The 57,671-nt window shown below is 59.5% G+C and carries 47 protein-coding genes and 1 pseudogene (1 of these 48 running past the window's edge); 25 read left to right on the forward strand and 23 right to left on the reverse strand.

All coding sequences use genetic code 11. The features are described 5' to 3' along the window. From J7E41_RS22865 to J7E41_RS22885, 5 genes are all read left to right on the forward strand, one after another. A partial coding sequence (locus J7E41_RS22865; protein WP_251029637.1) for a BapA/Bap/LapF family large adhesin occupies window positions 1-2,076 on the forward strand: 2,076 nt, incomplete at its 5' end. 131 nt (window positions 2,077-2,207) lie between these two features. Next, the gene (locus J7E41_RS22870; protein WP_214996471.1) at window positions 2,208-3,659 is read left to right on the forward strand and encodes a TolC family outer membrane protein; all 1,452 of its coding nucleotides are present in this window, start codon (window positions 2,208-2,210) and stop codon (window positions 3,657-3,659) included. Beyond that, window positions 3,656-5,839: a type I secretion system permease/ATPase gene (locus J7E41_RS22875; protein ID WP_214996473.1), complete on the forward strand. Its 2,184-nt coding sequence runs from the start codon at window positions 3,656-3,658 to the stop codon at window positions 5,837-5,839. Before J7E41_RS22870 ends, J7E41_RS22875 begins: the two co-directional genes overlap by 4 nt. Window positions 5,840-5,874: 35 nt before the next feature. Beyond that, window positions 5,875-7,056 (forward strand): HlyD family efflux transporter periplasmic adaptor subunit, encoded by a 1,182-nt coding sequence (locus J7E41_RS22880; RefSeq protein WP_353049423.1) that lies wholly within the window; start codon window positions 5,875-5,877, stop codon window positions 7,054-7,056. A gap of 14 nt (window positions 7,057-7,070) precedes the next feature. Further along, the gene (locus J7E41_RS22885) at window positions 7,071-7,964 is read left to right on the forward strand and encodes an alpha/beta hydrolase family protein (RefSeq protein ID WP_214996478.1); all 894 of its coding nucleotides are present in this window, start codon (window positions 7,071-7,073) and stop codon (window positions 7,962-7,964) included. A 17-nt stretch (window positions 7,965-7,981) separates the two neighbouring features. Here J7E41_RS22885 and J7E41_RS22890 read toward each other — a convergent pair whose 3' ends face one another. The 3 genes from J7E41_RS22890 to J7E41_RS22895 all read right to left on the reverse strand — a co-directional run bounded on the left by J7E41_RS22890 (window position 7,982) and on the right by J7E41_RS22895 (window position 12,292). Next, window positions 7,982-10,852, reverse strand: coding sequence for a UDP-N-acetylmuramoyl-tripeptide--D-alanyl-D-alanine ligase (locus J7E41_RS22890; protein WP_251029639.1), 2,871 nt, complete (start codon window positions 10,850-10,852; stop codon window positions 7,982-7,984). Window positions 10,853-11,263: 411 nt separating this feature from the next. Beyond that, the gene (locus tag J7E41_RS28175; RefSeq protein ID WP_435304136.1) at window positions 11,264-11,518 is read right to left on the reverse strand and encodes a hypothetical protein; all 255 of its coding nucleotides are present in this window, start codon (window positions 11,516-11,518) and stop codon (window positions 11,264-11,266) included. A gap of 429 nt (window positions 11,519-11,947) precedes the next feature. After that, window positions 11,948-12,292 (reverse strand): cupin domain-containing protein, encoded by a 345-nt coding sequence (locus J7E41_RS22895; RefSeq protein WP_214996481.1) that lies wholly within the window; start codon window positions 12,290-12,292, stop codon window positions 11,948-11,950. A gap of 251 nt (window positions 12,293-12,543) precedes the next feature. Here J7E41_RS22895 and kynB point away from each other — a divergent pair, with 251 nt between their 5' ends. Together kynB and kynA are read left to right on the forward strand one after the other, a co-directional pair. Continuing rightward, window positions 12,544-13,194, forward strand: coding sequence for an arylformamidase (kynB, locus tag J7E41_RS22900; RefSeq protein ID WP_214996483.1), 651 nt, complete (start codon window positions 12,544-12,546; stop codon window positions 13,192-13,194). Next, on the forward strand, window positions 13,191-14,048 hold the full coding sequence (gene kynA, locus J7E41_RS22905; protein WP_214996485.1) for a tryptophan 2,3-dioxygenase: 858 nt from the start codon (window positions 13,191-13,193) through the stop codon (window positions 14,046-14,048). The genes kynB and kynA overlap by 4 nt, the downstream gene beginning before the upstream one ends. 76 nt (window positions 14,049-14,124) lie before the next feature. On the opposite strand, the gene J7E41_RS22910 is transcribed toward kynA, so the two are convergent. The 4 genes from J7E41_RS22910 to antA all read right to left on the reverse strand — a co-directional run bounded on the left by J7E41_RS22910 (window position 14,125) and on the right by antA (window position 18,747). Beyond that, window positions 14,125-15,528, reverse strand: a complete 1,404-nt coding sequence (locus J7E41_RS22910) for an amino acid permease (RefSeq protein ID WP_214996487.1) — start codon at window positions 15,526-15,528, stop codon at window positions 14,125-14,127. Between the two features lie 68 nt (window positions 15,529-15,596). Further along, window positions 15,597-16,604, reverse strand: coding sequence for an anthranilate 1,2-dioxygenase electron transfer component AntC (gene antC / locus J7E41_RS22915; protein WP_214996489.1), 1,008 nt, complete (start codon window positions 16,602-16,604; stop codon window positions 15,597-15,599). A 260-nt stretch (window positions 16,605-16,864) separates the two neighbouring features. After that, complete coding sequence (gene antB / locus J7E41_RS22920) at window positions 16,865-17,356, reverse strand: anthranilate 1,2-dioxygenase small subunit (RefSeq protein WP_169352826.1); 492 nt, start codon at window positions 17,354-17,356, stop codon at window positions 16,865-16,867. A gap of 2 nt (window positions 17,357-17,358) precedes the next feature. Beyond that, the gene (gene antA, locus J7E41_RS22925; RefSeq protein WP_214996490.1) at window positions 17,359-18,747 is read right to left on the reverse strand and encodes an anthranilate 1,2-dioxygenase large subunit; all 1,389 of its coding nucleotides are present in this window, start codon (window positions 18,745-18,747) and stop codon (window positions 17,359-17,361) included. Between the two features lie 327 nt (window positions 18,748-19,074). On the opposite strand from antA, the gene J7E41_RS22930 reads away from it, so the two are divergent. After that, the gene (locus J7E41_RS22930) at window positions 19,075-20,076 is read left to right on the forward strand and encodes an AraC family transcriptional regulator (RefSeq protein WP_169352828.1); all 1,002 of its coding nucleotides are present in this window, start codon (window positions 19,075-19,077) and stop codon (window positions 20,074-20,076) included. A 102-nt stretch (window positions 20,077-20,178) separates the two neighbouring features. Here the strand turns inward: J7E41_RS22930 and J7E41_RS22935 are convergent, their stop codons facing one another. Further along, window positions 20,179-21,054: a LysR family transcriptional regulator gene (locus tag J7E41_RS22935; RefSeq protein WP_214996492.1), complete on the reverse strand. Its 876-nt coding sequence runs from the start codon at window positions 21,052-21,054 to the stop codon at window positions 20,179-20,181. 114 nt (window positions 21,055-21,168) lie between these two features. Here J7E41_RS22935 and J7E41_RS22940 point away from each other — a divergent pair, with 114 nt between their 5' ends. The 3 genes from J7E41_RS22940 to catA are packed head-to-tail and all read left to right on the forward strand — an operon-like array spanning window position 21,169 to window position 23,573. After that, window positions 21,169-22,293: a muconate cycloisomerase family protein gene (locus tag J7E41_RS22940; protein ID WP_214996494.1), complete on the forward strand. Its 1,125-nt coding sequence runs from the start codon at window positions 21,169-21,171 to the stop codon at window positions 22,291-22,293. Window positions 22,294-22,310: 17 nt separating this feature from the next. Continuing rightward, the gene (gene catC / locus J7E41_RS22945) at window positions 22,311-22,601 is read left to right on the forward strand and encodes a muconolactone Delta-isomerase (RefSeq protein ID WP_214996496.1); all 291 of its coding nucleotides are present in this window, start codon (window positions 22,311-22,313) and stop codon (window positions 22,599-22,601) included. A 42-nt stretch (window positions 22,602-22,643) separates the two neighbouring features. Continuing rightward, complete coding sequence (gene catA / locus J7E41_RS22950; protein WP_214996498.1) at window positions 22,644-23,573, forward strand: catechol 1,2-dioxygenase; 930 nt, start codon at window positions 22,644-22,646, stop codon at window positions 23,571-23,573. A 149-nt stretch (window positions 23,574-23,722) separates the two neighbouring features. Here catA and J7E41_RS22955 read toward each other — a convergent pair whose 3' ends face one another. Then, window positions 23,723-24,196: an Lrp/AsnC family transcriptional regulator gene (locus J7E41_RS22955; protein WP_003212305.1), complete on the reverse strand. Its 474-nt coding sequence runs from the start codon at window positions 24,194-24,196 to the stop codon at window positions 23,723-23,725. 155 nt (window positions 24,197-24,351) lie between these two features. Here J7E41_RS22955 and kynU point away from each other — a divergent pair, with 155 nt between their 5' ends. Then, window positions 24,352-25,602 carry a kynureninase gene (kynU, locus tag J7E41_RS22960; protein ID WP_214996500.1) on the forward strand — a complete coding sequence of 417 codons (1,251 nt, stop codon included), beginning with the start codon at window positions 24,352-24,354 and terminating at the stop codon, window positions 25,600-25,602. Between the two features lie 174 nt (window positions 25,603-25,776). Then, on the forward strand, window positions 25,777-27,207 hold the full coding sequence (locus tag J7E41_RS22965; RefSeq protein ID WP_214996502.1) for an amino acid permease: 1,431 nt from the start codon (window positions 25,777-25,779) through the stop codon (window positions 27,205-27,207). Here J7E41_RS22965 and J7E41_RS22970 read toward each other — a convergent pair. Beyond that, entirely contained in the window at window positions 27,204-28,139 is a 936-nt protein-coding gene (locus tag J7E41_RS22970) for a LysR substrate-binding domain-containing protein (RefSeq protein ID WP_214996504.1), read from the reverse strand. The two genes, J7E41_RS22965 and J7E41_RS22970, sit on opposite strands and share 4 nt — an antisense overlap. A gap of 147 nt (window positions 28,140-28,286) precedes the next feature. Between J7E41_RS22970 and J7E41_RS22975 the strand changes: the two genes are divergently transcribed. Further along, complete coding sequence (locus tag J7E41_RS22975; RefSeq protein ID WP_214996506.1) at window positions 28,287-29,051, forward strand: sulfite exporter TauE/SafE family protein; 765 nt, start codon at window positions 28,287-28,289, stop codon at window positions 29,049-29,051. On the opposite strand, the gene J7E41_RS22980 is transcribed toward J7E41_RS22975, so the two are convergent. After that, window positions 29,041-29,355, reverse strand: coding sequence for a putative quinol monooxygenase (locus J7E41_RS22980; protein ID WP_214996508.1), 315 nt, complete (start codon window positions 29,353-29,355; stop codon window positions 29,041-29,043). The genes J7E41_RS22975 and J7E41_RS22980 overlap by 11 nt on opposite strands. A 158-nt stretch (window positions 29,356-29,513) precedes the next feature. Between J7E41_RS22980 and J7E41_RS22985 the strand changes: the two genes are divergently transcribed. The 4 genes from J7E41_RS22985 (at window position 29,514) to J7E41_RS23000 (ending at window position 33,788) form a co-directional block, all read left to right on the forward strand. Next, window positions 29,514-30,104, forward strand: coding sequence for an NAD(P)H-dependent oxidoreductase (locus J7E41_RS22985; RefSeq protein ID WP_214996509.1), 591 nt, complete (start codon window positions 29,514-29,516; stop codon window positions 30,102-30,104). 135 nt (window positions 30,105-30,239) lie between these two features. Further along, entirely contained in the window at window positions 30,240-31,136 is an 897-nt protein-coding gene (locus J7E41_RS22990; RefSeq protein ID WP_214996511.1) for a LysR family transcriptional regulator, read from the forward strand. A 103-nt stretch (window positions 31,137-31,239) separates the two neighbouring features. After that, on the forward strand, window positions 31,240-32,133 hold the full coding sequence (locus tag J7E41_RS22995) for an NAD-dependent epimerase/dehydratase family protein (RefSeq protein WP_214996512.1): 894 nt from the start codon (window positions 31,240-31,242) through the stop codon (window positions 32,131-32,133). Between the two features lie 209 nt (window positions 32,134-32,342). Beyond that, window positions 32,343-33,788 carry a SulP family inorganic anion transporter gene (locus J7E41_RS23000; protein ID WP_214996513.1) on the forward strand — a complete coding sequence of 482 codons (1,446 nt, stop codon included), beginning with the start codon at window positions 32,343-32,345 and terminating at the stop codon, window positions 33,786-33,788. Between the two features lie 191 nt (window positions 33,789-33,979). Here the strand turns inward: J7E41_RS23000 and J7E41_RS23005 are convergent, their stop codons facing one another. Further along, window positions 33,980-34,372 (reverse strand): lysozyme inhibitor LprI family protein, encoded by a 393-nt coding sequence (locus tag J7E41_RS23005; protein WP_214996514.1) that lies wholly within the window; start codon window positions 34,370-34,372, stop codon window positions 33,980-33,982. Between the two features lie 248 nt (window positions 34,373-34,620). On the opposite strand from J7E41_RS23005, the gene J7E41_RS23010 reads away from it, so the two are divergent. From J7E41_RS23010 to J7E41_RS23020, 3 genes are read left to right on the forward strand one after another with little or no spacing between them, the layout of a single operon-like run. After that, the gene (locus J7E41_RS23010; protein ID WP_214996515.1) at window positions 34,621-35,970 is read left to right on the forward strand and encodes a gluconate:H+ symporter; all 1,350 of its coding nucleotides are present in this window, start codon (window positions 34,621-34,623) and stop codon (window positions 35,968-35,970) included. A gap of 15 nt (window positions 35,971-35,985) precedes the next feature. Further along, window positions 35,986-36,846, forward strand: a complete 861-nt coding sequence (locus J7E41_RS23015; protein WP_214996516.1) for a MurR/RpiR family transcriptional regulator — start codon at window positions 35,986-35,988, stop codon at window positions 36,844-36,846. A gap of 1 nt (window position 36,847) precedes the next feature. Further along, the gene (locus tag J7E41_RS23020; RefSeq protein WP_214996517.1) at window positions 36,848-38,311 is read left to right on the forward strand and encodes an N-acyl-D-amino-acid deacylase family protein; all 1,464 of its coding nucleotides are present in this window, start codon (window positions 36,848-36,850) and stop codon (window positions 38,309-38,311) included. A gap of 220 nt (window positions 38,312-38,531) precedes the next feature. Here the strand turns inward: J7E41_RS23020 and J7E41_RS28580 are convergent, their stop codons facing one another. From J7E41_RS28580 to J7E41_RS23040, 5 genes are all read right to left on the reverse strand, one after another. Further along, a complete protein-coding gene (locus J7E41_RS28580) occupies window positions 38,532-39,140 on the reverse strand; it encodes a methyl-accepting chemotaxis protein (RefSeq protein ID WP_435304137.1) in 609 nt (202 codons plus the stop codon). After that, on the reverse strand, window positions 39,035-40,429 hold the full coding sequence (locus tag J7E41_RS23025; RefSeq protein WP_435304138.1) for a methyl-accepting chemotaxis protein: 1,395 nt from the start codon (window positions 40,427-40,429) through the stop codon (window positions 39,035-39,037). The genes J7E41_RS28580 and J7E41_RS23025 overlap by 106 nt, the downstream gene beginning before the upstream one ends. Window positions 40,430-40,605: 176 nt before the next feature. Continuing rightward, window positions 40,606-42,441, reverse strand: a complete 1,836-nt coding sequence (locus J7E41_RS23030; RefSeq protein WP_214996519.1) for a CocE/NonD family hydrolase — start codon at window positions 42,439-42,441, stop codon at window positions 40,606-40,608. A gap of 34 nt (window positions 42,442-42,475) precedes the next feature. Beyond that, window positions 42,476-43,915 (reverse strand): YfcC family protein, encoded by a 1,440-nt coding sequence (locus tag J7E41_RS23035; protein WP_214996520.1) that lies wholly within the window; start codon window positions 43,913-43,915, stop codon window positions 42,476-42,478. Between the two features lie 112 nt (window positions 43,916-44,027). Next, on the reverse strand, window positions 44,028-44,945 hold the full coding sequence (locus tag J7E41_RS23040) for a LysR family transcriptional regulator (RefSeq protein WP_214996522.1): 918 nt from the start codon (window positions 44,943-44,945) through the stop codon (window positions 44,028-44,030). 209 nt (window positions 44,946-45,154) lie between these two features. On the opposite strand from J7E41_RS23040, the gene J7E41_RS23045 reads away from it, so the two are divergent. Further along, entirely contained in the window at window positions 45,155-46,351 is a 1,197-nt protein-coding gene (locus tag J7E41_RS23045; RefSeq protein ID WP_214996664.1) for an OprD family porin, read from the forward strand. Window positions 46,352-46,437: 86 nt separating this feature from the next. Continuing rightward, complete coding sequence (locus J7E41_RS23050; RefSeq protein ID WP_214996525.1) at window positions 46,438-46,773, forward strand: hypothetical protein; 336 nt, start codon at window positions 46,438-46,440, stop codon at window positions 46,771-46,773. A gap of 38 nt (window positions 46,774-46,811) precedes the next feature. Here J7E41_RS23050 and J7E41_RS23055 read toward each other — a convergent pair whose 3' ends face one another. The 3 genes from J7E41_RS23055 to J7E41_RS23065 all read right to left on the reverse strand — a co-directional run bounded on the left by J7E41_RS23055 (window position 46,812) and on the right by J7E41_RS23065 (window position 51,448). Next, window positions 46,812-48,269, reverse strand: coding sequence for an ArnT family glycosyltransferase (locus J7E41_RS23055; RefSeq protein WP_214996527.1), 1,458 nt, complete (start codon window positions 48,267-48,269; stop codon window positions 46,812-46,814). 260 nt (window positions 48,270-48,529) lie between these two features. After that, the gene (locus J7E41_RS23060; protein ID WP_214996529.1) at window positions 48,530-49,552 is read right to left on the reverse strand and encodes a hypothetical protein; all 1,023 of its coding nucleotides are present in this window, start codon (window positions 49,550-49,552) and stop codon (window positions 48,530-48,532) included. 138 nt (window positions 49,553-49,690) lie between these two features. Further along, on the reverse strand, window positions 49,691-51,448 hold the full coding sequence (locus J7E41_RS23065) for a M24 family metallopeptidase (RefSeq protein WP_214996666.1): 1,758 nt from the start codon (window positions 51,446-51,448) through the stop codon (window positions 49,691-49,693). Between J7E41_RS23065 and J7E41_RS23070 the strand changes: the two are divergent. Together J7E41_RS23070 and J7E41_RS23075 are read left to right on the forward strand one after the other, a co-directional pair. Next, window positions 51,449-52,926, forward strand: a pseudogene (locus J7E41_RS23070) (PLP-dependent aminotransferase family protein). A gap of 116 nt (window positions 52,927-53,042) precedes the next feature. Further along, window positions 53,043-53,984, forward strand: coding sequence for a cupin (locus tag J7E41_RS23075; RefSeq protein ID WP_214996531.1), 942 nt, complete (start codon window positions 53,043-53,045; stop codon window positions 53,982-53,984). A 23-nt stretch (window positions 53,985-54,007) separates the two neighbouring features. Here J7E41_RS23075 and J7E41_RS23080 read toward each other — a convergent pair whose 3' ends face one another. The 3 genes from J7E41_RS23080 to J7E41_RS23090 form a co-directional block, all read right to left on the reverse strand. After that, window positions 54,008-54,916: a LysR family transcriptional regulator gene (locus J7E41_RS23080; protein ID WP_214996533.1), complete on the reverse strand. Its 909-nt coding sequence runs from the start codon at window positions 54,914-54,916 to the stop codon at window positions 54,008-54,010. Between the two features lie 297 nt (window positions 54,917-55,213). Then, window positions 55,214-57,580: a restriction endonuclease subunit S gene (locus J7E41_RS23085; protein ID WP_214996535.1), complete on the reverse strand. Its 2,367-nt coding sequence runs from the start codon at window positions 57,578-57,580 to the stop codon at window positions 55,214-55,216. Continuing rightward, window positions 57,577-57,671: the end of a type I restriction-modification system subunit M gene (locus J7E41_RS23090; protein ID WP_214996537.1), read on the reverse strand. It continues 1,375 nt past the right edge of the window; only the last 95 of its 1,470 coding nucleotides appear in the window; its start codon lies off the right edge, out of view — the gene reads right to left on this strand; its stop codon occupies window positions 57,577-57,579. The genes J7E41_RS23085 and J7E41_RS23090 overlap by 4 nt, the downstream gene beginning before the upstream one ends.

Consider the following 57,671-nt stretch of genomic DNA (forward strand, 5'->3'; position numbering starts at 1 on the left):
GACGCTGACGCCGACGCTGACGCCGACCTCGACGCCTTCGATGACCTCGCCACCGGCGAAGTAACCATCAAACCCGTAACGTCCAACACTGGCTTGGCTGATATGCGTGTCTTCACCCTGCTGGGTGTCGGCGGCATCATCCTGGGCGATCACACCAAGACCCAGGAATTCTCGGTCTCCGAGGGGTCTTCAGGCACCTTGAACCTGGAGTTCGCTCAGGCGGATCTGGTCTCGCTGCTGGGAGGTGGTTTCACCGCGATTCTTGAGGTGAGCGATGGCGCGGGTGGCTGGTTGCCGGTTCAGGAAGGCAGCAACGGTTCGGGCCTGCTCGATCTGCTGGGCCTGTTCGGACAAAGCTCCACTGCTCAAATTGAAGGGCTGGAGGCCGGGCAATATCGCTTCACCCTCAAACTCGATCCGAACCTGGTCAGTATCGGTGCCGGGGCCACGGCCAAGTTGAGCATCACCAACGAAAGCCTGACCGATTTCACCGGTGAAGCGGGTCCGGATGTCACCGGCAACGTCATCACCGATCCGGGCTTTGAAGGCCAGCCGGATGTTCCGGGTACCGGACCTGTGAAAATTCAGGTCGAGGTAGGCGGTGAGTTTGTCGATGCCGATGCCACCATCGGGACCGTGCTGCAGGGTCAATATGGTCAACTGACCATCTTTGCCAACGGCGACTACAAGTACACACCGAATGGCGATGTTGCCAGCATCGGCAAAGTGGACGCCTTCGAGTATCACCTGGTCAATGACGCAGGTGGCTCGGCAGCGGCAACCTTGTATGTGCGGATCGACAGTTCGAATGTCGACGTGACCTGGAGCACCACCGATCCATCGGCACCTGGGGTGATCACTACGGTCGCCACGGATGACCTGGGATCGGCGCAGATTGAGATCGTCAATCTGGTGACCGAGGCCGACTTGGCAGGCCTGACTTACAACCTGCCACTGATCGGTACAGGCACCGGGACCGGGGCAACGATTGTGATCGCGGCGGATTCCACCGGGGCACTGGAGGTCGATGTCAGCGCCACCGGTTTGTCGGTACTGCCAGATACCACGGTGAACCTGCAGAAGCTGATCAATGGGGTATGGACCACGCAGCAGACCACGACTGACGCATCGCATACGTTTACCGGGCTGGATGCCGGTTCGTATCGAGTCACGGGGTCTACCGGTTCGGTACTGTCGTTGAGCGCGATCACCATCGCCCAGAAGCTGACCACCACCTTCCTGACGCAGTTTGTGGCAGGCGAGATGACCAATGCGACGGGGGATGTGTTGGCTGACAGCCTCTCCGGACCGGATGTCCTCGGTTCGCCGCTGGCGGTGATCAGTGTGCTGGTCAACGGGGTCTACGTGATTCCTGGGCAGACGGGAGCGACGGTCGACGGTGAGCATGGGTCATTGACTGTGTTTGCCGACGGCAAATACGTCTACACCCCGCATGCCGGGCTGACGCTGGATGAGATTGGCCAGGTGGATAAATTCACCTACAAGCTCACCACGCCGACCGGTCAGGAAGACACGGCCGATCTGTACATCCGTATCGACTCGCCAGACCGCGACCTCGTCTGGGACGACGCGAATCCGGGCTCACCTGCCACTGAGGGCGCTGGTTTCACCGCCGCTGCAGTGGGTCAGGATGCGCCCGGGGATGACGGTGCCGGTGCCAGCGATAGTGTTGACGGTGACAACAGCCACCCAGTGGCGGTTGACGATACCGACTTCACCCATGTCGCCGGTGCGGACGGGTTGCTGTGGGAGGGTGGTGATGCAGCCATCAACCTGACGGACCTGATCGGCAAAGTCAGCGGTGTGCAGAGCATCGACCTGAACGACGTCAGTGCGGTTGACCTGACCTTGAGCCTGGAAGACCTGGTGTCCATCACTGGGCCTGAATCGGATCGCTTGATGATCCAGGGCGATGATCAGGACAGCGTTCATCTGACAGGCGACTGGTCTGCGGGTGTGACCCAGGTAGAGAACGGTCTGGAGTACGTGATCTACACCAGCCAGGAAGATGAGACCCATCAGCTCTGGGTACAAAACGGCATCAGCGTGGTTTAACCACGCACCCGACGGCCGGGCCGCAAGGCCCGGTTTTCCTCACCAACGGTATTGCAGCGATGGACCGTGACTGATGTCAGTCACGGTCCATGGTTGTACCCAACAGGTTGATAACAAGCAGGGGACGTGAAGTGAGGTACAAGAGTCTGGTCAAACGGCTGTCTGCGGCTTTCCTGGTAGCGGCAATCACCGCACCGGCGCATGAGCAGGTCATGGCCAAGTCGTTTAGCGACGACGAAGAAAGCTTCAATATCATCAGCCCCAGTGACTTGGGCACGAATTTACCGGGTGGTTCCATGGGCGTCAGTTCGCCGGTGGCACCGCAACGCGTCATACCGAAAAACATCGACCTGACACGGGCTATTCAATTAGCCGTGGAATGGCACCCGGCCATTGCCGAGGCGATCGGTCAGCTCTACCAGCAAAACGAGAACGTGACCATTGCCCGTTCCGGTTACTACCCGCAAGTGAGCGGCGGTTTCAATTCCGGCTACGACAGCGGCCTGAGTGGCAACGGCCAAAGCCAGACCTTTTCCGTGTCGGCATCGCAGATGCTTTACGACTTCGGCAAGGTGTCCAGTTCCGTGGACAGTGCTCTGGCCCGGGTCAGTGGCAGCCAGGCGGCGGTCTTGCTGTCGATTGACCAAGTGACCCGTGATACCTCGTACGCCATGATCGAGTTGCAGCGTTCGCAACTGCTGGTGGCACTGGCGGGTGAACAGATCAAGGGCGTTTCGGCGATTGCGGAACTGGCGAAGCAACGCAGCGATATGGGCGCCAGCACCCGCTCGGATCTGATCCAGGCACGTTCGCGAGTCGAGGCGTCGGAGGCGACACAGTTACAACTCAAAGCGCAATTCAATCGCTGGCGCAGTGCCTTGAGCAGCTTGCTGGGGGCGCAGTCGCCGGTGAGTGTTTCGCAAGATTTCCCGGCGAGCCTGGAGCAATCCTGTCAGGGCCTGGTGCCGGATGAAGCGGTCACCCCGGCGCTGTTGATTGCCCAGGCGCAACGCACCGATGCCTTGGCGCTGATCGCCCAGGCCCGTGCGGAAGCGTTGCCGACGGTGTCGTTGGATCCATCGGTGACTCAATACCTGGACAACAACGACGAAACCGGCATCCCCGGCGGCCGGGACCGGACCCGCTACGGTGTGTTCCTTAACGTGAAGATGCCGTTGTACCAGGGCGGCGCCATTACTGCGCGCAAGTCCGCTGCACAACAAGCCCTGCGTTCTGCCGAAGCGGCCAACGACGCCGCCCGGCTCACTGTACGCCAGGGCCTGCTGGAGGCGCGAGATCAGATTTCGAGCCTGGCCCAGCGGCTGTCCACCCTGGACTTTCGTGAGCGCAGCATTTCCGAGACCCGCGACCTTTACCGTCAGCAGTACCTCGAACTTGGCACCCGGCCGCTGCTGGACTTGCTCAATGCCGAGCAGGAAATCCACCAGGCCCGCATGGACCGGGAAAACACCGCGGCTGACCTGCGGCGCCTGAAAATCGATTGCCTCTACAACACCGGCGGGTTGCGCACGGCGTTCCATCTAGATAACAGCACCTTGCAAGGTGTGGAGATTCGGCCATGAATGATGCCGTGATGCTTGAGGGCGACATGAGCGCAGTGGACGCGGCACCCAATCCGGTGCCGGCGTTCGATTACGAGGTGTGGCTGGAGGCGGTACTCAGCGTCGCCCGGCATTACCGCCTGGAGTGCTCGGCGCAAAGTGTCCGGCTCGCGGCGCAGTGGACCGAAGGCGCCTCGGTGGAAGACGTGGTGCGGCAGATGGCCCGCCAGGCGGGATTGAATTGTGCGATCGCCGACTTCAGTGCCTCGACCATGATGCAACGGCAACTGCCGATGATCTTGCAGTTCAGTGACGGCCAGGTCGGCGTACTGGAAACCCTGGGCGATGGCGAACACGTCGGCATCGCCTACAGCGGCGACGGCGGTCTGCAAAGCCGTCTCAGCTACCAGGAGCTGCTCGACTCGGCGCGCAAGAGCGTGATTTTGCGGCCCATGAGTGCCGTGCGCGATACCCGCGTCGATGACTACATCAAACCCTATGAAAAGGACTGGTTCAAAAGCATTGTGCTGCGGGACATGCGGCCTTATGGCTATGTCATGCTGGCTTCGCTGGTGACCAGCGTACTCGGGTTGGCCGGGGTGCTGTTTTCCATGCAGGTTTACGACCGGGTGATTCCGGCCGAGTCGATGCCCACGCTGTATGTGTTGTTCGGTGGCGTCATGCTGGCGCTGTTGTTCGACTTCATCATGCGCATCACCCGCGTGCGGATCACTGACATGCTTGGCAAGCGGGCAGACATGCGCGTGTCCGACCTGGTATTCGGGCATGCCATTCGCCTGCGCAACAGCGCCCGGCCCAAGTCCACCGGCTCGTTCATTTCCCAAATCAAGGAGCTGGAGCAACTGCGTGAACTGATCACCTCCAGCACGGCAACGGCCCTGGCAGACCTGCCGTTTTTCCTGTTGTTCCTGGTGATTTACTGGATGATCGCCGGGCCTTTGGTAGCGGTGCCGATGGTGGCGGTATTGTTTCTGGTGGTGCCGGGTGTGTTGTCGCAGAAGAAACTCGCAGCGCTGGCCAACCAGTCCATGCGCGAAAGCTCGTTGCGCAGCGCCATGCTGGTGGAGACCATTCAGGGCCTGGACGATATCAAGGCGTTGCAAGCCGAGCAGCGTTTTCAGCATCAATGGAATCACTACAACGCCACTTGTGGCGATGCCAGCCTGCGGCTGCGGATGTTGACCAACAAGCTGGTGGCCTGGACCAACAACGTGCAAGGTTCAGTGTTTGCCGTGGTGGTGGTGTTCGGTGCGCCGATGGTCATGGCCAGTGACATGACCACCGGTAGCCTGGTGGCGGCCTCGATCCTGGCCTCACGCATGATGGCGCCGATGTCGCAGATCACCCAGGTGCTGACCCGCTGGCAGCAGGCCAAGGTGGCCCTGCAAAGCCTGAACCGGATCATGGAATTGCCGGTGGACCATGCCGAAGGCAGCAAGCGCGTGCACTTGCCGGTGGTGCGTGGCCATTACGTCCTCAATCAGGCGGCATTCCAGTATTCCGACGATGCGCCGGTGCCGGCGTTGCTGGTGGCGGACTTGCAGATCCAACCAGGTGAGCGCATCGCCATTCTCGGCCGCAATGGGGCGGGCAAATCCACCTTGCTGCAGGCCTTGGCCGGCATGCTCGATCTGAAGAGCGGCAGCATCAGCCTCGATGGGGTTGCGCTCGGTCATATCGACCCGGCGGACGTGCGCCGGGATGTCGGGCTGATGACGCAAAACTCGCGCCTGTTCCACGGCACTCTGCGGGACAACCTGATCATGGGGGCGCCCCATGCGTCCGATCAGGAGATCCTCCAGGCACTGGCGCTGACGGGCGCAGCGGACTTTATCGGCAAGTTCGCCGACGGCATGGACCACATGATTCTGGAAGGCGGCCTCGGGCTGTCAGGCGGGCAGCGCCAATCGTTGCTGCTGTCGCGCTTGATCATCCGCCAACCGCACATCGTTCTTCTGGACGAACCCACGGCGTCTCTGGATGAAGCGACCGAGCGCCAATTGATCCACAACCTGGACAAATGGGCGGCCCACCGCACGCTGATCATCGCGACCCACCGTATGAGTGTGTTGAGTCTGGTGAACCGGATCATCGTCGTCGACAACGGACAAATCCTCGTCGATGACACCAAGGACAACGCGATTGCCCGGCTTTCCAAACCCAAGGGGAAGAATCAGTGAACACCCATGAGCGCAAAAGAATCCCCCTGCTGGGCATCGAAGACGAGGGCGCCCAACACTACAACGACGGCATTGATGACAACACGGTGGTGCGCTCGACGCGGGTGGTCTTCTGGGTGTTTGTCCTGCTGATTGCATTCGGTGCGTGGGCTTACTTCTTTGAAATCGATGAGGTCTCGACGGGCAGCGGCAAGGTCATCCCCACCTCCCGCGAGCAGATCATTCAATCGCTGGAAGGCGGTATCGTCACCGAGTTGAATGTGACGGAGGGCGATATCGTCAAGAGTGGCCAGACGTTAGCCAAACTCGACCCGACCAAGACCGAATCCAACTTCGATGAAAGTGCTTCCAAGTTCCGGGCATCCCTGGCCAGCGTTGCGCGTTTGCAGGCGGAGGTGAACGGCAAACCGCTGGTATTTCCTGTCGAGCTACAGCGCCACCCCGAGTTGATCCGTGCCGAAACCGATTTGTTCAGTACCCGGCGCAAGGGCCTGGAGGACACCCAGTCGGGGTTGCGTTCATCCCTGGGACTGGTGCGCAGCGAGTTGGAGATTACCGAGAACCTGGCCAAAGTTGGTGCCGCCAGCAGTGTTGAAGTTCTGCGCCTCAAACGCCAGAAGGCAGAGCTGGAGATGAAGCTGACCCAGTCCCGCTCCGATTACATGGTGCGCGCCGGCGAGGACCTGGCCAAGGCCAATGCCGATGTCGAGACGCTGTCATCGATCATGCGCGGGCGTTCGGATTCGGTGACCCGCTTGACCTTGCGCTCTCCGGTACGCGGTATCGTCAAAGACATCGAGGTCACCACGATTGGTGGGATTATCCCGCCCAATGGCCGCTTGATGCAGATCGTTCCCCTGGATGAACAACTGCTGATCGAAGCCCGTATTTCGCCGCGGGACATCGCTTTTATTCATCCCGACCAAGTGGCCAAGGTCAAGATCACCGCCTACGACTACGCGATTTATGGCGGCATGGACGGCAAGGTGGTGACCATCTCGCCCGACACCATCCAGGACGAAGTCAAACCCGAGGTTTTCTACTACCGGGTGTTTATCCGCACCGACGCCGACACCTTGAAGAACAAGGCGGGCAAATCGTTCTCCATCGTGCCGGGGATGATTGCTTCGGTGGACATCAAGACCGGTCAGAAAACCATTCTCGACTACTTGATCAAACCCATGAACCGCGCGCGTGAAGCCTTGCGCGAGCGCTAACGGAGGGTGTGCTGATGGGCAAAATCCTCAGGTTGTTGCTGCTAGGGTTGAGTGTTGTCGGCGCGCCTTGTGCCTTGGCGCTCGACGACAGTTCAGCGCCCTTGCTTTGGAACACGCCTGCCGACAAGGCGACGTGTAGCGATCCGGACTCGGCACTGAGGGTCGAGTTTGCCCAGGGTGAGGAGTGCATCCGCTATTTCGCCGGGGCCATCCTTGATCATGCGCCAGTGGTGATCGTCATGTTCCATGGTGATCGCAATATCGAGATGCATCAGGCGCCCGAGGCCATCCGCGGCAACACCCTGGCCGCCAAGGTACTTGCGGCAAAAACACTGAGCAAAAGGGCCGGAGTTCCACTGGTGATTGTGGCTCGGCCGGGTACCTATGGTTCCAGCGGCAATCATGGGCAGCGGCGCCAGGCCCGGGAATTTGTTGCATTGGATGGCGCGCTGGATGAGCTGCGTGAACGCTACGGTATCGGTCAGTTTGTTTTGCTGGGCCACAGCGGTGGCGCCACAGTGGCGGCTGCGCTGCTGACCCTGGGGCGTGACGATGTGAAGTGCGCGGTGATGACCTCTGGCGCGTTCGCCCTGGTGCAGCGTGCGCAGATGATTCGCCAGAGCAAGGGCCTGCCTTCAAGGCCGGGGCGCGATACCAATGGATTACTCCACCCTTACGACCCCGGCCAGCACATCGACGGCATTGTCGCAGCGCCCAAGCGGCAGTTGTTCGTGATAGGCAACGTCGACGATCAGGTCGCACCGTTCGTGTTGCAGGAGCACTTTTTCCAGGCGCTGATTAAAGCGAAACATCGGGCGCAGTTGATCAAGGCGGATGCTGTGGCACCTGCGTTTCATCAACTGCGCAATGATATCGGTCTCAAGACGGCGGCCAGTTGCGCGAAGTAAGGTCTTCGCTTGGCGGGTTACTCGGCAAGTGCCGTCTGCTCCATCGTCCTTAACCACTCGCATACTTGCGACAATCCCGTCCCGCCCGAGCTTTTCACCAGCACCGAATCCCCCGGGTGAAACCACTGCGCCGCGTTCTGCATCAGGGCCTGGTTCAGTGCCTTGGCATTCTCGAACCACTGGACCGACAGCTCACTGCGCAACTCGAGGTACAGCGCGTGCATCAACGGCCCGCACAGCAGCACATGACGTGGTGCTGCCATGCGCAGCGGTGTGGCCAGCTCCAGGTGATAACGCTGGGTGTCGGGACCGAGTTCCAACATGTCTCCCAACACCAGCACCCGGTGCCGTGAGGTCACGGGGAGGTCCGCCATCGATTGCAGCGCCGCGACCATGGAGCCGGGGTTTGCATTGTAGGCATCGTTGATCAATTGGAAATGACCGCCCGCGCACTGGATCTGCATGACATTGCCACGTCCTTCAACGGGTTCGAACCCGGTCAGGACTTCGAGCGCCTGGCAAGCTTCCAGGCCCGCTGCAAACAACGAAGCCAGCACCGCCAGCGCGTTGAGTACCATGTGCCTGCCGCGGGCTTGCAGGGTGAAGTTGAGTGTTTGTGAGCCTCGTTGCGCCCGGACGTAAACCAGGTCCGATTCGCTGCGCCAATCCAGAAGGCGCAGATCCGCATCGATGTGTTCGCCATAACTGATCACCTGCAGGTGCGCGGTTTCTGCTGCCTGGGCGAACAGCTCGTAATACGGCATGTCCCGGCTGAGTACCGCGTGGCCACCCGGCGCCATCGAGCGGAAGATGGCGCTTTTCTTGCGGGCCAGGTTCTCCAGCGTGCCGTGGTATTCCAGGTGCGCGGGGGCCAGCCCGGTAACGATAGCGATGTGTGGGCGAACCAGTTCCGAGTTGATGGGCATCCGGCCTACGGCCATTTCCAGAACCCAGAACTTAGTCGCAGGGGGCATGCTTGCCAGATTCCAGGCAATACCATGGGGCAGGTTGGCATTGGCTTCGGTTTGCCCGACCTCACCCCAGTGTTTCAACGCATGGGCGAGCATGGCCACCACCGTCGTTTTGCCGAAGCTGCCGGTCACGCCGAACACCTGCCCGCTGAAGTGTTGTCGGGCGTGCCTGCCCAACTGCAACATCGCTTCGCTGGTGTCGGCGACTTGCAGTGCCGGCAAGCCACTGTCCAGATAGGGCGTCGGGTCCACACACAGGAAGGCCGATGGTCGCCGTTCAGGCTTGGCCTGTGCCCAACGCAGGGCCGATTGCACCTCGTTCGGACCGACCTTGGTGGGGTGACGGCTGAGCATGCGCCCTGGCTTGAAGAACTGCATGGAGGGCGACAAACCAGTGGCTCGCCAGTCCGAAGGTGGCTGTCGGGCCCATGTGCCCTGCGTTACACGGGCTATGGTCGCGGCGTCCCAGGTCCCGTCGGATGTGACCTCAGGCAGGCTCACTTGCGGTGCACCGTCCAGCAGATACCGGTGATAGGCAATCAACCCGGAAAGGTAGTGCTCGACGTCGTCGATACGCACCCGGAACGCGTGATGCCGAATGAAGAACGCGCCGGCGATGCGTGCCGGGTTGGCGAAATACATCGCCATCTCCGGCCAGAAATAGCCGTTGAGCAGGTAACGGGCGCGATGATGCAAGGCCCGATAGAACGCGTGCAGATCAATGTCCTGGAGCAGGTGCTGCACCGATGGCTGTTGTGCGATCCGTTCCAGCATTTGCTGCGCGGCCATCATCAGCTCGAGCAGGGTGGGAAAGGTGGTAATGCGTTGCTGGACGAAACCCAGGTAGTCCGCGACGTTGTTCAGGCCGAAGCGGAAGTATTTTTCGTCGGGGCGATAACGCGTCAACTCGTTCACGCAGTAGCTGAGCCAGTGATCATGCTCGCGCCAGTGCTCTTTGCCGATGAAGTAATCGAAGGCCTTTTCCACAACGTTGAGCCAGCGTTCATTACGGGTCAGCCCATAGAGGCGCATCAGCCCGAATGCGGCCTCACCGTCGTAATAGATGATGCGAAACGGTTCTTTGATGCTCAAATCCTGGGCGTGCAATACGTGTACGAAAGCACCGGTGACGGGGTCCTGCATCCAGGCCATACCGTTGGCGAGGGCTTCCAGCAGCGGTAGATACTGGCGGGTTCCGGTTACTTCGCTGTACTTGACCAGTGCCAGCAGGCACACCGCGTTGCCGCCCAGCTTGATCTCGTTGCCGGTGTCCACCAGGAAGGCGGCCACGGTACCGTCGGGCAACAGGCTGGGCCTGATCAGCGTTTGGGTCAGGTAGTCCAGCGATCGTTGAATCGCGGCCTTTAACGTCTCGTCACCGTTCAATGCCCATGCTTCGATCATGGCGTACGTGCTGCTGGCGTGGCGCAGGGTGTTGTAGTTCTTGATCGGCCGGTCGAAACAGGGAAAGTAACCGTAGACGAATTGACCGCTGTCCTGCACTTGTTCCCCCAGATACGTGGCAGCGGTGCAGATGGGTAGCCTGACGTCGTCAGGTTCCAGGGCGGCCAGGGTGCGCCAGCCGACTTCTGCGGCGTTGCTGTTGAGTCTGTAAGCCACGCCATCTTCGGCGCAGAACACGCCCGCCGTATCGAATAGATAAACCGTGGTTTCGGGTTGTAACGTGTCAATCGCGATCCGCGCCGCGGGTCCTGCAAACCGGCGTTTGGCGTAGACGGAAAAATTCCCGACATTGAAGGTTGCATGGGCAATGTTGCTGCCACCGTAGAGGATTGCGTTGGCATTCAGCTCTTGTTCGGTGAGGGCTATTTGCAGAGTGCTGTCGAACGCGATGCCCCGCCTGAAGTAATTACGCTTGTGGCGCTTGAGACGCTCATTGAATTCCTCCCAGCTCATAGGCGTCACGTTAATCGCACATTCGACGCGAATCCACGTACGTTCGGGTTTATTGCCTTGCGAGGTTAACAGCTGGTCATGGATGCGCTGGAGTTCATTCGCCCCGGTTTTCCATGCTTTTTCGAAGTCGTCGGCAGTGACATGAAAAACATGCCCACGCTTCGTGCTATCGCTGATTGAGAGAAATAAAGTGCAGGTTTTTTCCGTATCCGATAAGACAGCCAACTCATCGGTGTATTTACTCAGGAGAGCATAACAAGCGAGCAATTGCTGTTTTACAGGCATAGGAAGTCCGTTAATGAAATTACTTGAGGTCGGGTACGTATTTATAATTGAATGACTCGCCAATAAAAGACAAGGGCGAATTCATGCCTAATGTTAGAATATGAAAATATTAGCGAATGTTATATATCAGGAGCAAGTAGGTGAATCTTCGCGCGACGCCTCTATTGCGACAGGGTTGATTTGCCTCTCGTATTGTTGAAGGTGGTCTCTGATCAGTTTGCGAATAACCTGAGAAATAGTAAGGTCAACTTCCTCCGACAGAGCCTCTAACCTTTGTTTGGTTGGGGAGTCGATGAGTATCGTCAGGCGTGTAGTTTTTTCAGACATTTTCGTGATCCTTTTATAAGGCGCGGTCTCGACTGCCGCGTGCAGCAACTGCATGGTGAAGTGATGAATACGTGACGCAAACCAATGGCATTGTAATCCGGTTTGTTAAAAGTCTAATTCAAACACTTGGTGTTTTTCTACGGATGCGAAGAGAGCATTGTCATACTGTGAAGTTGGCCACCTTTTCTTGGTACTTTATTATCATTCGGTTGTAATCACATGAGACTCATGTATTAACTGGCTTTCAGGAAAATTATACGAAAAGGAAAGTGATGTCAAAAGGCAATACTATCTAGCACTAAAGTAGTGGTAGGTGCCTTATGATTAATTTGTTAAAACGTTATTTTCAGTGATCATAGGATTCTGCACGGACACCAATCATAAAATATCTTGTCACAAAATAAAAGTTGCTTATTTAGGGCGGGTGGTAATTTTTGAGCATGAAAAAGGGGCCTGGCGGCCCCTTGTTATGGAAGATCTGTCTCAGGCAAACACGAAGTACTTGCGCACGGTCTCGACCACCTCCCAAGTGCCTTTCATGCCAGGTTCCACCACAAAAATATCACCGGCCCTCAAGTGAATCGGCTCCATGCCGTCCGGGGTAATTACGCAGTAGCCTTCCTGAAAGTGGCAGTACTCCCACTTCACATATTCCACCCGCCATTTGCCCGGGGTACAGATCCAGGTGCCCATGATCTTGCTGCCGTCTTCGCTGGTGTAGGCGTTGAGGTTGACGGTGTGCGGGTCGCCTTCGAGTTTTTCCCATTTACAGGCATCCAGTACCGGCAGGGGATGGGTGTCGCGCAGAACAGTGATCGGCTTGGACATGATGACTCCGAGGCAAGGAAACAGAAGTCGAACCCTATAGTGCCGGGCTGTTTGCCTGTGGTCTGAACTCGACATCGGGATGCCCAGAAACGCAGGTGTGCAGCGATGCTGGAATATTGATACATCCCGGCGTCAATTGGGCGATTCCTCGCAGTAAGTGCGAAAGATTCAGCCCTTCGCGCTGGAATTCGCAAGAATATTTACAGCTGGCCCTCGTATCATTCTCCTTGGGAACGACCGAGAGCCTTGTGATGAATCCAATAAAAACATGGTGGGACATCAGCCCGCCCTTGAGTGCCGCGACTCCGACCTGGCCCGGTGATACGCCGTTTCAGGAAGAGCGGGTTTGGCAGTTTGGTCCGGAGTGCCCGGTGAATGTCGGGCGTATTACGTTGTCACCCCATACCGGTGCCCATGTCGATGCGCCACTGCACTACAGCGCAGATGGCGCGCCGATTGGTGAGGTTTCACTGGATGTGTACCTCGGCCCGTGCCGGGTGTTGCATTGCTTGGGCAGTGGCGCGTTGGTACAGGCGCAGCAGTTGGAAGGGCGCCTGGAGAATCTGCCGGAGCGCGTCCTGCTGCGGACTTATCAGCAGGTCCCGCTGACCACCTGGGATGAGCATTTCACCGCCGTCGCGAAAGAAACCGTCGAGCTGCTGGCCGGTCTTGGCGTGCGGTTGATCGGTATCGATACGCCGTCCCTGGATCCGCAACAGTCCAAGACCATGGATGCCCACAACGCGGTTGCCCGTCATGGCATGGCGATTCTCGAAGGCATCGTCCTCGACGACGTGCCCGAGGGCGATTACGAGCTGATCGCACTGCCACTGCGTTTTGCCAACCTCGATGCCAGCCCGGTGCGGGCTATTCTGCGTCCGCTCAAGGAGTCCACGCGATGAGCCAATGTCCTTTTTCTCCTGACTATCAACCACCGGAAGAATGGCATAACGCCGAGCTGAATTTTTCCGAGTCCATGAGTTACGGAGACTACCTGGACCTGGGTAAAGTACTCAGCGCCCAGCACCCGTTGTCGCCGGACCACAACGAGATGTTGTTCATCATCCAGCACCAGACGTCGGAGCTGTGGATGAAGCTGATGCTCCACGAACTCAAGGCCGCCCGTGAGCATGTGCGCCAGGGTGAGTTGGCGCCGGCGTTCAAGATGCTGGCGCGGGTGTCGCGGATCTTTGATCAACTGGTGCATGCCTGGGCGGTGCTGGCGACCATGACGCCGTCGGAGTACAAGTCGATCCGCCCGTACCTGGGGCAGTCGTCCGGGTTCCAATCGTTCCAGTACCGTGAAATCGAATTTATCCTCGGCAATAAAAGCCCTGCACTGTTACGGCCCCACGCCCATCGCCCGGAGTTGTTGAAGGAGCTGCAAGTGGCGATTGCCACGCCGTCGCTGTATGACGAAGCGATCAACTTGATGGCCAAGGCGGGCCTGGCTATCGACCCCAAACGTGCCGAGCGCGACCCGACGGCGGCCACGGTTCACGATGATTCCGTGGAGGCGGCGTGGCGCGAGGTGTATCGCGATCCGAGCCGTTACTGGGACCTGTACCAACTGGCCGAGAAGTTTATCGACCTGGAAGATTCCTTCCGTCAATGGCGCTTTCGACATGTGACCACGGTGGAGCGGATCATCGGCTTCCAGCCCGGTACCGGCGGCACCGAAGGCGTGGGTTATCTGCGCAAGATGCTTGATACCGTGTTGTTTCCGGAGCTGTGGCGAGTGCGTTCTTCGTTGTAAAAAAAGCCCCGGAGATCCGGGGCTTTTCATTTGGAATGCAATCAAAATGTGGGAGCGGGCCCAGCTCCCACTAGGTTTATTGCGCGGTAGCTACCGCCTTACCCTTGCTCATCCGAATGCGGTACGCCACATAGATAAGGCCTACCCACACCGGAATCGCATACACCGACGCCCGCACACCTGGAATCGCGAGCATCACGCAGATGATCATCAGCATGAACGCCAGGCACAAGTAATTGCTGAACGGGAACCAGAAGGTCTTGAACGACGGCACCAGCCCTTGCTCGCCCATGGCCTTGCGGAACTTGATGTGGGTCAGGCTGATCAGCGCCCAGTTGATCATCAACGAGGCAACCACCAGCGCGAACAACAGCTCCAGCGCATCGTGCGGCGCGACGTAGTTGATCACCACGCACAGCAGCGTCACCAGTGCCGAAATCCCCAGGGCCCGCAGTGGCACGCCTTGCTTGTTCAGCTTCAGCAGCGCCTTGGGTGCATCACCTTGCTCCGCCAGGCCGAACAGCATGCGGCTGTTGCAGTACACGCCGCTGTTGTACACCGACAGTGCGGCGGTCAGCACCACGAAGTTGAGGATGTGCGCGGCGGTGTCGTTGCCGATCAGCGAGAAGATCTGCACGAACGGGCTGCCGCTGTAGGCATCGCCGGACGCACCGAGGGTTTGCAGCAGTTGGTCCCATGGGTACAACGACAGCAGCACGGTCAGTGCGCCGACGTAGAAAATCAGGATCCGGTACACCACCTGGTTGATCGCCTTGGGGATCACCTTGCGCGGCTCGCTGGCCTCGGCGGCAGTAATACCCACCAGCTCCAGGCCACCGAACGAGAACATGATGAAGGCCATGGACATCAACAGCCCCATGCCGCCATTGGGGAAGAAGCCGCCGTGGTCCCACAGGTTGCTCACCGAGGCTTGCGGGCCGCCGGTGCCGCTGAACAGCAAGTAGCAGCCCAGCAGGATCATGCCGATGATCGCCACCACCTTGATGATCGCGAACCAGAACTCGGTCTCGCCGAAGAACTTCACGTTCAGGGTGTTAATCAGGTTGACCGCAATGAAGAACACCACGGCGCTGACCCAGGTCGGAATCTCCGGCCACCAGAACTGGATGTACTTGCCGACCGCCGTCAGCTCGGCCATGCCCACCAGCACATACAGCACCCAGTAGTTCCAGCCCGCCAGAAAGCCCGCGTAACTGCCCCAGTACTTGTGGGCAAAGTGGCTGAAGGAACCTGCCACTGGCTCTTCAACAATCATCTCGCCGAGTTGGCGCATGATCAGGAAGGCAATGAAACCGGCAATCGCATAGCCCAGGATCATCGAGGGCCCCGCCGACTTGAGCACCCCGGCCGAACCGAGGAACAAGCCCGTACCAATCGCCCCTCCCAGGGCAATCAGTTGAATATGCCGGTTCTTCAGGCCGCGCTTGAGGCCCACCGGGTTAACCATGTCATCCGCCATTCACGTTCCCTTCTACTTGTTTTTTTCAGGGTTGATTGCACGCCGAACCAGCCCCCACTGCTGAGGGGTCAGATATTACTCTCGGTAAACTTTTCGTAATACAGTGAAACGCCATCAAGCCCCTGATCCAGCAGCCAGTTTTTGATGGATTCGACCATCGGCGGCGGACCGCAGACGTACATATCCGCCGAACTGTCCCGCAGTTCGGCCAAATCGAAATGTTCGCTCAGATAGCCGCGCTTGCCACTCCAGTCGGGCAGTGGGTCGCTAAGGACCTCGGTGTAGCGAAACCCCGGAATTTTTTCAGCATAGGCGCCAATGCGCGCGGCTTCACACAAGTCGTCAGCACCGCGTACGCCGTAATACAAGTGCACAGGTTTATCGCAACCGCGTTCCGCCAGGTCATCGAGCATGCTCAGCAGCGCCGACAACCCGGTGCCGCCGGCCACCAATACCAGTGGTTTGGCGACGTGACGCAGGTAGAACGCGCCCAGTGGCGCCTCCAGCAACAACTCATCGCCTACCTGGCAGCGCTCTCGGATGTAGGTGCTCATCACGCCGTCGGGCAGCAGGCGGATCAGGAACTGCAATTGATTGCCCGGGCGATTGGCGAAAGAGTAGGAACGCTGGTTGTCGGTGCCGGGTATCGACAAGCGGGCGTATTGGCCCGGCAGAAAGTCCAGCGACTGGTCCAGTTGCAGATACAGGATCGCGGTGCTGCTCGAGACCTGCTGCACCTGACTGACCGTACTGCGAATCTGCACCGGCCCCGGCGCGTTGCACAAACTCGAATCAAAATCGAAGTAAAACGCCGCGTCGGATCTGACCCGGGTCTGGCAACTGAGCATTTTGCGTTGCTGCAGGTCGAGGTTGGAGAGGGCTTCCTCGTCTACGTAGTCCTGGCTGTAGTCGCCGGATTCGCAACGACCCTGGCAGGTACCGCAGACCCCTTCGCGGCAATCCAGGGGGATCTTGATGCCGTTGCGCAAGGCGGCGTCCAGCAGGATTTCGTGGGGCGCGATGGGGAAAAACAGGGTTTTGCCGTCGGCAAAACTGAAAGCCACTTTGTGATTCATCCGCAGTGCTCCGCGTATATAGGGTTGATGGCTGACGAGTCGCGATGAGCGGGCGCAGGACCTGTGGCGAGCGGGCTTGTTGTGGCGAGCGGGCTTGCCCGCGTTGGGGCGCGAAGCGGCCCTGAAATCTGTCGCTCCGTATCTGCCTGATGCACTGTGATGACTTTATTAGGGCTGCTGCGCAGCCCAGCGCGGGCAAGCCCGCTCGCCACAACAAGCCCCATAGTCACAACAAGCCCCCTCGCCACAAAGCTCGCGCGTCAGAGGTGATAAAAATCCAGCACCGAGTTGATGGTGTCGTTGAGCAACAACGCATGTTTGCGGGTGATCAACCAGCTGTCGCCATCGGGTTTCAAGGTGTAGGTGGCGTTGCCGTAGAACTGCTCCGAGGTGGCCAGGCGATAGAACAGCGTGTGCCAGTTCAGTCGTACTTCCAGCATCCCGTCGGCCTGTTCGGCGATACGCACGTTATTGATCAGGTGCAACGTGCGCGGCATCGGCGTGGCAGAGGCGGCCTTGCCGGTGCGCAGGCGGAATACCCGGTCTTCCAGGCCCGAACGGTTGGCGTAGTAGATCAGCGACATCTCGCGCTTGGGGTCGCGGGTGTAGACGTGTTCCGAGTCCCATTGCGGCAGGTGGAACTCACTTTGCGGGTCAAACAGCTGCACATAGGCGTCCCAGTCCTGGGCATCGCACAGCTCGGATTTGCGGTAGAAAAACTGCTCGATCCGGTATTGCAGTTGCGCATTCATCATCACACCTCACGCAGTTTCAAGGATTGGGCGTCGAGACCGTCCAGCAGGAACTTCTGCCAGTTGCGGTGCTGGTTGACGTACAGCCCTTCGTGGGTGAATTCGGTGCCGGTCATGGCCGGTTGGATGCCGACGGCTTCGCTGTTGCGGGTCGGGCCGGTTTCCCAGCGATGGCTGCCGCGAGAGATATCGCTCCAGCGTTCCAGGCGGCCCTGAAAACCGCGTTGGGCTTCGCGAAACTCCACCAGATCGTCGGGTGTGCCCATGCCGGAAACGTTGAAGAAGTCTTCGAACTGGCGAATACGGTTTTCCCGGTCGGCGTCGGACTCGTTTTTCACCCCCAGGCACTGGCTGATGATCTCGGTCTTGTTCCACGCGATCGGGCGAATGATCCGCAGCTGCGAGCTGATCTGGTCGAGAAAAAACAGGCTCGGGTAGATGTTCAGGTTGCGCAGGCGATGCATCATCCATTCGGCCTTGTCCTGGCCGTGTTCTTCCACCAGTCGCGGCATGATGGTGGCGTAACCGGAGCGCACTGACGGGTTGGGCATATCGCTGAACAGCACGCTATGGCCATTGTTGAAGGCGAACCAACCGTCGTCGGTATTGGCGTCGCCGGCCCCGAGTTTGCTGTAGTCCAGGGTCGTACCGGTGCCTGCGCCGTTCTCGGTGTTGACCTGCTGGCGATGTTGCACCGTGGCCACGTAGTTATAGTGCACGGTGCTGACGTGATAGCCGTCCAGGCCGTTTTCGTTCTGCAGTTTCCAGTTGCCGTCGTAGGTGTAGGCCGACTTGCCAGGCAGCACTTCCAGCTCGCCGGTGGCGGACTGGGCGACCATCATGTCGAAGAACACTTTGGCGTCGCCGAGGAAGTCTTCCAGGCGATTGGTGCCATTGACGTCGAGGCTGATGAATACGAACCCTTTGTAGCTCTCGATCCGTGCTTTTTTCAGGCCGCGAGTAGCCTTGTCGAAACCTTCCGGGTATTCCCCCGGCGCCTTGACCTTCACCAACCGGCCATCGCTTTTGTAGCACCAGGCGTGGAATGGGCAGGTGAAGGTGGATTGGTTGCCTTTGCCGACCCGGGTCAAGGTGGTGCCGCGATGCTGGCAGGCGTTGATCAACGCATTGAGCTGGCCTTCGCCGTCGCGGGTGATGATCATCGGCTGACGCCCGGCGCGCATCGTCACGAAGTCGTGGTTGTTGGCCAGTTCGCTTTCATGACAGGCGTAGATCCAGTTTTTTTCGAAGATCAGCTCCATTTCCAGATCAAACAGTTCCGGCTCAGTGAACATGTCCCGGGCGATGCGGAACACCTGGTCTGCCGGACGAAAATCCAGGCAGCTTTCAATAAAGCTTTTCCACTGTTCGACGCTTCTTGCACCACTCATGGGAGGCACCTTGTTGTGTGGCTAATCGGTGCTCCATTAGAGGCATTGGCGCAGGCGATGGGCTATCCGATTAGTGGGGGAAGGTGGGCCGAATAGTTGGATGCGGTGAGTCACAACTACCCACGGCGGTGCACCGGATCGATGCAATGAGCTACTGTCTTGGGAGGCAACCCGGCGAGGCAGGTCGGAAAAATCTGCGTCCTATCCACATAGTCGACGGTTGCTAGCCGCTGAGTGGAAACGCCACGTGTCTGGCGCAGAACTTGCCTTGATCTCCCGGACGCGCCGTCAGAGCGCGCTGGCCACAACCGCCGTGAGTGCACCGTGATGAGTAGCGATACACGCGATATCCGTATTGATCGTTTCGACCTTGAAGGCGCCCGCAGCTGGATGTCCGGCATTTGCGGGCCGCATCGGCTGGAGACGGCCACGCCTGAGCGTATCCGCTTTCATCACAGCGCCAATGTGTTCAAGTCCCGCGCCACGACGTTGGGAATCATTGAATACGGCACCGACGTGACTATCGATATCGAAGACGCCGAGCATTTCAGCAGCTACAGCCTGAGCCTGCCGCTGGTGGGCGAGCAGGAGCTGAGCAAGAACGGCGAGCGGCTGAGCTCCAACCGCGACCAGGGCGTGATCATCTCGCCTAACGAACATCAGGTGCTGGCGATCTCCGGCGACTGCCGAAAATTACAGGTGGTGATCACCCGCGCGGCCATGAGCGAATCACTGGAAGGCCTACTGCAACGACCGATTGAAGCGCCGCTGCGCTTCGAGTCAGTGATGGATGCAGTGGAGGGGGCTTCGGCGTCGTGGTGGCGCATGGCGCGGTACTTCATCGCTGAGCTTGAGCGCAGCAGCGAGCTGTATGACCAGGCGGCGTTCACCCGTGACCTGGAAAGCTCATTGATCAAGGGCCTGATCCTTGCCCAGCCGAATAACTACTCCGAAGAACTGCGGGACGTCCTCGGAGTGAAACTGCCGCACTATCTGATCCGCGCTCGCCAGTACATTCATGACAACGCCCGCGAGGCGGTACACCTGGAGGACCTTGAAGCGGCAGCCGGCGTGTCGCGGTTCAAGCTGTTCGATGCCTTCAGGAAGTACTTTGCGTTGTCGCCCATGGCCTATCTGAAGAAATATCGGCTGGGGGCCGTGCGCCAGGAAATTCTGGAACACGGCTCGACTCGCACCATCTCCGAGATCGCCCTGGGTTGGGGCTTTACCCACTTGGGACGGTTCTCGGCGGAGTACCGCAAGCTGTTCGATGAATCGCCGAGCATGACCTTGCAGCGCAATGATGCGCGGCGCATGCGTGGTGCCTGAAAACCATGAAGATCAATTGTGGGAGCGGGCTTGTGTGGGAGCGAGCAAGCCCGCTCCCACACAAGCCCGCTCCCACATGGGATTTATGGCGCCTGCAAGCTCTCAGATCAACTCCTCCACCAGTTGCAGGCAATGGCTGAGCCCCGGCGACTGATCATTGATCCGCCGGCTGAGAATAATCGGCGAGGTCGCGGTGGTTTCTACAATCGGCGTATAGCCAATGTCTGCCCGATGCAGCACTTGCACCGAGGCCGGCACCAGCGTCACGCCCATGCCTGCACCCACCAGGCCGATGGCGGTCTGCAATTCATTGGTCCATTGCGCCACCTTGAGGCTCAAGCCGTGGGCGTCAAACAGTGCGATCACATGGTCGGCATAGCTGGGGCGCGGGTTGCCGGGGTAGAGCACGAAAGGCTCCGCGGCCAATTGCGCAAGGGTCGCCGGGGCGGCCAACAGCGGATGCCCGGCAGACAGTACCGCCACCAGGCGATCTTCCACCAACACCCGCTGCACGATCGCCGGATCGTCGATGCGAATCCGCCCGAAGCCCACATCAATCCGCCCCGCCTTGAGCGCTTCGACCTGTTGCAACGTGGTCATCTCCGACAGCCCCAGCTCCAGCTCAAGGCCATCGTGGGTGCGCAGCCGACGTATGAGTTCCGGCAATACGCCGTACAGCGTCGACGGCGCAAAACCGATGCCGAGCCAGGTCTTTTGCCCCAGGCCAATGCGTCGGGTGTTGTCGCAGACCTTGCCCAGTTGCTCCAGCAGCACATTGGCATGCTCATAAAAAAAGCGCCCGGCTTCGGTCAGCCGCAACGGCCGGCCACGCTCCAGCAAAATCACCCCGAGCTCGTCCTCCAATTGCTGGATCTGCCGGCTCAACGGCGGCTGGGCGATGTGCAGGCGCTCGGCGGCACGGGTGAAGTTGAGGGTTTCTCCCAGCACCTGGAAGTAACGCAGGTGGCGCAGTTCCATAACGACTCCTTTCATACCTCAAGGGTATTGTTCGAGACCCATTCTATATTGGAAGCCAGCAAAGATACGGCACAGAATCGAGCAAAATCTATAAAGAACCCAACGGGTATTGCCATGCCGATTTGCGCCATCGAGTCGATCGAGACGATCATCGTCGACCTTCCCACCATTCGCCCGCACAAGCTGGCGATGCACACGATGCAGAACCAGACCCTGGTAATCATCCGCGTGCGTTGCGCCGATGGCATTGAAGGGGTCGGTGAGTCCACCACCATCGGCGGCCTGAGCTACGGCAATGAAAGCCCCGACAGCATCAAGGTCAACATTGACCGGCACTTCGCCCCACTGCTGATCGGCCAGGACGCGAGCAATATCAACGCGGCCATGCTGCGCCTGGAACGCAGCATTCGTGGCAACACCTTTGCCAAGTCCGGCGTCGAAAGTGCCTTGCTCGATGCCCTCGGTAAACGCCTGAACCTGCCGGTCAGCGAACTGCTCGGCGGGCGAGTGCGCGATGCACTGCCGGTGGCCTGGACCCTGGCCAGCGGCAATACCGAAAAGGACATTGCCGAAGCCGAGAAGATGCTCGACCTGCGCCGCCACCGGATCTTCAAATTGAAGATTGGTGCCGGCGAAGTCAGCCACGACCTGGCCCACGTCATCGCCATCAAAAAAGCCCTGGGCGAGCGTGCGAGCGTGCGGGTCGACGTCAATCAGGCCTGGGATGAAGCAGTGGCTTTACGGGCCTGCAAGGTGCTGGGCGACAACGGGATCGATCTGATCGAACAACCGATCTCGCGCAATAACCGTAGTGGCATGACCCGGCTCAACCTGTCGAGCCCGGCGCCGATCATGGCAGACGAATCCATCGAGTGCGTGGAAGACGCCTTCAACCTGGCCCGCGAAGGTGCGGCTTCGGTGTTCGCCCTGAAAATCGCCAAGAACGGCGGGCCCCGTGCGGTGTTACGCACGGCGGCGATTGCCGAAGCGGCTGGTATCGGTCTGTACGGCGGCACCATGCTCGAAGGCGGTATCGGCACGCTGGCCTCGGCCCATGCCTTCCTCACGTTGAACAAGCTGGCGTGGGACACCGAACTGTTCGGGCCGCTGCTGCTCACCGAGGACATCCTCACCGAGCCGCTGGTGTACCGCGATTTCCATCTGCATGTCTCGACCGCCCCCGGTCTGGGCCTGGCCATTGATGAAGAGCGCCTGGCGTTCTTCCGTCGCGATAAATAAATCAGAGGACACCTGCCATGTTGTTCCACGTAAAAATGACCGTGAACCTACCCGTCGACATGAACCCCGAGCGCGCAGCCACGCTCAAGGCTGAAGAAAAGGCCCTGGCGCAGCGTCTGCAACAAGCGGGCAAATGGCGCCACCTGTGGCGCATCGCCGGGCTGTATGCCAATTACAGCGTGTTCGATGTCGACAGCGTGCAAGAGCTGCATGACCTGTTGATGCAACTGCCGCTTTATCCCTACATGGCCATTGAGGTGAATGCCCTGTGCCGGCATCCGTCCTCGATCCATGAGGATGACCGCTGAGCCTGTTTTCCAAACTAATAACGACAAGATGAGGATTGCACCATGTCCATCCGACTTTCCCAGACTGCCCATGCCCAACAGTTTCTCGAAGAAGCCAGCGGCAACCTCAATGACGCCGGCAATCCGCGGGCCAAGGCGCTGATCTACCGGATCCTGCGGGACACGGTGAATATCATCGAAGACCTGGAGGTGACCCCGGAAGAGTTCTGGAAGGCAGTCAATTATCTGAATGAACTGGGCAAGAACCAGGAAGCCGGGCTACTCGCGGCCGGCCTGGGCCTGGAGCATTACCTGGACATGTTGATGGATGCGGCGGACGAGGAAGCCGGCAAGTCCGGCGGTACTCCGCGCACCATCGAAGGCCCGCTGTATGTGGCGGGTGCGCCGCTGTCCAAGTACGAGGCGCGGCTGGATGACGGCCAGGACCCGGGTGTGCCGTTGTTCATGCAAGGGCAGGTGCGCGACACCGACGGCAAGCCGTTGGCGGGGGCGATTGTCGATGTGTGGCAAGCCAATACCGGTGGCACGTATTCGTGGTTTGACGGTACACAGTCGGAGTTCAATCTGCGTCGGCGGATCGAGACCGACGCCCAGGGCAACTACCGTTTTCGCAGCATCGTGCCGTCAGGTTATGGCTGCCCACCGACTGGACCGACCCAGCAGCTGTTGGACCAATTGGGGCGGCATGGGCAGCGGCCGGCGCATATTCACTTCTTTATCTCGGCACCGGGTTATCGGCACCTGACGACCCAGATCAACCTGTCGGATGATCCGTACCTGCATGATGATTTTGCCTATGCGACGCGGGATGAGTTGATTGCCGAGATTCGTTTCAGTGACGACGCCAACCTGGCGCGGGAGTTTGGAGTGGGCGGGCAGTTTGCGCAGATTGATTTTGACTTCGAGTTGCAGCCGGCGGCGGCGCCTGTAGAGCAGAAGCGTATGCAGCGCGTGCGTGCCCTCGAAGACTGACGTCCCCTGTAGCCGCTGCCGAGGCACGAGGCTGCGATGGGTTTGGTGCGGCATTCCGACGCAGCGACCCCTTAGGGCGGTCCTGCGGACACGCATCGCAGCCTCGTGCCTCGGCAGCGGCTACAGTATTGGCGGCTACGAAGGGGTCGTTACTTGCGCACGACCAAGTCCAACAAATCATCCCGATCCTTGATCTTCTGCAGCACAATCTCCGAGCGAATATCCATCACCCCCGCCGTGCGGTTCAGGTGGTTCACAATAAAATCCGAAAAGTGCTTCAGGTTGCGCGCCTGCACCCGCAGCACATAGTTGCTGGCGCCGGTGATCACATAGGCACTGGCCACTTCCGGCCAACCCTGGACTTTCTTGATAAACGTCTCATGCCAGTCCTCAACATCCTGACGCAACGACAGATGGACGATGGCTTCCAGCTCAATCCCCAGTTGCTCGGCATTCAACACCGCACGATAACCACTGATGATTCCCTCACTCTCCAGCAGCCGTAAACGTCGCAGGCAGGCGGAGGGCGACAGCGCTACTTTCTCTGCCAGTTCCTGGTTGCTGATACGGCCATCCTGTTGCAGAAAATGCAGGAGGCGCAGGTCGGTGGCGTCGAGAATCATGGTTAGAATAAATCCGCGTGTTTGGAGGTTTAATTCGAATTTCCTACGTCTTAATTAGCGCGTTACCTACCACTTTGCACGAAAATTCTCTAAAGCTTCGTTCATTATTTGGTCCATCGTTACCCACAGCGACACCCACAAGAACAGGATCGACCATGACTACCCGAAATCATTGCCAGGCCCTCGACGCCCAAGACCCACTGGCGCCCTTGCGCAATCAGTTCGCGCTGCCTGACGGGGTGATCTACCTCGACGGCAACTCCCTCGGCGCCCGCCCGGTGGCCGCCCTGGAACGGGCGCAAGCGGTGATCGCCGAGGAATGGGGCAATGGTTTGATCCGCAGTTGGAACAGCGCCGGCTGGGCCGACCTGTCGCAGCGCCTGGGTAATCGCCTGGCGCCGCTGATCGGTGCTCGTGACGGCGAAGTGGTGATCACTGATACCACCTCCGTCAACTTGTTCAAGGTGCTGAGCGCTGCATTGACCGTGCAGCGTAATCGCGCGCCGAACCGCAAGGTGATCGTCAGCGAAGCCAGCAATTTCCCCACCGATCTGTACATCGCCGAAGGCTTGGCTGAATTGCTGCAACAAGGCTATTCCCTGCGTCTGGTGAACAGCCCTGACGAGCTGCCCCAAGCCATCGATCAAGACGTGGCGGTGGTGATGCTCACCCACGTCAACTACAAGACCGGCTATATGTACGACATGCAGGGCCTGACGTCCCTGGCCCACGAATGCGGCGCCCTGGCGATCTGGGACCTGGCGCATTCGGCGGGCGCGGTGCCGATCGATCTGCATCAGGCTGGCGCGGATTACGCGATTGGCTGCACGTACAAATACCTCAACGGCGGGCCCGGTTCCCAGGCGTTTGTGTGGGTCAATCCGGCGTTGGTGGATGTGGTCAGGCAACCATTGTCGGGCTGGTTCGGGCATACCCGGCAGTTCGCCATGGAGTCGCGTTATACCCCGAGTAACGGCATCGCCCGTTACCTGTGTGGCACTCAGCCGATCACCTCGCTGGCCATGGTCGAATGTGGTCTGGATATTTTCGCCCAGACCGACATGGCCAGCCTGCGCACCAAGTCGCTGGCACTGACTGATCTGTTTATCGCGCTGGTGGAAACACGCTGCGCCGCGCATGAACTGATCCTGATTACGCCGCGTGAGCACGCCAAACGCGGTAGCCACGTCAGCTTCGAACACCCCGAAGGCTATGCCGTTATCCAGGCCTTGATCGCCCGTGGCGTGATTGGTGATTACCGCGAGCCGCGGATCATGCGGTTTGGCTTTACCCCGTTGTACACCCGCTTTACTGAGGTGTGGGATGCCGTGGAAATCCTCGGTGAGATTCTCGACCAGAAGACCTGGGACCAGCCGCAATTCAAGGTGCGCCATAGCGTTACTTAAGCGCTAGCTCTCGATCAACGTAGGAGCTGTCGAGCCCGGGCGAGGCTGCGAAGGGATCACCTCGGTGCAACTGACAGACCGGGGCGCCTGCATCGCAGCCTCGCTAATGCTCGACAGCTGCTACGAAGGGCAAGCAACAAACCGTGCAATCACAATAATAAAGGGGCACGCCACGTGACCACGCCAGACAACGGCTTTGCAGAAATAACCAACCGCGAATTGGGCCTCAGGCGCCAGCTCACCTCCGGCCAGATGAGCATGATCGCCATCGGTGGCGCCATCGGCACCGGGCTGTTCATGGGCAGCGCCTACGCCATCGGGTATGCCGGGCCCAGCGTATTGGTCAGCTACGCCATTGGTGCGTTGATTACATTGCTGTTGATGGGTTGCCTGGCGGAGATGACCGTCGCGCATTCCACTTCGGGCTCCTTCGGCGCCTATGCCGAGTTCTACATCAGCCCTCTGGCCGGGTTCCTGGTGCGTTATGCCTACTGGGCGGCGATTGTGCTGGCGGTGGGGGCCGAGGTCACGGCGGTGGCGATGTACATGAAGTACTGGTTCGCCAACGTGCCCGAATGGGTATGGATCGTCTCGTTTTCCAGTGTGCTGATCGTGCTCAACGCCATCAGCGTCAAGACCTTCGGCAACTTCGAGTATTGGTTTTCCACGATCAAGATCAGCGCCATTGTTGGCTTCATCATCCTCGCGGTGTATGTGGTATTTGGCTCGGGCAACCCGGATTACGGCGTGCAGAACTACACGGCCCACGGCGGATTTTTCCCCCATGGCCTGAGCGGCATGTGGATCGCTGTGATCGTGTCGATCTTCAGCTACCTGAGTGTCGAGATGATCGCCGTGGCTGCCGGTGAAGCGGCAGACCCGGAGCAGGCGGTGAAGAAAGCCTTTCGCGCGACCATCGTGCGGCTGGTGGTGTTCTACCTGCTGACGTTGGCGCTGATGCTGGCCATCGTGCCGTGGAATCAGTCGGGCCATGCCCAAAGCCCGTTCGTTACGGTGATGCAAACCATCGGCATTCCCGGCGCTACGGGGGTGATGAACTTCGTGATCCTGATCGCGGCGCTCTCGGCAATGAACAGCCAGCTCTACATCACTACACGCATGATGTTCAGCCTGTCTCGCGCCGGCTTTGCGCCAAAATCCATGGGCGCCTTGAGCAAGAGTGGGATTCCGCTGAACGCGTTGCTGCTGTCCAGCTCGGGCATCGCCCTGGCGACCTTGTTGAACGTGGTGTACCCGGAAAGCTCGTTCACCTTGATGATGGCGATCTCCATGTTTGGCGCGATCTTCACCTGGTTCATGATCTTCCTCACCCACTTCTTTTTCCGCCGCTACCGCAAGCGTAACGGTGGGGCGAAATTATCCTTCGAGCTACGGCTGTTTCCCTACAGTACGCTGTTGGGGCTGGTGCTGATGGGCGCGGTGATGATCACCACTTACTTCACCGAGGCCTTCAAGATGACGTTGGTGTTCGGGGTACCGTTCCTGCTGATTCTGTCGGCGGTGTATTACGTGTTTTTCCGCAAGGGCGAACAAAAACCTGTAGGAGCGAGCTTGCTCGCGAAAAACCCGAGGGCACCGGGCTAAATCAGGATGCCCGCGTTATCGTTGACGCTCTTCGCGAGCGAGCTCGCTCCTACAGGGGTGAGTGTGTTTAATAGTTCGGTGGCATAAGCGGGCAGTTGTTCAAACGAGCGGGCGCATAACAGCAACGCGCGGCAGGCCCACTCCTCATTCAGGGGCTGGGCCTTGAAGTGGTGTTGCCGGTGACTGCGGTCCAGCGCTGCTTGCGGCACGATCCCCAGCCCCGCACCGCGGGCGACCATGCGAATGACGCCATCAAATCCGTCCGCCCGAATGCGCGTCTGCAAACGGAAGCCTGCGTGCAACGCCTGTTCTTCCAGGTACACCGCCAGGGCACTGTCGGCGGCCAATCCCACGTAGTCGTGCTGCAAACTGTCGATAAAACTGACGTTGATACTCTCGGCCAGTGGATGCCCCAGCGGCATGATCAGCACCAGAGGGTCATCGCGAAAGGGCAGGGTCTGCAGGCCGTGGGTATCCACCGCATCGGAAATAATCCCCAGGTCCGCCGCACCCTGGCGCAAGGCATGGGTGATGCGCAGGCTGGGCAGCTCCTGCAGGTCGATATCCAGGTTGGGATGCGCGCAGAGAAAATCCGCCAGCAGTTCCGGCAGGTATTCGCTGAGGGCCGTGGTGTTACACAGCAAGCGCACTTGGCCTTTGACGCCGATGGCGTATTCCGCGAGGTCCTGCTGCAGGCGTTCGGCCTGTTGCAGCATCAGCCGCGCATGCCGGGCCAAGGCGTTGCCTGCCGCAGTTGGCGTTACGCCCCGACGACCACGTTGGAGAAACTCGGTGCCCAGTGACGCCTCCATCGCACGGATCCGTGCACTGGCCGCCGCCAGGGATAAATGACTGCGACTGGCCCCGGCGGTGATGTTGCCGGTGTCGAGAATGTGCAGGTAGAGGCGCAGATCGATCAGATCAAAGTGCATGGGCTGAGGGTGTCCGCTGAACAAGTGGGTGTTTGTACTGACGCTTTCGCGAGCAAGTCGAAGGCGTCATCAGCCTCACGCAAAACAAGAGGTAGCCTCAGTATATGGCGAATGTTCAACCACGAGCCAACCCCATAAAATCAGCCCATGAATACCCTCCTCGCGTTCTATCAAAACCTAGGCCCGGCGCTGACGCTGCTGGTCATCGGCACCTTCCTGCTGGCCGGCACCGTCAAGGGCGTCATCGGCCTCGGCTTGCCCACGGTGGCCATGGGCATGCTCGGCCTGGCTATGCTTCCGGCGCAGGCTGCGGCCTTGCTGATCATCCCGTCTACCGTCACCAACCTCTGGCAACTGGCGTTCGGCGGGCATTTGCGCGGGCTGCTCAAACGCTTGTGGCCAATGTTGCTGCTGATCTTTCTCGGCACCGGGCTTGGCACACTCTGGTTGGGTATGGACGGTGGGCATTGGGTGGTGCGGGCGTTGGGCGGGGCGTTGCTGGTGTATGCCTTGAGCGGGCTGTTCCTGCCGGCGTTCAAGGTCAGCCCGGTCACCGAGCGTTGGCTGGGACCGGTGTGCGGGCTGGTGACGGGCGTCATCACCTCGGCCACCGGTGTCTTCGTGATTCCGGCCGTGCCGTACCTGCAAGCGCTGGGGTTGAACCGCGATCAGTTGGTGCAGGCGCTGGGCTTGTCGTTCACCGTTTCAACCCTGGCGCTGGCGGCGGGATTGTTCTGGCGCGGCACCCTCGGCGGTGGCGAAATCAACGCTTCGCTGTTGGCCCTGGTGCCAGCGCTATTGGGCATGTGGCTGGGGCAAGTGCTGCGTCAACGGATCAGCGCCGTGCTGTTCAAGCGGGTGTTCTTTGTCGGCATGGCGCTGCTGGGCGGCCACTTGCTGATCAGCGGTTAGCGGAGGAGGTGCTGAGCATGTCGATGGCGCGGATATCAAAATCCTGCTCCAGAAACTCCATGCGCTGGTCATGGAAATGCTTCATGTGCGGCAGGCTGGAATGCACATCCAAAGCGGCCTTGGACGCCCAGATTTCATAGAAGATAAACAGCGTCGGGTCCTGTTGGTCGCGCAGCATGTGGTACTCGATGCATCCCGGTTCCGCGCGGCTGGGTTCGACGTAGGCGCGAAACAGCGCTTCAAAGGCGGCGGCCTTTTCCGGGCGGGTCTTGGCGTGGAGGATAAAGCCTACAGGTTCAGTCATTGGGGTGAATCCTCAAAAAGTGTTTAAAAATTCTAAGGCAACAATCCCCCTTTAATTCGTGCCGATCAGTCAAATGTATTTTGCCCCGCCAGCGCTTATTCCAAAGAACGATTGTCGATACCCTGCCTTCAGACATTTTTAATCTTTAGGCCCTTCCGATGAAAAAAATCCTGTTGCTCAACGGCGGTAAAAAATTCGCCCACTCTGACGGTCGCTACAACAACACTCTGCATGACGCTGCCTTGGCGGTGCTGGACCGTGGCGGTATGGACGTCAAAGTTACCCATATCGACGAAGGCTACGACCTGGCTGAAGAAGTCGCCAAATTCGTATGGGCCGACGTGATCATCTACCAGATGCCGGGCTGGTGGATGGGCGCACCGTGGATCGTCAAGAAGTACATGGACGAAGTCTTCACCGAAGGCCACGGCAGCCTCTACGCCAGTGACGGCCGCACTCGCTCCGATGCCTCGCAGAAATACGGCAGCGGCGGTCTGTTGCAGGGTAAGCAATACATGCTGTCGCTGACCTGGAACGCACCGCAGCAAGCCTTCGATGATCCCACCGACTTCTTTGAAGCCAAGGGCGTGGACGCGGTGTACTTCCCGTTCCACAAGGCCAACCAGTTCCTCGGTATGACCGGCCTGCCGACTTTCCTCTGCGTGGACGTGATGAAACGCCCGGCCATCGAGGCTGATGTGGCGCGTTATGAGCAGCATCTGGCGCAGGTGTTTAACCTTTCGGTGTAACCTGTAGCCGCTGCCGCAGGCTGCGATAAGGGCCGAAGGACCTTCAGCGATTTGAAGAACTTGCGCCGACTTCGTCGGCGATCGCAGCCTGGTGCCTCGGCAGCGGCTACAGTGACCCGATAGAGAGGATTCACGTTGAAAGCCCGATCCGATGAGCTACAGATCTTCGTCTGCGTGATTGAATGCGGGTCGATTTCCGCCGCCGCCGAACAGGTCGGGCAAACGCCATCGGCGGTCAGCCGTACCTTGTCGCGGCTGGAAGCCAAGCTTGAGACCACCTTGATCAACCGCACCACGCGACGCATGGACCTGACCGAAGAGGGCAAGTACTTCTTCGAGCGCGCGAAGGTGATCCTGGAGCAAATGGATGACTTGGAAGAGCGGCTGTCCTCGCGCCAGCAAACCCCGTCCGGACGCTTGCGGATCAACGCGGCGTCGCCGTTCATGCTGCATGCGATCGTGCCGTATGTTGCCGAATTTCGCGGCCTGTACCCGGACATCCAACTGGAACTCAACAGCAACGACCTGATCATCGACTTGCTGGAGCAGAGCACCGACATCGCCATTCGCATCGGTACCCTGGCGGACTCGACATTGCACGCCCGCTCCCTGGGTTGCAGCCCGCTGCATATCCTCGCCAGCCCGGCTTACCTGGAGCAGTACGGCACACCGACGACCGTGGCCGAACTGGCCGAGCACACGCTGCTCGGTTTCACCCAGACCGAAACCCTCAACCATTGGCCGTTGCGCCATGTGCACGGCGACCGCTGGCAGATCCAGCCAGGCATCGCCGCCTCCAGTGGTGAAACCCTGCGTCACCTGGCACTGGAAGGGCAGGGCATCGCATGCCTGTCTAACTTCATGACCATCGACGACATCAATGCCGGGCGCCTGACGCCGATCCTGGCGCAGTTCAACAGCGGTTATCGCCAGCCGATCAACGCGGTGTACTACCGCAACTCGCAGTTGGCCTTGCGCATCCAATGTTTCCTGGACTTTATCCAGGGCAAGTTGGCGAACTACGCCCACTGATTCGTGACGCCTGCGCAAGACTGAATTGGGCAATACGGACTTATTCGGCACGACCAAGTCCGTAATACTTGCTCCATTACTTACTCACGCAGGAGTTTTCTCCATGAACGTATTCGTTACCGGTGCAGCCGGCTTTATCGGTGGTTCCATCGCGACCGGCCTGGTCAAGGCGGGTCACACTGTTGCCGGTCTGGTGCGCAGCGCCGAACAGGCTCAGGAAATGACCGCACTGGGCATCACCCCGGTGATCGGTACCCTGGACGACAGCGCCATGCTGACCGAACAGGCTAAAAAGGCTGATGCCGTGATCAACGCGGCCAGCAGCGACCATCGCGGCGCCGTCGAAACCTTGTTGGCCGCCCTGCGTGGTTCCAACAAACCGTTCCTGCACACCAGCGGTTCGAGCATCGTGGGTGACGCGTCGGGCGGTAAGTCCAGTGATGTCATCTACTTCGAAAACAACCTGCCGGAGCCGACGGTCGACAAGGCCGCTCGCGTGGCCATCGACAACCTGATTCTGGCGGCGGCGAAAGACGGCGTGAACTCGGCAGTGATCTGCAACACCCTGATCTATGGCCACAGCCTGGGGGTCAAGCGTGACAGCGTGCAGTTGCCGCGTTTACTCAAGCAAGCCCGTAAAAGTGGCGTGGTGCACCACGTTGGACCAGGTCAGAACATCTGGTCCAACGTGCATGTCGAAGACGTGGTTGCCCTGTATCTGCTGGCGCTGGAAAAGAACGTCCCCGGTACCTTCTACTTTGTTGAAAGCAGCGAAGCGGCCTTCGTCGACATGACCACCGCCATCGCCGAAGCCCTGAAGCTGGGCAAACCGCAGGATTGGCCACTGGCTGATGCCGAAGCCGAGTGGGGCTATGAAATGGCCAACTATGGTTTGGGTTCCAACAGCCGGGTGCGAGGCAAGCATGCCCGTGAGTTGCTGGGTTGGGTGCCCAAGCGTACGTCGGTTGTGGAGTGGATTCGCAACGAGATGGTTTGATGGTCGCTTGAGGCCGAGGCGTCCCCTTTCGCGAGCAAGCCCGCTCCCACATTTGACCGAGTCCATCCGTTGGAATGCGGTTGAATGAGGGAGCGGGCTTGCTCGCGAAGAACGATAACTCGGTCCACCTGATTCACCCAGCGCTAGCCCCACCTCACTCAATTCCGTACCATCTCCCGCCTTATCCCCCGCAACTCCCCGGTAACCCCATGAACTTCACCCGTCTTCGCGCCGACGCCCTGGCCGGACTCACCACGTCTTTTGCCTTGCTGCCTGAATGCGTCGCCTTTGCCCTGGTGGCTCACCTCAATCCGCTGATGGGCCTTTATGGCGCGTTCATCATCTGTACCCTGACCGCGCTGTTCGGTGGCCGGCCGGGGATGGTGTCCGGTGCGGCGGGGTCGATGGCGGTGGTGATCGTGGCGCTGGTGGTGCAACACGGCGTGCAGTACCTGCTGGCTACGGTGCTGCTGGGCGGGTTGATCATGATTGCCTTCGGCCTGTTGCGCCTGGGCAAGCTGGTGCGCATGGTGCCGCACCCGGTGATGCTCGGCTTCGTCAACGGCCTGGCGATCATCATCGCCTTGGCCCAGCTTGAGCATTTCAAGAGCGGCGAAACCTGGCTCAGCGGCACGTCGTTGTACGTGATGAGCGGGTTGGTAGCTGCGACCATGGCCATCGTCTACCTGCTGCCGCGCCTGACCCGGGCGGTGCCGCCGGCGCTGGTGGCGATTCTCGGTGTGGGCCTGGCTGTGTACCTGCTGGGCCTGCCAACCCGCACCCTGGGCGACATGGCCCACATCGCCGGCGGCCTGCCAGCGTTCGCGTTACCGCAGATTCCCTGGACCCTGGACACGCTGCAGATCATCGCGCCTTACGCGATCCTCATGGCGATGGTCGGCCTGCTGGAAACCCTGCTGACCCTCAACCTCACCGACGAAATCACCGAGACCCGTGGCTACCCGAACCGTGAGAGCGTGGCTCTCGGCGCCGCGAATATGGTCTCTGGTCTGTTCGGTGGCATGGGCGGCTGCGCGATGATCGGACAAACCGTGATCAACCTCAGTTCCGGCGGGCGCGGGCGGTTCTCCGGGGTGTTCGCCGGGGTCATGATTCTGCTGTTTATTCTGTTTCTGTCACCGCTGATCGAGCGGACTCCGCTGGCGGCGCTGGTGGGGGTGATGTTCGTGGTGTCCCAGCAGACCTTCGCCTGGGCGTCGCTGCGGGTGATCAACAAGGTGCCGCTCAATGACGTGCTGGTGATCATGGCGGTGACGGTGATCACGGTGTTCACCGACCTGGCGACGGCGGTGCTGTGCGGCATCGTCATCGCTGCGCTCAACTTCGCCTGGCAGCAAGCTCGCGAGCTGTACGCCGACGAACACCTGGAAGCCGACGGCAGCAAGCTTTACCGCCTGCACGGCACGCTGTTCTTCGCCTCGACCACGCCGTTCCTCAACCAGTTCGACCCGGCCAACGACCCGGCCCAGGTCACGCTGGATTGCCGTCACCTGAGCTTCGTCGACTACTCGGCGATTGCCGCCCTGATGACCTTACGCGAGCGCTATGTCAAAGCCGGCAAGCATTTGCGGGTGCTGCATTTGTCCGAGCGCTGCAAGAAGCTGCTCAAGCGCGCCCGGGTTCATCACGACTGAGCAAGAGAAACCTTCGTAGATACCGTCTTGAACCTCACCCGGCAAGCACCCCGGCGTAGCAGCTGTCGAGCCCTGGCGAGGCTGCGTATACGGTGTGTCTGACACGCTGAGGTCTCAGGTTTTACGACTGCTTCGCAGCCGGACGCGGCCTCGTTCTACTCGACCGCTGCTACGCAACGTTGGCCGGTTGTTTAAGGCCCGACCAGGTTTTCCAGTTCCTGGGCGCGGGTGCGGGTCATGTCCAGTAGGCAACTGGAGCCGTTGACCTGATCAATCGTGCCACCGGTGGCTGAGCCTGCGAAGGCGCAATTGGCATCCCGGTATTTGAGCCACATGCGCTGCACATCCAGCAGTTGTTGCTTGCGCTTGCCTTCCTGGGCCGCCAGGGCGGTTTTGTACGCCTTGTTCAGGCGCTCATCCTGCACCTTGGTTTCGGTGGCGTTGCAGTCGACCATGGCGGTGGTGGTGTTGGCGCCATCCATGCAGGTTTTCAGCGCCGGGCTGTCGGCGGCCGAGGCATTGGCGCACAGGGCCAGAAGCAGGGCGCTGGCGGCGAAGGGAGCAAGCAGTGATCTACGGTTCATTGTTGGTTTTCCTGATCATGAGTTGATGCGCAATCTAAGACTCAACGCGTGCCGTTGAGTTTCCAGTACCCGGCGATCTTCATGTAAGAACGCCCCCCTTATTTTCATTCCCCGTCCCTGGGCATGTCCCAAAGCGACGCCGCTTGTCTGTGGGCGAAAATTACTTTCATAAAAATTGAAAATCCAAATCATTAATGATTTATGAGTTTCACAACTAATTCGACGTGACCCTTTCCGAGGAGTACCGCATGGCCGCATCACCGGGCTTTTGGCTGCTGGCTTACGCCGCTATCGCCATCATTGCATTGATCGTGCTGATCGCACGTTACCGGCTCAACCCCTTTATCGTCATCACCCTGGTGTCCATCGGCCTGGCGCTGCTGGCCGGGATGCCGGCGGATACGATCATGGGCTCCTACGAGGCCGGCGTCGGCAAAACCCTGGGGCATATTGCGCTGGTGGTGGCCCTGGGCACCATGCTCGGCAAGATGATGGCCGAGTCGGGTGGCGCCGAGCAGGTGGCGCGCACGCTGATCGACCGATTCGGCGAGCGTAATGCTCACTGGGCCATGGTGTGCATTGCCTTCCTGGTCGGGCTGCCGCTGTTTTTCGAGGTCGGTTTTGTGTTGCTGGTGCCGATTGCCTTTACCGTGGCGCGGCGTGTCGGGGTGTCGATCCTGATGGTTGGTTTGCCGATGGTGGCGGGCCTGTCGGTGGTGCATGCGCTGGTGCCACCGCACCCGGCGGCGATGATGGCGGTATTGGCCTACAACGCCTCGGTGGGGCAAACCGTGCTTTACGCGATCCTGATCGGTATCCCGACGGCGATCATTGCCGGCCCGGTGTACGCCAAGTTCATCGTGCCGCGCATTCACCTGCCGGCGGAAAACCCGCTGGAACGTCAGTTCATCGACCGCGAACCGCGCACCCGTTTGCCGAGCTTCGCCCTGACCATGGGCACGATTCTGTTGCCGGTGGTGCTGATGATGATTGGCGGTTGGGCCAACCTGATTTCCACGCCGGGCACTGGTTTCAACCAATTCCTGTTGTTTATCGGTAACTCGGTGATCGCCCTGCTGGTGGCGACCCTGGTGAGTTTCTGGACCTTGGGCCTGGCCCAGGGCTTCAACCGCGAGTCGATCCTCAAGTTCACCAACGAATGCCTGGCGCCGACGGCCAGCATCACCTTGCTGGTGGGCGCCGGTGGCGGTCTTAACCGGATCCTGGTGGATGCCGGTGTGACCAACGAAATCCTCGGTCTGGCCCACGCGTTCAATCTGTCGCCGCTGGTGATGGGCTGGTTGTTCGCCGCGCTGATGCGCATCGCCACCGGTTCGGCCACTGTAGCCATGACCACCGCGTCGGGCGTGGTAGCGCCAGTAGCCCTGGGCCTGGGTTATCCCCACCCGGAATTATTGGTATTGGCCACCGGCGCCGGCTCGGTAATCTTTTCCCACGTGAATGACGGCGGCTTCTGGCTGATCAAGGAATACTTCAATATGACGGTGATCCAGACCTTCAAGACCTGGACCGTGCTGGAGACCCTGATTTCGCTGGTCGCCTTCGGTCTGACTTACGGTCTGTCCTGCATTTTGTAACCGGGAGTTGACGTGATGGACATCCTCTACCAGATCCGCGCTCGCCAGGACTCATTCAGCGCCGGTGAAGGGCGTATCGCCAAGCTGATGCTGGAGGATGTCGGCTTTGCAGCGTCCGCCAGCCTGGAAGAGTTGTCGCTGCGGGCCGAGGTCAGCACCGCCACCTTGTCGCGGTTCGCCCGCAGCGTCGGTTGCCGTGACTTGCGTGACCTGCGCCTGCAACTGGCCCAGGCCAGCGGTGTTGGCAGCCGCTTCCTGGACCCGTCAGGTTTGCCGGAGCAGTCGGCATTTCACCGGCAGATTCTCGGTGACATCGAGGCGACCTTGCGTCAGCACCTGTCCGGGTTCAATCAGCACAGTTTTGTCGATGCCGTGAGTCTGCTGGGCAAGGCGCGGATGATCCATGCGTTTGGCATGGGCGGCCCGTCGAGCGTGGGCAGTGATGAGTTGCAAGTGCGCCTTGTACGTCTGGGTTATCCCATTGCCGCCTGTCACGACCCGGTGATGATGCGCGTGACCGCCGCCACTCTGGGGCCGGAGCACGCGCTGATCGTCTGCTCCCTGACCGGCCTCACGCCTGAACTGCTGGGCGTGGTGGAACTGGCCCGTAACTATGGAGCCCGTATCGTCGCCATCACCCTTGCCGATTCACCGCTGGCGCAATTGGCAGACGTGCTGCTGCCACTGCAATTGGCGGAAACCAGTTTTATCTACAAGCCCACGGCAGCGCGCTACGGAATGCTGCTGGCCATCGACGTGCTCGCCACTGAGCTGGCCCTGGCCATGCCGGACGATAACCAGGAACGCCTGCGACGGATCAAGCTGGCCCTGGACGATTACCGCGGTGGCGCCGATTGCCTGCCGCTTGGAGACTGAAATGAAGTACGACACGCTGATCCGCCAGGCCACGATCATTGATGGCAGTAACTCCCCAGGCTATGTCGCCGATGTGGCCCTGCGTGCGGGCCGGATCGAAAAGATTGGCGACCTGTCGGCTGCCCACGCCGAACATGAAATCGACGCCACCGGGCGAGTGCTGGCGCCGGGGTTTATCGACGTCCACACCCATGACGACACCGTGGTGATTCGCCAGCCGCAAATGCTGCCCAAGCTCAGCCAGGGCGTGACCACGGTGATTGTCGGCAACTGCGGCATCAGCGCTTCACCGGTCAACTTGCGCGGCGATCCGCCGGACCCGATGAACCTGCTGGGCAACGCTGAGGCCTTTGCCTACCCACGGTTTTGCGATTACCGCGCCGCCGTCGAAGCGGCGCATCCTGCGGTCAACGTTGCCGCGCTGATCGGTCATACGGCACTGCGCAGTAATCATATGGACGACCTGCACCGCACCGCCACCGCCACCGAAATCGCCGCCATGCGCGTGCAATTACAGGAAAGCCTGGAGGCCGGAGCCCTGGGGTTATCCACAGGCCTGGCCTACGCCAGCGCATTCAATGCCGAAACCGATGAAGTGCTGCAACTGAGCGAAGAACTGACGGCGTTTGGCGCGGTGTACACCACCCATTTGCGCAGTGAATTCGAACCGGTGCTGGAGGCAATGGACGAGGCCTTTTTGATCGGCCGTCACGCCAAGGCACCGGTGATCATCTCCCACCTCAAATGCGCCGGCGCCGGCAATTGGGGTCGCAGCCCGCAGCTGTTGGCGTCCCTGGAGCTGGCCGCGAAGACTCATCCGGTGGGCTGTGATTGTTATCCCTATGCGGCCAGCTCCTCGACCCTGGACCTCAAGCAAGTCACGGATGCTTTTCGCATCACCATCACCTGGTCGACACCGCATCCGGACATGGGCGGCCGAGACTTGCAGGACATCGCCGGCGAATGGGCAGTGCCGCTGATGGAAGCCGCACGCCGACTGCAACCGGCTGGCGCGGTGTATTACGGGATGGATGAAACCGACGTACAGCGCATCCTCAGTCATCCGTTGTCGATGATCGGTTCGGATGGTTTGCCGGAAGACCCGTTCCCGCATCCACGTTTGTGGGGCGCGTTTCCACGGGTGCTTGGGCACTTCAGTCGCGACCTGGGGCTGTTCCCGCTGCATACGGCGGTACACAAGATGACCGGGTTGTCAGCGGCGCGGTTTGGCCTGGCCGAACGCGGCGAAATTCGCGAAGGGCATTGGGCCGACCTGGTACTGTTCGACCCGTTGCGGGTGCGGGATGTGGCGGACTTCAAACAGCCGCAACGGGCGGCGGAAGGGATCGATGGAGTGTGGGTCAACGGTGTGTTGAGCTACAGCGACGGGCAGGCGAATGGGCAACGACCGGGACGCTTCCTGGCTCGCAGTGGGGATTTGCGCCGAGGCTTTGCGGCGCTCTAGAGATCGCTCGCAAACCCAGGCAATCGGTTGGTGTTTGTCGAAGGCTGACGCATACCTGTGGCGAGGGGGCTTGTCCCCCGTTGGGCTGCGAAGCAGACCCAGAGCCTGCAACTGAGTTCTACCTGGAATAACGCGGTGACCTTATTAGGGCTGCTTCGCAGCCCAACGGGGGACAAGCCCCCTCGCCACAATAGAGTAGGGCATATTCCAAGAGGCGCACTTACACCCGGAAGTGGCTCACCATCTGCTGCAACTGCCCGCCCAACCGCGCCAATTCCACACTGGACTTGGCCGTCTCGTCACTGGCCGCTGCGGTCTGTTCCGACACATCACGCACATTGACGATACTGCGGCTGATTTCCTCGGCCACGGCGCTTTGCTGTTCGGCAGCAGCGGCAATCTGCTGGTTCATCGACTGGATGTTCGACACCGTGCGGGTGATGTTTTCCAGAGAAACACCGGCTTTGCGGGTCAGTTCGACGCTGCTGTCGGTGAGGTTGCGGCTGTTGTTCATCACATTGGCCACTTGCTGGGTGCCGTTTTGCAAACCGGCCACCAGGCCTTCGATTTCTTCGGTGGATTTCTGCGTGCGCTGGGTCAAGCCCCGTACTTCGTCGGCCACCACGGCAAACCCGCGACCGGCTTCACCGGCGCGCGCCGCTTCAATCGCCGCGTTGAGGGCCAGCAGGTTGGTCTGTTCGGCCACCGCCTTGATCACGTCCATCACGCTGCCGATCTTGCTGCTTTCCTGTTGCAGCAACGCCATGGCGTCGGTGGAACGTGCCACTTCCTCGGCCAGGCGTTCGATCTGGGCGATGGCTTCAGCCACGACCTTGTCGCCCGCACGGGCTTCGCCGTCGGCGGCCGAGGCGGCTTGGGACGCTCCTGCACGGTGGCGGTCATCTCGTGCATGGCGGTGGCCACTTGATCGGTCTCGATCTTCTGGCTGTTGACGCCGGCGCTGGTCTGTTCGGTAACAGCCGACAGTTCTTCGGCCGCGCTGGCGATCTGGGTCACGCCGTCGCGGATACCGGTGATCAACTCGCGCAGGGTGCTGCCCATGCGCTGGATGCCTTGCTGCAACACGCCGAGTTCGTCGCGGCGGGTCACTTGGATGTTGTGGCTCAAGTCCCCGGAGGCAATGCGTTCGACCACGGCCAGGGTGTCGCGCAGCGGCCGGGTGATCTGACGGGTGATGATCAGTGCGGCGATGATGCCCACCAGCAATGCCAGGAAGGTGCTGATCAATTGCAGGCTGCGGGCCTGGGTGCTTTCCAGGTCACGGCGTTCGAGCTGGATCTCATACAGCTTGTCGCTGATGCCGAGAATGTCTGCGCCTTGAACGGTCATTTCCTGACGCGCCAGGACGATATTCGCGTTGGCCACTTTGTAACTTTGCAAGGCGCTGCGATAGGCGCCGAGGGCTGTTTCCAGTGAACCCAACTGGGCTTGCTCGGTGGAGCCCAATACCATGGCCAAATCTTTCACACCTTTGACGGCGCCGTCGATCTGCGCCATGGCACGGGCCTCGGTGTCTGCGTTGGTGGTGGCGGTGTAGCCACGCACGTCGTAGCGGGCCAGTTGGAACTGGTCCTTGGCGTCGGTGATGGCCTTGAACTGGTCGAAACGGTCATCACTCAGGGGCATCTGGCGTACGCGGGTGTCCAGCGCGTCAATCAAGGCACCGGCCGCATCGGCACGGTCACCCATGGCTTGGCGCGCGGTGTTGCCGGCACGGTAGGCCTCGCGCATCTTGTTCAGGGACTGCTGGTAGGCGGTGATGACGTTTTTCTGTTCGTTGAGCAGCTTGAGGTTTTCCGGGCTCTTGAAGCTGGTCAGCAGTTTTTGCTGTTGCGCGACAAAACCGTCGAGGCTGGTCTGTACGTTTTGTGCGACGGTTTCGTCGCCGTTGGCCAGCATGTATTGCAGGCGAACAATGCGCAGCTTGGTCAGCGAGGCGTTGAGCTGAGTGATATCGCTCATCCAGTTGCTGCGGTCGATCAACCCGCCGAGGCTGGTCCAGCCGGTGAGGGCCAGGATCGAAGTCAGAAGCAGCACCAGGCCGAAGCCCAGGCCCAGTTTCAGGTTGACGCTGATATTGCCGAACCAAGTATTCATCGAATTCCCCCAGGAACAGATTGCGTGTACATCAGTTGCTGGAAGAACGCCCAGCCGATGGATAGTCAGGAGGTATCGGCAGGCTGGGCGAGAGCTGAAACGATTTTTTTGTGCGGGCTGGATTCGCGGATAAAGGGTTGTGGGTGGCAAGCGCCCAGGGTGGGCGCTTGCGGGGATCAGCGATCGGGAACGGCACCGGCAGGCAGTACGCTGAGGATCAACCGTGACGCAAAGTCTTGGCTCAGGTGCACCCGGTTATAGGCGACTTGAGGGCGTTGGGCCTGGCCTTCGGCTTCGCCGCTGTTGGGGTTGACGTCAAAGTGCGGGAAGTTGCCGCTGGCAATGTCCAGGCGCAAGCGATGGCCTTGCTTGAATAGATTGCAGGTGGAGAAGGGCTCAATCAGCACCTTGACCCGTTCACCGGGTTTCATCAGCGCAGGCTGCTCCCAGGAATCACGATAGCGGCAGCGGCGGATGCCATCGGTGATGTTCATTGCAAAACCTTCGGGGTAATCCGCGCTGGGCGGGTAAACATCCACCAGTTTGGCGGTGAAATCGGTATCGGGGGCGTCACTGTCGATCCACAGTTCAATCTGTACGGTGCCCGCGACGATCAGGTCTTCGCTCAGAGGTTCGGTCTGGAAGCTCAGCACATCGCTGCGTTCGGCCAGTGGGCTGTTATCGCCACGGGTGCCGAAGAAGTCCGGGCGCTCACGCTGATCGAAGGCACCGCCGACAAATACTGGCGCGCCTGAAGTCAGGGCTCCGCCGATGGTGGGCACCGGGTCGGCGGGGTCGGCGTGATAGCCCAAGTGGGCATCGTCTTCGCCGGGGGCGGTGCAGACCAATTGGCGCTGTGCATTCAGATAAAGGCTCAGCGTTTGGCTACCGGGCAGTGGCCACTGCGAGCCGTGCAACCAGCGGCCGCCGTGTTGCAGGCGGCCATTTTCATCTTTGGCGCCACTGCCGCCGCCCATCAGGAACACGGCCACACTCGCCGCCGGTATTTTTGACGTGGGTTTGAGAGACTGCTCGAACCAGTCCAGGCGACAGCTCAGCCAATCCTTGGCGACCTGACCGTCGAACGCCGCATTGGGCCCAAACTCGACATCGCCACTGTGGCTGATATTGCGGTCACCGTGCAGCCAGGGGCCCATGATCAATTGTTGAGGTCGTGTACTGCTATGGTGGAAAGCCGCGTAGTTGGCCAGGGTCGAACTGACATAGGCGTCGTACCAACTGGACATGAACAGCACTGGAATATCCGGTAAATGCTCGTAATGACCTTCGGCGTAGATGCCGGGTTTCTTCCAATATGAACCGAATGCACCCTGGGCCCACTGGTCCAGCACATAGGCTTCGTATTCCGGCACATGGCGCAGCGGCGATTGACCGGGTTGCCAGGGCATGCGGCTGAACCAGTAGTGAATGTCCTCTTGCTCCAGCGCTTCACGGATCAGCGGGTCAGCCAGGGCTGCGGGGCTTTCCTTGGCTTGGCGCCAGGCCCATGTGGCCTGCTTGAGCTCGAATGCGCCGCCCTGACGAATCCCGCACTGGTAGGCATTGGCGAAACCACCACTGTCCAGCACCATGCTGCACAGCCCCGGTGGGTGCAGGCAGGCCATTGCCAGTTGGGTGTGGGCGGCGTAGGACAGGCCCATGCTGCCGACGTTGCCGTTGCACCAGGACTGTTCAACGATCCAGGCCAGGGTGTCGAAGCCGTCTTCGCCCTCGGCGGTGTACTTGGTGAACACCCCTTCGGAACCATACCGGCCACGGCAATCCTGGAAGATTGCGACAAAGCCCTGGGCGGTGAAACGCGCGGCCATTTGCTCACGAGAAATGTGCTGGCCATCGAGCTGTTTTTCCGAGCGCGAGGGTTTGCTCTTGTCGTAGGGGGTACGTTCGATCACTACCGGGAAGGGCCCTTCCAGACCCTGCGGCAAGTAGATATCGGTAGCCAGGTGGACGCCATCACGCATCGGAATCATCTGGTTGTACAGCATCTGCATGGGGGAAACACTTCCTTGAAAAACAGTCATCGACTCAGTACCCGATCGCTACTGCTATGGCCAACAGCACCATCGCCAGTGCCGCATAGATCAAGAACAGCGGCAGGATGTAACGGGCCCACTGGCCCCAGCCCACTTGCGCGGTCGCCAGCAATACCAGCAGGCCGCTGGACGTTGGGGTGATCATGTTGGTCAGGCCGTTACCCATCAGGAACGCGAACACCGTGGTTTGTGGGCTGACGCCGGACAACTGCCCCAGCGGGCCGAAGATCGGCATGGTCACCGCCGCCTGGCCCGAGGTGGACGGGATCAACACATCGAGCCCCAATTGTGCGAAGAACATGCCGTAAGCCGAGACGACCGGCCCGTGATCGCCCACCAGGTTGGCCAGGCTGTTGACGATGGTGTCCAGCACCTGTCCGGTACTGAGGATTATCTCTACGGCGGTCGCCAAACCGATCAAGACGCCGGCGATCAACACCTTTTTCATGGCGTCGACAAAGGCGCTGGCAGCGACGCTGGCGCCGAGCCCGGCGATCACACTGAAGGCCACGGTCAGCAGCAGGTAGAACGCCGATAGCTCGTGGTATTTCCACTCCCAACGGTTGGAGGCATAGACCAGGAAGCCAATGCCGACACCCAGCAGCACCAGGTTCAATAGGTGGCGCAGCGGCAGCGGCTTGCGTTCAAACGTGATTTGCGCGCTGGCGTCAAAACCGTGCTTGCGAATGCTCCACAAGACGAACGCAATGCCCACCAGCAAGAAGGTGCAATAGGCGAGGACGCGCATGCTCAAGCCGCTGAAAATCGGCAGCCCGACCATCGGCTGGGCCACTGAAAGCGCCACCGGGTTGGAGATTGACGCCAGGTAACCAATCTTCACCGAGATGGTGACGATGGCCAGGCCGATCAGGTTCGACAGGCCCAAGCGGTTGGCCATTGCGACCATCAACGGCACGATCAGGATGAATTCCTTGGCCAGGCCCATGAAGGTGCTGCCGGCGGAGAACACCAGCATCAGGCTGGGCACCAGCACATAGATATTGCCCCGGGTCAGCCCGAGCAGACGTTCCAGCCCGGCATCAATCACCCCGGCCTTGTTCAGTACGCCGAACATGCCGCCAATGAACAGCACCATGAAAATCAGCGCTGCACGTTTCTCGATGCCTTGGGGAATGGCCATGAAGCCTTCTATCAGCGACACCGGACGGGCCACGCTATCGTCGGTTTTGCGCGGCGCCAGGGAGAACAGTTGGCTGAGGGAGTCCTGTTTTTCCAGTACCTGATAGGAGCCGGGAACCACCAGGCCATTCTGGCGTTGGAACTTGCCCGAGTTCACCGCGTAGGTGAAGGCGACCGCGAGCAAGACGATGCTCAGCAGGATGATTGCCGGGTTGATTTGTTTGCGCTGTACGGGCTTGTCCACCGATGTTTCGGCGGGTGGTTGGGTACGGATAATCTGCGGTTCGGTCATGCTGGCTGCCCCGGGCGCGTGCCCTGTCTGGGCAGGGTCAACACGCTGTTATTGTTGTGGGTAGTGACGCTTGTGGGGCGGACACTAGGGCAAAATTTTTCCGGCCACAACGTTATGCGTGGGGTGGGTTGGGGTATGCGTTTTGTGCGGCCAGCCGCTGTTTGAGGTGTTCGGCAAAGGCCGTCACCACCTGCGAGCGCGGCTCATCGGCGCGAAATGCCAAGCCAAACGCATAGGGCAACGCCGGTCGGAAAGGACGGATGACAATCGGCAAATGCAGAAAGTGACTGGCCAGCAAACCATTGACGATAGACACCCCCAGGCCTTCGGCGACAAAGCTGCACGCCGCGCCTACCGAATGCACCTCAACCCGCACCTGCGGCGTCAGGTTGGCGGCGCGCAAGATCTGGTTCAACTCCGCGCGCAGCGCCCGTTGCCGCCCCAGCATGACCAACGGAACGTCCCGCAAATGCTGAACCTCGATAAACGCGTGGCGGCTTAGCGGATGGTCTGCGGGCATCACGCACACGCCTTCGGTTTGCAACACGGGCTCAATGTCGAAATCGGGAATCTCGGTGGGCAGCCGCACAAAACCCAGGTCGGCAGAACGATCCAGCACGGCCCGTTCGATCATGTCATAGGAGCCGGTCAGCAACTCGACGACGATGTCCTCACGGTCCTTGAGAAACTCGGCAACAATGCGTGGCAGCAGCTCTTGGGTCATGCTGGTGGGCACCCCGACCTTGAGCAGGCTCTTGCGTGAACGGCCCACGCGCATTTCATCGGCCAGGCGCTGGATGCGCTGCATACCGTCCACCAGCCCGGCGACTTCGGTGAGCAGTTCTTCAGCTTCCGGGGTGGCCATCAACCGGCCCTTTTTCCGCAGGAACAGGGCAAAGCCCAAGGTGTCTTCCAGCTGGCTCAGCAGGCGGCTGACCGCTGATTGCGACAGGCCCATGCGGGTCGCTGCGCCGATGGTCGAGCCGGTGGACATGATCGCCTTGAAAGCTTCTAGCTGCTTGAGATTCACCGTGATGTTCCTGTCGGTTGCGGCGGCGCAAGGTGCTTTGCGCATAGCCTGATGCGCTTCACGCATAACGTTGTCGGGTGTTCGATGAGCCGTTAGTGTCCGCCGCAATGCGACATGGCGTCCAGCCTGTCGCACGGTGCAACTGCCCATAAAATCGACAATACGGCATTGGGGAAAAATTTATGCGTGAGCTGATCACGAAGGGAGGAATGGTGTCTGCGGGCTTGCTGGCAGGCCTGTCATCGCAGTTGATGGCCCAGGGGTTCTGGGAGGACTCCCACGGCAGGTTGACCCTGCGCAATTACTACTTCAACGACGACTATCGCGACGGTGGCGAGGATCGCAAAGAGTGGGCCCAAGGTTTTTTGCTCAACCTGCAATCGGGTTATACCGAGGGCACGGTGGGATTTGGCCTTGATGCATTGGGGCTGTCGGGGATTCGGCTCGACTCCAGCCGTACCCACTCCGGCACCGGGTTGCTGCCGGTTCACGACGATGGTCGTGCGGCCAGCGAATACTCAAGCCTGGGCGTTACGGCGAAGATGCGCATCGGTGACGCCGTGGTAAAAACCGGCACGTTGCTGCCAAAAATCCCGGTGCTGGTGCACAACGATGGCCGGCTGTTGCCGCAAACCTTTCAAGGGACTCAAGTCGAGTACACCGGTATCCGTAATCTGTACCTGCACACCGGGCACCTGGATAAATTCAAGCAGCGCAATTCCACCGACAGCGTGGATATTTATCCCCAGGGCTATACCGGTAAGCAGGGTAGCGACTTCGATTTTGCCGGTGCCACCTATGCCTTTACGCCGACACTCAGCGGTACGTGGTACTACGGTGAAATGCGTGAGTTCTATCGCCAGCAATTTTTCGGGTTGGTGCATAAGCAGCCAGTGGGCAGTGGCAGCCTGAGTAGCGACTTGCGCTATTTCATCAGCAGTGACGCAGGCGAAGCGCGTAATGGCAGGGTCGACAGCGATATGTTCAGCGGCCTGTTCACCTATCGGTTGGGCGCGCAGGCGCTAGGCGTCGGTTATCAGAAAGTCACAGGTACTACCCCGTTGCCGTACACCAGTGTGTCGACGGTGTACTCCTTCAGCAATGCCGGTGTCGGTAAATTCATCCAGGCCGGTGAGCAGACCTGGATGCTGCGTTACGACTATGACTTTGCTGCGGTGTTACCGGGGCTGAGCTTCATGACCCGTTACTACAAGGGCCAGAACGGCGATTTCAAGGGCCGCGAGGCGCGCGAGTGGGAGTCCGATACCAACCTGCGTTATGTGATTCAGGACAGTACTTTCAAAGGCCTGGGCGTTGAGCTGCGCAAGGCGACATACCGTTCAACCTATGTCAGTGATCGGGATAACTGGCGGTTTTACCTGACGTACGATCTGGCGCTATGGTAGAGAACTGTTCTCATCGGCAGGCAATGCCGTTAGAGTACCGCCCGCCCGAGAACTGAGTCCCGGGCTTTTATCCATGGAGTTTTACCTTGAACCACGTCAGTAAAATCGCTGCATCCCTGTTGTTGGCCCTGGCTGTCAGTGGCTGCACCGGTACCGCGATGAAGACCCAGCAACTGGATTCGAGCCAATACACGGTGATTGGCCACAGTGAAGCAACGGCCACCGGTTTACTGCTGCTGGGTGTTATCCCGATCAAGCAGAACAGCCGTTTTGTGCGCGCTCAAACCGCTGCCATCCAGGCCAAGGGCGGCGACGCCATGATCAACACCCAAATCCAGGAAAACTGGTTCTGGGCGTGGGTTCTGACCGGCTACACCACCAAGGTGTCAGGTGACGTGGTCAAGCTGAAAACCGCTCAGTAAGGGCGTGAAGGAGCGCTTGTTCAAGCGCTCCTCTGTGATCACTGCTCGACAAGGAAATAAGGCTGACGGTTCACCGCCATCTCCTTGACCACTTTTACCGGTACGCCCAGGCGTTCGGTATTGTCCACCAGGGCGATGTTGCCCGGCTTGGCGGCGAGGTAGCTTTTGAGCTCCGGCTCCGTCTGCAGGATCGGCAAGTACGCTTGCATGTAAAACACGCCTGCGCCCGCTATCCGCTCGTTCGGCTGATACAACGCCACCTCTTTACCCTCTGCCTGCAGTTCCTGGATCTGGCTGATCACCGGCACGAACGATTGGCGTACATCGGCCTTTGGCGCAAACCAGAACGCAGCGATCAGGTAGCAGGCAATCACGAAGGTGAACAAGCCTCCCATCAGTCCCCAACGATGGCCGTAGACGTGTTTGGCGAAGTGCGAAGTTTGTGTGCGGCCTTTCAGCCACTCCAGCAGTACCGCGCCATATTCTGCCGCGAGCACAGCGGCGGCGGGTGTCAGCGACATCAGGTACACCGTGCGCTTGCTCGACGCTAATGTCAGCAGGGTGAACTGCGCTACCAGCCAGACACTGAAGAACAGCCGGTAACGGTTGCGCATCAAGCTTTTACGAAAGTGCCACAACCCCAGGTACACCAGGATGTTCCAGGGCAAAAATGCTTCGGGCAATTTGGCGATGTAGTAGTAGAACGGCTCGTAGTGACCGGCTTCGACGAAGGAGCCGTTGAAGCGTCCGACACTGTTGGTCAACAGCACCTCGCGAACCGCCTGCATGCCGTCACGCTGAAACAGAAAACCCAGCCAGATCATCAAGGGCACCAAGGCCAGCAGCGTGAACAGGCCTGGGCGAATCCAGTCGCCAAGCTTGACGCGTTTCTCCATCAGGCTGGTACAGGCCAGGTAGGCAAAGATCACAATGCCAGGCATCGCCAGGCCCAGTACGCCCTTGCTCAGCGTGGCAATCAACATCCCGAGGGTAAACAGCAGCCAGGTGCCGAGGTTGGACGTGGAGCGTTCAGACTCGGGGCGATTGGCCTGATAAAACGCCAGCAGGGCCATGGTCACGCCCAGGCTGAGCAGCGCATCTTCGCCGACCCCACGCACATTGCTCCAGTAGCTGCCCATGGTCGCCAGCATCAGTCCTGCGACAAAGGCCAGGGTTTTTGGCCGACCAAACTTGCGCAACATTCCGTACAGCAGCATCACGCTGAACAACCCAGAAAACGCCGACGCCAGGCGTACCGCCCAGGTGGTGCCACCAAACAGACGAATCGCCCCGGCGTCGATCCACAGGCTCAAGGGTGGTTTTTCCAGAAAGGGCTCCCGAAACAGCCGAGGCACGACCCAGTCGTTATCTAGGTGCATGGCCATGGCAATCCCAGCCACCCGGGCTTCGGTCGAGCCTTGCAACTCGTGATTGCCGAGGGCGAAGAAAAACAGCAGGGCAGCGAGCAGGAGCAGCAGCGGAGCAGAGCGCGTCATGGATTCAGGCCACCGTGGGCAAGGGATCGTTCGGGGGAGCGGTCCGGGCAGTCGGTGAGTATACGAGGGCGATTCTTAACAATTCGTGAATGAGTGATGGGTTTTTGTGAGGTTGGCCTTCATGCCGATCAGTTAAGCGAAGGCAGAGCCTCAATACAGCGAAGATCAAACGTGGGAGCTGGCTTGCCTGCGATGGCGTCGGTACTACAAACATTGATGTTGCCTGACCCACCACGGGATTGCCTTCGTTTGCCTAGTGGCTAAGGCAACTTCAGGCTGGGCAACGCCGTCTTGCCTTGTGCCGACAGCACCGGCGCCAGTTGGTCCCAGGTGAAACTCAGCTCATTGTCGCAACCATCCCCGGTGGCAGGCGTCGAGAGTTGCAGGCCTTGGGTGTTGAAGCTCAGGTCAAAGGCCGAGTAACTGGTGACCGCCGGGCAGCCTTCATCCACGGTGGTTTGCTTTTCCAGCCAGGCACTGAACTTGGGGGACAGTTTCACTTCGCCGGAGTAGGGGTCATACCATTCCTGGCGACCGCCAAGCCAGGTCCAGGGATCTACGCTCTCACCGGTTTGCAGGTTCCAGGTGTGCAGGCCCCAACTGATGCCGTTGCGACCGAAGCCTGCGGTCCAGCGGTAGAACTTGACGGTGATCCATTGGGACGACCAATACGTGGGCTCGACTGTGATTTCGCTGGTGTTGGCGGAACCGTTACGGCCCAGGTATTTACGGCGCTCACTGAAAAACTCTGTCTGGCCCTCAGGGCTGACGGCCAGGCGTGCGAGTTGCTGATTGATCTTCTTGATCGCCGGGCTGTCACCCTCCAGTTTGAAGGTGACTTGAGTGCCTTGGGTCTTGACCTGATAGGGGTGTTCGTCGAAGGTTTTTTTCTCCACTTTGACGGGGAGTGCTGCTGCTTCCATTGGCGCGTTATAGGCGTCGCTGCCACAGCCCTCGGTGCTAGCCCGCGTCAGCGTCAAGGGTAACGGCGTACCGCCTGCGGCTTTGCTCCAGGTTCCCGTCAGCGTATCACCCTGGGGGGCATCCAGCTGCCAGAACCCGGTTTTACCGTCCTCAGCCCAAGGTTCACCGGCCTTTTCTTGAGCCAGTTCGATCGGTGCGAGGAATCGCTGGTAGTAGTAACTGCCGCCGGTGTCGGGAGCAGCGTTGAAACAGGCGGTGATCGGTGTTTTGCCGAGTGTGCCTTGCCAGACGCCAGCGAGGTGCGCATGGGCGAAGGTCGAGACGGTGGCCAGGGTCAGAAGCAGGACGGGCTTAAGCATGGGTATCGGACTTCCGGTTGTCTGATAGTGTGGGTTTCAGGTGCTGCTGGAACCGCGTGAACTATAACGGTTTGCAAGTGTAGCTACATTGAAGACGAGCGATCCGCCGGCCGGATCGTTCGCCTGGGGAACGCTGTTTCAATGGGGCGCAGCGGCTTGTGCGATCAAAATATCCTCAAAGAACGCGCCGACCGCTTCGGTGGGGTGACACAACTGGATCTCCAGAACCCAGACCATCTCGCTCGGTACGATCTCCAGCTCAGCCAGTTTCGTATCGCCAAACAACGCGTGGGGGAAATCGGCGATACGGTGCCCGGCGAGGTTGCGCTCCAGCTCCCAACCTTTTGCGGCCGCGCTGTGCTGAGCGAAATCGTACAACTCCTGACCCGTCAGCCCGCGATGCCAGGCCGCACGGGTTTCATCGAATACTTCATGCAGCGCTTTGACGCACGCCTCGTATAGCGAGTGCTCGCCAAATACGAAGGTGTCGCCATAGTCGCCTTCGTAACCGTCCCACACCGGGCCGAGATCGACCACCGCAATATCGGTCGCGCGTAACGTGCGCTGCAGGTCAATACCCTGGCGTGGCGTGCGAATGGTGTCTTCGCCAAACCGGATATAGGTCGGATGCCATGTGTGGGATGCACCCATGATCTGTAACTGTTGATTGGCCATATCGATGGCTTCGGCCGTGGTCATCCCGACGCGCAGTTGACTGGCAATCGACGTCAAGGCGCGTACCGACTGCTCGCGGGCCGCCAACATGCCGTCCAGTGAATAGCGCGGGCCGACTTTTTCCCAGACCGGATCCAGTGGTTTGGCTCCCGACGCGGGTTGCGACAGGCCACTGGGCACAAAGGCCTCCGCGACAAAACGGTGAGCCGACAGGCCCGCCGCGACGCATTGCTCGCGGACATTGCGGATCATTGAGCTGTTCCCGCAGGCGTAGACCTGGGCATCCGCCCAACGATGCTTGTGCCCAAGCGCAACCTGCTGCACCTGGGCTTCTGAAGACAAAACTGCGTGCCAGGAAAAACGCGGGTGCGCGGTGATGGCCTGGTCGAGGAAGTCGCGGTCGTAAAAATCTGCCGGCCATGAGCCGCCCCAATACAACGTCACCTCGGCATTGCGCGCCAGCGCGCTCAGCAGCAGCGGCTTGACGCCGGCATAGCCGGTTCCGGTGGCGAACAGCACGACCGAGAGATCATCATCGTGCTGCCAGGTACACGCGCCGAACGGGCCCTCCAGCGTGAGCGTATCGCCCGCCTCCAGTGTCGCCAGCCTGCGCTCGGAGAACAGCCCGCCGCTGACCCGGCGAATATGAAAAACCAACTGGCCGTGATCCTGTGCCGGCAGATTGGCAATCGAGAAGCAGCGACTGTCGCCCTCATCGAGGCGAAACTTGACGTATTGACCGGCGCGCACTTCAAGCGTCTCCAGGCTGTCGGGCTTGAGCACCAGTTCGGTGATATCAACGCTCAGTGCGCGTTTACTCAACACGTGTGCGGTGACTTCCAGCGTCGGTGTGTCCAGCGACCACCCGGGGATTTCCAGGCGCATATCGGCGCAGGCATGGCTCTGGCACAGCAGCAATTCATCCTCGGCGAGGGGATAAGAAGGGGCTGGAGCGCCCGCCAGAAGAACCTTGTCACGGTATTGCCCGCCCATGACTTTGACCTTGCACGAACCACAAGCACCCCGACGGCACGAGAACGGCACTGACAGCCCGCTGGCGAGCATGGCGTCGAGCAGCAACTCTTCACCGGCCTCGAAGGTTTTGCCCGAGGGCGACAATTCAATGACATGGCGTGTGTTCATAACGACCTCGGGGTGAGTGAGGGCTGATTGTTGCGCTAGACTTAGGACCATTAGAACCTCCAGTTTTGGATATTTCAGATGGTCCAGATGCGCAAATGGCAACTCCTGCTCAAGCTGGATGGGGTTGAGTCTCAAGCCTCTTATCGCAAGATCGTTGAAGGGCTGGTGAGCGCGATTATTGACGGTCGCCCGGGACGCTTCTGCCCGGGACCCGGGAAATGGCGCGGTTGCTCGACGTCAACCGCAAGACCGTGATCCTCGCCTATGAAGAAGCCATCACCAAGGGCTGGCTGGTCAGCGAACAGCGTCGGGGCACTTTCGTCAGCACGCAGTTGGCAACCGCTCCCACTGCCCGAAGTGAACCGCAGTCCTTCGCGTTGGAACTCCAGGCACAACCTGCCGTTGCGTACTTTGCCCAAAACGACCAGATGACGGCCTTGCAACATCGGCCCGAGGTCCTGTTCTTCGATAACGGCGCCTGTGACCACCGTTTACTGCCCCAAGCCCTGTTGCATCGCTACTATCGCAGAGCCCTGCGCAGCAGTTTTGCCTCCAATACCGTGCGCCACGGTAGCGAGGGCACCAGTTATGAATTGCGCAAAGCCCTGGCCGAAATGCTCCGCAACAATCGCAGCCTGGCCGTGAGTGCCGAACACATTTGCCTGACTCAGGGCGTCCAGATGTCGCTGTACCTGACCGCCAGTGCGCTGCTCAAACCCGGTGACGTGGTGCTGGTAGAGCGCCTGAGTTATCCACCGGCGTGGGAGATATTCCGCAAATTGGGCGCTCGCCTCGTGACCGTGGACATGGACAGCGAAGGCTGCCGGGTCGATCACATCGACGAGCTGTGCCGACTCCACAACGTCCGGATGATCTATGTCACCCCCCACCATCAGTTTCCGACCACCGTCAGCTTGCACGCCGAACGCCGGCAACAATTGTTGGCACTGGCCAGGCAGCATGATTTTTGCGTGATCGAGGAAGACTACGACCATGAATATCACTTCGACGGCCGGCCCTATGCCCCCCTCGCCAGCGACAGCACGCAGCGGCATGTGATCTATATCGGCTCACTGTCCAAATCGCTGGGGTCGACGTACCGCTGCAGTTACGTGGTCGCGCCTACCGATGTGATCGAAATACTCAACCGCAACGCTGCGCTGGTCCTGGGGCAAGGGGACGCCGTCACGCAGCAGATGCTGGCGGACCTGATCAATAACGGTGAACTGAAGAAACACCTGCGGCGCGTGACGAAGGAATATCGCCTGCGCCGGGAAACGCTGCAAGAGTGCTTGCTGGAGGGGTTTGGGGAGCGGATTTCAGTTCGCGAGCCGGAAGGCGGGTTGGCGCTTTGGGTGCGGTTTGAGGCTGGGATCGACGTTGATCAACTGGTGCAAAGAGCCCTGGAACACGGGTTGGTGGTGCGCAGTGGCCGACTGTTTTCTCCTGTGGATGAAGGGGAGAACGCGTTGCGACTGGGGTTTGCTTCGTTGAACCGGGAGGAACTTCGCGAGGCTGCGCGACGGTTGGTGCGGGCGGCGAATCAGCCTCACTAAAATCGCTGCCCTTTTAGACACAACTGCTGTGCCGGTTGAGCACTTACTCCCGGTGTGAGGGGTTCCTATAGTCATTCCACCCGCGCAGCCATCAAGCGCACATCAAGGTGGAGCTTATGAATACCCGACTCAAAACCAGCATCAGCACCGAGTTGCCTGCCCATGAGCGCGAAGCGGAGTATTTCGAATACAGCAAGGCGGCGAACCCGATAAGTGCCAACCTGATCACCCGCATTCCTTATCACAGCTTTCCTGCCTCGCTTTACAACTCGGGTGAGTCCAGGCTTGTTCCCCTTGACCTCAGCGAGTCGCTGGGTTGTGAAGGGCCCGCCACGGGGCCTGGCCTCTGTGCCAACTTCATCCGGCTGAATGCCGGAGATAGCCTGAGGCTTGAGCCGAATGCCACGTCCCAGGTGCTGTATGTCATCGCCGGCAGCGGTGGCCTCGTTCAAGGCAGGCACACCTTCGAATGGGCCAAAGGATGCTTCATGGCACTGCCAGGTCTTGATGCGGTGGTGCTCACTGCGACCGAAGACACGCGTCTGTATTACGTCCATGACGAGCCGTTGCTGCGGTTCCTGGGCGTGACCCCCACGGTCGATCGCTTCGCCCCGACCCTTTACCCCGCCGAGGTCGCAAATGCAAAACTGCGGGAAGCCGCAGAGGACCCGCGTGCCCAGGACCGCAGCCGCATCAGCATCCTGCTGGCCAACCGCAACTTCCCTCAAACCCGAACCGTGACCCATGTTTTATGGGCGATGTACGGCATCCTGCCGGCGGGCTCCATTCAGAAACCGCACCGGCACCAATCCATCGCCCTGGACTTCATCATCGATTGCCCCGACGGCTGCTATTCCCTGGTGGGCACCGAGCTTGCGGCTGACGGGCAGATTCACAACCCCGTTCGAGTCGATTGGAGCCCAGGCCTGGCCTTCGTGACGCCGCCTGGGTATTGGCACGCACACTTTAACGAATCGGATCGCGAAGCCTTCTTGATTCCGATCCAGGACGCAGGCTTGCAAACCCATCTGCGTTCGTTGGACATCCGCTTCAGCTGACTGGGCGATGCGGCGACGTTGCCTCAGGTTTTCCAGTAGGGCGGGTCGCCAATCTGACTCACGATGAAGTCGATAAAACAACGCACCTTTGAAGAGACGACGCGCTTGGGTGGGTAGACAAACCAGATGGCAGAGCGCTGCTCCGTGGACTGAGCGCGCCATTGCGGCAGCCAAACCTGCAGGTCTCCCTGCTCCAGACTTTTCGCCACCAACCAGTCCGGCAACAGCGCGATACCCAGCCCGTCTTTGGCCGCGATGAGCTGCGCATCCAGATCATTGAGCCGCAAGCTTCCCGACAGCGATATCGGCACGGCGTGGTCATTGGCAAACAGCGTGATTTCGTCTGACAAATGAGCGCCCAAAATGGCGGGATAACGAATCAAATCTTCGGGTGTTGAAGGCTGCTCATGCAGGGCCGCAAACGCCGGGCTGACGCACACCTTCAAGGTTTCATCCGCCAGCTTGCGCGCCTTGAGCGTGGAGTCGGCCAGCGTGCTAATTCGGATCGCCAGATCGACGCCTTCATGGATGAGATTGACCTGGGCGTTCTCCAGAGTGACTTCGAGTTTGATCTCCGGGAAACGCTCGAGGAAGCCTTTGAATCTTGGCATCAGATGATGGCGACAGAAGGCCGGAGGCACATTCAACTTCAACACCCCGCGTGGGTGCTGGTTCAGGGCCGAGGTCGCGGCTTTTGCGCGCTCAAGTTGCTTCAACACCTCACGGGCGTGGAGCAGGAACGTCTCACCGCCTTCGGTCAGGTGCAACGCGCGGGTGGAACGGTTGAACAGAGCAATGCCGAGGTCTTGTTCAAGTTCTTTGATGTAGCGGGAGACGGTGGAGGCCTTGATGTTCAGGCGATCAGCGGCACGGGAGAAGTTGTTGCTGTCGGCGGCCTCGATGAAGGCGGTTAATGCAGCAAGGTAGTCCATGGTGGGCCTCGCGGGGGGGAAGGGCGGGGGACTTGGGGTGGTTAGGGATGATGAGATAAGGCGGGGGGATTGTCTATGTGGTGGGGCAGGGGGATTTCAGGCATAAAAAAGACGTTCTGGGACGTCTTATGAATCGTGCCGGGGTAAGTTGAATTGGATTGTTAGGTGTTTGATTTAACTAAATAATGTTAGTTCGTAAAAAGCTTTGGAATACCAAATGGAATACCGCGAGGAGCTGGGTCGAGCACAATGCATCGTATCCGTATCTTTTTGATGAAGGCCGAAAGCAATTTCTGTTTACTCGAAACCGGGCAAACTGAGCATGCCGCCAGTGGTGCGTTTGCCAAAACCAGTGGGTACTAGGATTTTGTGCTTCTTCATCTCTGCGAGTACCGCCAACCATTCAGTTTTGCCAAAGCGCAGCTTGGTGTCGTTCCAGCTATGTATGACTTCGTCCACGATGGCTTCATCGGAAACCGGATGGCCTTCGAGAATAAAGTCGTTCCAGACGGCATAAAGTGTCACAGTCATTTCGCAACGATCCGTATCCCAGTCCCGCATCAGCTCGATGACTTGCTCAATGGTGGCTCGCTCAGTGGCTGACCAAGCGGTGCTATATGCCTGCCGATGTTGCCCAGCTTTGGAAAGTGGGCGGTAGGCATGGCCCTTAGTCTCTCGCGCGATGCGCTCATACCACTGGTTGTTTTGCAGCCCCGATTCGACCTGGTTCATCAGTTGGCGATCATGGGGGCCGGCTACGTTGCGCAGATAGCTGCCCTGAATCGCCTTGAGCCTGGCCGCATGCTCGGCCAGGTAAACTACCTTCTGCAGCTTACGCTGGCCGAAGGTGCGCTGGGCGTGAAGCCTGTGAGCGACTTCGGCGGCGAGTAGGGTGCGAGTGGCTTTTTGATCTGTGGTAATAAGGGGCGACTGGCCATCTTTGAAAAGGGCGCGCTCGATCAGCGTTTCGGTCAGTTGTTCGTTTAGTTGGCGGGCCTGGATTAGGCGGGTTTTGAGTTGGTTGCAGAGTGCCATTAGCTGATCGATCTTGGCGACGATGCGGTGTTGTTCTGCCAGGGGCGGCACAGCCATCAAAAGCGAAGACGACTGAGCCAGATATAAGCCGGGCTGCGCACTCTGCTTAACCCCTGCCCATATGGCGCTTTGCAATTGGGGAGATCGGATCATCAGTGCCAGAAAATCGGCATCAACAAACAATGGCCTAATCAGCGTGACGCTTCGCACGATGACCATATCCATGTTTTCTTTAATAACAGTTAAGCGGCCTAAGGTCGCACCAACTGAAACCATCATGATGTCGCCTACTTCGGGCTTACAGCGGCCCCAGCATTTTTCAGCAATGCTGCGCTCTACATAATCGGTATTTCCATAATCCATAAAGCCATCACGAACATTCTTCGCTGTAACCAACGGAATCTGAGTACTGTCACTTGTCCGCTGCGGTGTTAAGTGCTCTCCATCTGTAATCAACAGGGCACAGTCAAGTAGGCGCGCCCATTGCCACCCCGTGGGCAATTCAAAAAGCTTTTCACCCGCTGCAATTGCAGTCGGAGGCTTTTGCTTTTTCAGTTTGCCTTCCGCCATAAGCCGCTGCTTTTTAGCTGCAATTCGCGTGAGCAGATCGCTGGCAGGTTCATCGTTGGGATCTTGCGGCACCAGTTTGCCCATAACGGCCAGCTGCAGCAGGGCTTGTTTGAGTGCGTCGATACTGGGTTCGGTGGTGAACAGGGTGTGGAAGTGTTCGGTCAGGCAATCCCAGTTGGTGGCGAATTCGGTGGCGTCACTGATTTTGGTCAGGCTACCTAGCAGCGCGTGCACCAGTTGGGTGTGAGCGATTTCGGAGCCAGTCTGCTGAGCTTCCAGGCGGTCGCACAAGGCCATCAGCTCATCGACTTTGGCGACAATGCGGTGTTGCTCGGCGAGTGGCGGTAGCGCAAGCGGCAAGTTGAGAATCTGCTCTCGCGAGACATTCTTCATTGAGCTGCTGGTACCGCCTGCTACCCGGCTGTAATAGTCGCGGGCCAATGGTGCGCTGTTTGCCAAGTTCACATAGCGTCGTTCACATAGCGAGGTCAGTTTTAGTCGAACGATTTTGTCGCTAAGCATCAAGTGAGCCGGTGTTGTCTCGACGACAACACTTCGGGCCACAAGCTCCGCCGTATTTGCACGAGAGACCAGAAAGTCGCCTTCGGTGACTTCATGCTCGGGACGGGCCTCCAAGCTTGCAGGAAGCGCTTTATTCTCCTCGGGTTGGTAAACGCCCCACGAAACAGCACTGACCTTGAGGACACCCCACTCATTGGATTCCCTTGGTCTAGGATCGCAACTAGGGCTCCAGCCTGCGCTACTTTCGATTACCTGACTACCGAGCCGACCCCACCTCCAGTTTGCTGGTAGCTCAAAAGGTTTTTCTTCCTCGCCAATTTTCGCCAACGGCTTCTGTTTCCTGATCTTGCCCTCATCTACCAACCTCACCTTTTCCTCAGCAATCCGCTTCAGCAACTCGCTGGCCGGTTCGTCGCTGGGATCTTGCGGCACCAACTTGCCACGCACCGCCAGCTCTAGAATCAGTTCACGCAGCTTTTTGATGCCATTGGGCGCACCGGCCAGTAGCTGCAGGTTATCGGTCAGCAGCGCAGTCATACATCACGCTCCAAGGCTTCAGCTAACACCGCTTTAAGCTGGTCGCGCAGATCTTTGATTTCGCCTTGCAGGCTGGCGTAGTTACGCAGCA

Origin of the sequence: Pseudomonas fluorescens (assembly GCF_018614655.1) — a bacterium.
Classification (GTDB): Bacteria; Pseudomonadota; Gammaproteobacteria; order Pseudomonadales; family Pseudomonadaceae; genus Aquipseudomonas; species Aquipseudomonas fluorescens_BX.

Coding starts and splice junctions, on each gene's coding strand:
- J7E41_RS22985 (WP_214996509.1), top strand. CDS start 29,514: ATGAAAAAAATCCTGTTGCTCAACGGCGGTAAAAAATTCGCCCACTCT.
- catC (WP_214996496.1), top strand. CDS start 22,311: ATGTTGTTCCACGTAAAAATGACCGTGAACCTACCCGTCGACATGAAC.
- antB (WP_169352826.1), bottom strand. CDS start 17,356: ATGAATGCGCAACTGCAATACCGGATCGAGCAGTTTTTCTACCGCAAA.
- J7E41_RS23010 (WP_214996515.1), top strand. CDS start 34,621: ATGGCCGCATCACCGGGCTTTTGGCTGCTGGCTTACGCCGCTATCGCC.
- kynB (WP_214996483.1), top strand. CDS start 12,544: ATGAATCCAATAAAAACATGGTGGGACATCAGCCCGCCCTTGAGTGCC.
- J7E41_RS22885 (WP_214996478.1), top strand. CDS start 7,071: ATGGGCAAAATCCTCAGGTTGTTGCTGCTAGGGTTGAGTGTTGTCGGC.
- J7E41_RS28175 (WP_435304136.1), bottom strand. CDS start 11,518: ATGCAGTTGCTGCACGCGGCAGTCGAGACCGCGCCTTATAAAAGGATC.
- J7E41_RS22955 (WP_003212305.1), bottom strand. CDS start 24,196: ATGATTCTCGACGCCACCGACCTGCGCCTCCTGCATTTTCTGCAACAG.
- J7E41_RS23030 (WP_214996519.1), bottom strand. CDS start 42,441: ATGCAGATGCTGTACAACCAGATGATTCCGATGCGTGATGGCGTCCAC.
- J7E41_RS23085 (WP_214996535.1), bottom strand. CDS start 57,580: ATGACTGCGCTGCTGACCGATAACCTGCAGCTACTGGCCGGTGCGCCC.
- antA (WP_214996490.1), bottom strand. CDS start 18,747: ATGAGTGGTGCAAGAAGCGTCGAACAGTGGAAAAGCTTTATTGAAAGC.
- J7E41_RS22895 (WP_214996481.1), bottom strand. CDS start 12,292: ATGTCCAAGCCGATCACTGTTCTGCGCGACACCCATCCCCTGCCGGTA.
- J7E41_RS22930 (WP_169352828.1), top strand. CDS start 19,075: ATGAGTAGCGATACACGCGATATCCGTATTGATCGTTTCGACCTTGAA.
- J7E41_RS22890 (WP_251029639.1), bottom strand. CDS start 10,852: ATGAGCTGGGAGGAATTCAATGAGCGTCTCAAGCGCCACAAGCGTAAT.
- J7E41_RS23035 (WP_214996520.1), bottom strand. CDS start 43,915: ATGACCGAACCGCAGATTATCCGTACCCAACCACCCGCCGAAACATCG.
- J7E41_RS23075 (WP_214996531.1), top strand. CDS start 53,043: ATGAATACCCGACTCAAAACCAGCATCAGCACCGAGTTGCCTGCCCAT.
- J7E41_RS22995 (WP_214996512.1), top strand. CDS start 31,240: ATGAACGTATTCGTTACCGGTGCAGCCGGCTTTATCGGTGGTTCCATC.
- J7E41_RS22980 (WP_214996508.1), bottom strand. CDS start 29,355: ATGACTGAACCTGTAGGCTTTATCCTCCACGCCAAGACCCGCCCGGAA.
- J7E41_RS23005 (WP_214996514.1), bottom strand. CDS start 34,372: ATGAACCGTAGATCACTGCTTGCTCCCTTCGCCGCCAGCGCCCTGCTT.
- antC (WP_214996489.1), bottom strand. CDS start 16,604: ATGAATCACAAAGTGGCTTTCAGTTTTGCCGACGGCAAAACCCTGTTT.
- J7E41_RS23055 (WP_214996527.1), bottom strand. CDS start 48,269: ATGACGCGCTCTGCTCCGCTGCTGCTCCTGCTCGCTGCCCTGCTGTTT.
- catA (WP_214996498.1), top strand. CDS start 22,644: ATGTCCATCCGACTTTCCCAGACTGCCCATGCCCAACAGTTTCTCGAA.
- J7E41_RS22970 (WP_214996504.1), bottom strand. CDS start 28,139: ATGCACTTTGATCTGATCGATCTGCGCCTCTACCTGCACATTCTCGAC.
- J7E41_RS22940 (WP_214996494.1), top strand. CDS start 21,169: ATGCCGATTTGCGCCATCGAGTCGATCGAGACGATCATCGTCGACCTT.
- kynU (WP_214996500.1), top strand. CDS start 24,352: ATGACTACCCGAAATCATTGCCAGGCCCTCGACGCCCAAGACCCACTG.
- J7E41_RS23000 (WP_214996513.1), top strand. CDS start 32,343: ATGAACTTCACCCGTCTTCGCGCCGACGCCCTGGCCGGACTCACCACG.
- J7E41_RS23025 (WP_435304138.1), bottom strand. CDS start 40,429: ATGAATACTTGGTTCGGCAATATCAGCGTCAACCTGAAACTGGGCCTG.
- J7E41_RS23060 (WP_214996529.1), bottom strand. CDS start 49,552: ATGCTTAAGCCCGTCCTGCTTCTGACCCTGGCCACCGTCTCGACCTTC.
- J7E41_RS22975 (WP_214996506.1), top strand. CDS start 28,287: ATGAATACCCTCCTCGCGTTCTATCAAAACCTAGGCCCGGCGCTGACG.
- J7E41_RS23045 (WP_214996664.1), top strand. CDS start 45,155: ATGGTGTCTGCGGGCTTGCTGGCAGGCCTGTCATCGCAGTTGATGGCC.
- kynA (WP_214996485.1), top strand. CDS start 13,191: ATGAGCCAATGTCCTTTTTCTCCTGACTATCAACCACCGGAAGAATGG.
- J7E41_RS22875 (WP_214996473.1), top strand. CDS start 3,656: ATGAATGATGCCGTGATGCTTGAGGGCGACATGAGCGCAGTGGACGCG.
- J7E41_RS23015 (WP_214996516.1), top strand. CDS start 35,986: ATGGACATCCTCTACCAGATCCGCGCTCGCCAGGACTCATTCAGCGCC.
- J7E41_RS23020 (WP_214996517.1), top strand. CDS start 36,848: ATGAAGTACGACACGCTGATCCGCCAGGCCACGATCATTGATGGCAGT.
- J7E41_RS23080 (WP_214996533.1), bottom strand. CDS start 54,916: ATGGACTACCTTGCTGCATTAACCGCCTTCATCGAGGCCGCCGACAGC.
- J7E41_RS22910 (WP_214996487.1), bottom strand. CDS start 15,528: ATGGCGGATGACATGGTTAACCCGGTGGGCCTCAAGCGCGGCCTGAAG.
- J7E41_RS22935 (WP_214996492.1), bottom strand. CDS start 21,054: ATGGAACTGCGCCACCTGCGTTACTTCCAGGTGCTGGGAGAAACCCTC.